49 protein-coding genes (2 of these 49 running past the window's edge) are annotated in these 57,671 nt (G+C 43.9%); 22 read left to right on the forward strand and 27 right to left on the reverse strand.

Features of this window, described 5'->3' with window-relative positions; genetic code table 11:
- The 9 genes from KJS69_RS00795 to KJS69_RS00835 form a co-directional block, all read right to left on the reverse strand.
- A protein-coding gene (locus tag KJS69_RS00795; RefSeq protein ID WP_179014572.1) for a conjugal transfer protein TrbL family protein crosses the window boundary here: on the reverse strand, window positions 1-411 show its 5' portion. 426 nt of this gene lie to the left of the window's left edge; only the first 411 of its 837 coding nucleotides appear in the window; its start codon is at window positions 409-411; its stop codon lies beyond the left edge, outside the window.
- Between the two features lie 55 nt (window positions 412-466).
- Window positions 467-688 (reverse strand): DUF6133 family protein, encoded by a 222-nt coding sequence (locus tag KJS69_RS00800; protein WP_213581119.1) that lies wholly within the window; start codon window positions 686-688, stop codon window positions 467-469.
- 63 nt (window positions 689-751) lie between these two features.
- Window positions 752-1,072: an Mbov_0395 family pilin-like conjugal transfer protein gene (locus tag KJS69_RS00805; RefSeq protein ID WP_212978232.1), complete on the reverse strand. Its 321-nt coding sequence runs from the start codon at window positions 1,070-1,072 to the stop codon at window positions 752-754.
- Window positions 1,073-1,077: 5 nt separating this feature from the next.
- Window positions 1,078-2,649: a VirD4-like conjugal transfer protein, CD1115 family gene (locus tag KJS69_RS00810; protein ID WP_213581120.1), complete on the reverse strand. Its 1,572-nt coding sequence runs from the start codon at window positions 2,647-2,649 to the stop codon at window positions 1,078-1,080.
- Window positions 2,612-3,115, reverse strand: a complete 504-nt coding sequence (locus KJS69_RS00815; RefSeq protein WP_213581121.1) for a hypothetical protein — start codon at window positions 3,113-3,115, stop codon at window positions 2,612-2,614. The genes KJS69_RS00810 and KJS69_RS00815 overlap by 38 nt, the downstream gene beginning before the upstream one ends.
- Entirely contained in the window at window positions 3,112-3,963 is an 852-nt protein-coding gene (locus KJS69_RS00820) for a hypothetical protein (protein WP_213581122.1), read from the reverse strand. Before KJS69_RS00820 ends, KJS69_RS00815 begins: the two co-directional genes overlap by 4 nt.
- Window positions 3,964-3,977: 14 nt before the next feature.
- On the reverse strand, window positions 3,978-4,682 hold the full coding sequence (locus KJS69_RS00825) for a hypothetical protein (RefSeq protein ID WP_213581123.1): 705 nt from the start codon (window positions 4,680-4,682) through the stop codon (window positions 3,978-3,980).
- A gap of 319 nt (window positions 4,683-5,001) precedes the next feature.
- Window positions 5,002-6,237: a MobP3 family relaxase gene (gene mobP3, locus KJS69_RS00830; protein WP_213581124.1), complete on the reverse strand. Its 1,236-nt coding sequence runs from the start codon at window positions 6,235-6,237 to the stop codon at window positions 5,002-5,004.
- Window positions 6,218-6,700, reverse strand: coding sequence for a hypothetical protein (locus tag KJS69_RS00835; RefSeq protein ID WP_213581125.1), 483 nt, complete (start codon window positions 6,698-6,700; stop codon window positions 6,218-6,220). The genes mobP3 and KJS69_RS00835 overlap by 20 nt, the downstream gene beginning before the upstream one ends.
- Before the next feature lie 486 nt (window positions 6,701-7,186).
- Here KJS69_RS00835 and KJS69_RS00840 point away from each other — a divergent pair, with 486 nt between their 5' ends.
- Together KJS69_RS00840 and KJS69_RS00845 are read left to right on the forward strand one after the other, a co-directional pair.
- Window positions 7,187-7,999 (forward strand): Hachiman antiphage defense system protein HamA, encoded by an 813-nt coding sequence (locus tag KJS69_RS00840; RefSeq protein WP_213581126.1) that lies wholly within the window; start codon window positions 7,187-7,189, stop codon window positions 7,997-7,999.
- The gene (locus KJS69_RS00845) at window positions 7,999-10,449 is read left to right on the forward strand and encodes a DEAD/DEAH box helicase (protein WP_213581127.1); all 2,451 of its coding nucleotides are present in this window, start codon (window positions 7,999-8,001) and stop codon (window positions 10,447-10,449) included. The genes KJS69_RS00840 and KJS69_RS00845 overlap by 1 nt, the downstream gene beginning before the upstream one ends.
- A gap of 97 nt (window positions 10,450-10,546) precedes the next feature.
- On the opposite strand, the gene KJS69_RS00850 is transcribed toward KJS69_RS00845, so the two are convergent.
- From KJS69_RS00850 to KJS69_RS00865, 4 genes are all read right to left on the reverse strand, one after another.
- Entirely contained in the window at window positions 10,547-11,347 is an 801-nt protein-coding gene (locus KJS69_RS00850) for a TIGR02391 family protein (RefSeq protein WP_213581128.1), read from the reverse strand.
- 126 nt (window positions 11,348-11,473) lie between these two features.
- Window positions 11,474-12,505, reverse strand: a complete 1,032-nt coding sequence (locus KJS69_RS00855) for a PIN domain-containing protein (protein WP_213581129.1) — start codon at window positions 12,503-12,505, stop codon at window positions 11,474-11,476.
- Between the two features lie 36 nt (window positions 12,506-12,541).
- Window positions 12,542-13,579 carry a restriction endonuclease PLD domain-containing protein gene (locus tag KJS69_RS00860; protein WP_213581130.1) on the reverse strand — a complete coding sequence of 346 codons (1,038 nt, stop codon included), beginning with the start codon at window positions 13,577-13,579 and terminating at the stop codon, window positions 12,542-12,544.
- A gap of 271 nt (window positions 13,580-13,850) precedes the next feature.
- Entirely contained in the window at window positions 13,851-14,834 is a 984-nt protein-coding gene (locus KJS69_RS00865) for a DUF3991 and TOPRIM domain-containing protein (protein WP_213581131.1), read from the reverse strand.
- Window positions 14,835-14,913: 79 nt separating this feature from the next.
- Here KJS69_RS00865 and KJS69_RS00870 point away from each other — a divergent pair, with 79 nt between their 5' ends.
- A complete protein-coding gene (locus KJS69_RS00870) occupies window positions 14,914-15,858 on the forward strand; it encodes an Rpn family recombination-promoting nuclease/putative transposase (protein ID WP_213581132.1) in 945 nt (314 codons plus the stop codon).
- A gap of 37 nt (window positions 15,859-15,895) precedes the next feature.
- Here KJS69_RS00870 and KJS69_RS30095 read toward each other — a convergent pair whose 3' ends face one another.
- Genes KJS69_RS30095 through KJS69_RS00895 form a run of 4 tightly spaced genes read right to left on the reverse strand, consistent with a single transcriptional unit; the run spans window position 15,896 to window position 24,810 of the window.
- Window positions 15,896-22,486 carry an SNF2-related protein gene (locus tag KJS69_RS30095; protein WP_483874558.1) on the reverse strand — a complete coding sequence of 2,197 codons (6,591 nt, stop codon included), beginning with the start codon at window positions 22,484-22,486 and terminating at the stop codon, window positions 15,896-15,898.
- A 48-nt stretch (window positions 22,487-22,534) separates the two neighbouring features.
- Complete coding sequence (locus KJS69_RS00885) at window positions 22,535-22,987, reverse strand: DUF6075 family protein (protein WP_213581135.1); 453 nt, start codon at window positions 22,985-22,987, stop codon at window positions 22,535-22,537.
- Complete coding sequence (locus KJS69_RS00890; RefSeq protein WP_213581136.1) at window positions 22,971-24,029, reverse strand: ParB N-terminal domain-containing protein; 1,059 nt, start codon at window positions 24,027-24,029, stop codon at window positions 22,971-22,973. The genes KJS69_RS00885 and KJS69_RS00890 overlap by 17 nt, the downstream gene beginning before the upstream one ends.
- Entirely contained in the window at window positions 24,019-24,810 is a 792-nt protein-coding gene (locus KJS69_RS00895) for a ParA family protein (protein WP_213581137.1), read from the reverse strand. The genes KJS69_RS00890 and KJS69_RS00895 overlap by 11 nt, the downstream gene beginning before the upstream one ends.
- A gap of 887 nt (window positions 24,811-25,697) precedes the next feature.
- Between KJS69_RS00895 and KJS69_RS00900 the strand changes: the two genes are divergently transcribed.
- A complete protein-coding gene (locus KJS69_RS00900; protein ID WP_213581138.1) occupies window positions 25,698-26,828 on the forward strand; it encodes a C45 family autoproteolytic acyltransferase/hydrolase in 1,131 nt (376 codons plus the stop codon).
- Between the two features lie 289 nt (window positions 26,829-27,117).
- Here the strand turns inward: KJS69_RS00900 and KJS69_RS30460 are convergent, their stop codons facing one another.
- Window positions 27,118-27,513, reverse strand: coding sequence for a hypothetical protein (locus KJS69_RS30460; protein ID WP_249730359.1), 396 nt, complete (start codon window positions 27,511-27,513; stop codon window positions 27,118-27,120).
- Between the two features lie 723 nt (window positions 27,514-28,236).
- On the opposite strand from KJS69_RS30460, the gene KJS69_RS00910 reads away from it, so the two are divergent.
- The 10 genes from KJS69_RS00910 (at window position 28,237) to KJS69_RS00955 (ending at window position 39,487) form a co-directional block, all read left to right on the forward strand.
- Complete coding sequence (locus KJS69_RS00910) at window positions 28,237-29,532, forward strand: ABC transporter substrate-binding protein (protein ID WP_213581139.1); 1,296 nt, start codon at window positions 28,237-28,239, stop codon at window positions 29,530-29,532.
- Window positions 29,533-29,622: 90 nt separating this feature from the next.
- Window positions 29,623-30,633 carry a zinc-dependent alcohol dehydrogenase gene (locus tag KJS69_RS00915; protein WP_213581140.1) on the forward strand — a complete coding sequence of 337 codons (1,011 nt, stop codon included), beginning with the start codon at window positions 29,623-29,625 and terminating at the stop codon, window positions 30,631-30,633.
- The gene (locus KJS69_RS00920; protein ID WP_213581141.1) at window positions 30,623-31,534 is read left to right on the forward strand and encodes a carbohydrate ABC transporter permease; all 912 of its coding nucleotides are present in this window, start codon (window positions 30,623-30,625) and stop codon (window positions 31,532-31,534) included. The genes KJS69_RS00915 and KJS69_RS00920 overlap by 11 nt, the downstream gene beginning before the upstream one ends.
- On the forward strand, window positions 31,535-32,359 hold the full coding sequence (locus KJS69_RS00925) for a carbohydrate ABC transporter permease (protein ID WP_213581142.1): 825 nt from the start codon (window positions 31,535-31,537) through the stop codon (window positions 32,357-32,359). It abuts the gene before it with no gap.
- A 145-nt stretch (window positions 32,360-32,504) separates the two neighbouring features.
- Complete coding sequence (locus KJS69_RS00930) at window positions 32,505-34,043, forward strand: aminotransferase class III-fold pyridoxal phosphate-dependent enzyme (protein ID WP_213581143.1); 1,539 nt, start codon at window positions 32,505-32,507, stop codon at window positions 34,041-34,043.
- A gap of 46 nt (window positions 34,044-34,089) precedes the next feature.
- The gene (locus KJS69_RS00935) at window positions 34,090-34,881 is read left to right on the forward strand and encodes a DeoR/GlpR family DNA-binding transcription regulator (protein WP_213581144.1); all 792 of its coding nucleotides are present in this window, start codon (window positions 34,090-34,092) and stop codon (window positions 34,879-34,881) included.
- 27 nt (window positions 34,882-34,908) lie between these two features.
- The gene (gene ald / locus KJS69_RS00940; RefSeq protein WP_213581145.1) at window positions 34,909-36,042 is read left to right on the forward strand and encodes an alanine dehydrogenase; all 1,134 of its coding nucleotides are present in this window, start codon (window positions 34,909-34,911) and stop codon (window positions 36,040-36,042) included.
- A 40-nt stretch (window positions 36,043-36,082) separates the two neighbouring features.
- Window positions 36,083-37,570 carry a xylulokinase gene (locus tag KJS69_RS00945; RefSeq protein WP_213581146.1) on the forward strand — a complete coding sequence of 496 codons (1,488 nt, stop codon included), beginning with the start codon at window positions 36,083-36,085 and terminating at the stop codon, window positions 37,568-37,570.
- Between the two features lie 47 nt (window positions 37,571-37,617).
- On the forward strand, window positions 37,618-38,625 hold the full coding sequence (locus tag KJS69_RS00950; RefSeq protein ID WP_213581147.1) for an amidohydrolase family protein: 1,008 nt from the start codon (window positions 37,618-37,620) through the stop codon (window positions 38,623-38,625).
- Window positions 38,626-38,671: 46 nt separating this feature from the next.
- A complete protein-coding gene (locus KJS69_RS00955; protein ID WP_213581782.1) occupies window positions 38,672-39,487 on the forward strand; it encodes a class I fructose-bisphosphate aldolase in 816 nt (271 codons plus the stop codon).
- Window positions 39,488-39,746: 259 nt separating this feature from the next.
- Here KJS69_RS00955 and KJS69_RS00960 read toward each other — a convergent pair whose 3' ends face one another.
- The gene (locus KJS69_RS00960; protein WP_213581148.1) at window positions 39,747-40,634 is read right to left on the reverse strand and encodes a LysR family transcriptional regulator; all 888 of its coding nucleotides are present in this window, start codon (window positions 40,632-40,634) and stop codon (window positions 39,747-39,749) included.
- A 115-nt stretch (window positions 40,635-40,749) separates the two neighbouring features.
- Between KJS69_RS00960 and KJS69_RS00965 the strand changes: the two genes are divergently transcribed.
- Both KJS69_RS00965 and KJS69_RS00970 read left to right on the forward strand, forming a co-directional pair.
- On the forward strand, window positions 40,750-41,331 hold the full coding sequence (locus KJS69_RS00965; RefSeq protein WP_213581149.1) for a chromate transporter: 582 nt from the start codon (window positions 40,750-40,752) through the stop codon (window positions 41,329-41,331).
- Window positions 41,316-41,870, forward strand: coding sequence for a chromate transporter (locus tag KJS69_RS00970; RefSeq protein WP_213581150.1), 555 nt, complete (start codon window positions 41,316-41,318; stop codon window positions 41,868-41,870). Before KJS69_RS00965 ends, KJS69_RS00970 begins: the two co-directional genes overlap by 16 nt.
- A gap of 261 nt (window positions 41,871-42,131) precedes the next feature.
- Here KJS69_RS00970 and KJS69_RS00975 read toward each other — a convergent pair whose 3' ends face one another.
- From KJS69_RS00975 to KJS69_RS01005, 7 genes are all read right to left on the reverse strand, one after another.
- The gene (locus KJS69_RS00975) at window positions 42,132-42,695 is read right to left on the reverse strand and encodes a cupin domain-containing protein (protein WP_213581151.1); all 564 of its coding nucleotides are present in this window, start codon (window positions 42,693-42,695) and stop codon (window positions 42,132-42,134) included.
- A 511-nt stretch (window positions 42,696-43,206) separates the two neighbouring features.
- Window positions 43,207-44,130, reverse strand: a complete 924-nt coding sequence (gene rbsK, locus KJS69_RS00980) for a ribokinase (RefSeq protein ID WP_213581784.1) — start codon at window positions 44,128-44,130, stop codon at window positions 43,207-43,209.
- Between the two features lie 5 nt (window positions 44,131-44,135).
- Window positions 44,136-45,149 carry a LacI family DNA-binding transcriptional regulator gene (locus KJS69_RS00985; protein WP_306434386.1) on the reverse strand — a complete coding sequence of 338 codons (1,014 nt, stop codon included), beginning with the start codon at window positions 45,147-45,149 and terminating at the stop codon, window positions 44,136-44,138.
- 141 nt (window positions 45,150-45,290) lie between these two features.
- Complete coding sequence (locus KJS69_RS00990) at window positions 45,291-46,235, reverse strand: nucleoside hydrolase (protein WP_213581153.1); 945 nt, start codon at window positions 46,233-46,235, stop codon at window positions 45,291-45,293.
- Complete coding sequence (locus tag KJS69_RS00995) at window positions 46,235-47,044, reverse strand: carbohydrate ABC transporter permease (protein WP_213581154.1); 810 nt, start codon at window positions 47,042-47,044, stop codon at window positions 46,235-46,237. The genes KJS69_RS00990 and KJS69_RS00995 overlap by 1 nt, the downstream gene beginning before the upstream one ends.
- Window positions 47,045-47,057: 13 nt before the next feature.
- On the reverse strand, window positions 47,058-47,954 hold the full coding sequence (locus tag KJS69_RS01000; RefSeq protein ID WP_213581155.1) for a carbohydrate ABC transporter permease: 897 nt from the start codon (window positions 47,952-47,954) through the stop codon (window positions 47,058-47,060).
- 172 nt (window positions 47,955-48,126) lie between these two features.
- Window positions 48,127-49,380, reverse strand: coding sequence for an ABC transporter substrate-binding protein (locus KJS69_RS01005; protein ID WP_213581156.1), 1,254 nt, complete (start codon window positions 49,378-49,380; stop codon window positions 48,127-48,129).
- Window positions 49,381-50,218: 838 nt separating this feature from the next.
- Between KJS69_RS01005 and KJS69_RS01010 the strand changes: the two genes are divergently transcribed.
- Entirely contained in the window at window positions 50,219-50,527 is a 309-nt protein-coding gene (locus tag KJS69_RS01010; protein ID WP_213581157.1) for a MazG nucleotide pyrophosphohydrolase domain-containing protein, read from the forward strand.
- A 125-nt stretch (window positions 50,528-50,652) separates the two neighbouring features.
- Here the strand turns inward: KJS69_RS01010 and pdxR are convergent, their stop codons facing one another.
- Window positions 50,653-52,080, reverse strand: a complete 1,428-nt coding sequence (pdxR, locus tag KJS69_RS01015; RefSeq protein ID WP_213581158.1) for a MocR-like pyridoxine biosynthesis transcription factor PdxR — start codon at window positions 52,078-52,080, stop codon at window positions 50,653-50,655.
- Window positions 52,081-52,297: 217 nt separating this feature from the next.
- On the opposite strand from pdxR, the gene serA reads away from it, so the two are divergent.
- The 5 genes from serA to KJS69_RS01040 form a co-directional block, all read left to right on the forward strand.
- Window positions 52,298-53,890: a phosphoglycerate dehydrogenase gene (gene serA / locus KJS69_RS01020; RefSeq protein ID WP_213581159.1), complete on the forward strand. Its 1,593-nt coding sequence runs from the start codon at window positions 52,298-52,300 to the stop codon at window positions 53,888-53,890.
- A gap of 219 nt (window positions 53,891-54,109) precedes the next feature.
- Window positions 54,110-54,544 (forward strand): hypothetical protein, encoded by a 435-nt coding sequence (locus KJS69_RS01025; RefSeq protein ID WP_213581160.1) that lies wholly within the window; start codon window positions 54,110-54,112, stop codon window positions 54,542-54,544.
- Window positions 54,545-54,955: 411 nt separating this feature from the next.
- The gene (locus KJS69_RS01030; RefSeq protein WP_213581161.1) at window positions 54,956-56,068 is read left to right on the forward strand and encodes an FtsX-like permease family protein; all 1,113 of its coding nucleotides are present in this window, start codon (window positions 54,956-54,958) and stop codon (window positions 56,066-56,068) included.
- 21 nt (window positions 56,069-56,089) lie between these two features.
- The gene (locus tag KJS69_RS01035) at window positions 56,090-57,316 is read left to right on the forward strand and encodes a hypothetical protein (RefSeq protein ID WP_213581162.1); all 1,227 of its coding nucleotides are present in this window, start codon (window positions 56,090-56,092) and stop codon (window positions 57,314-57,316) included.
- Window positions 57,313-57,671: the 5' portion of an ABC transporter ATP-binding protein gene (locus tag KJS69_RS01040; protein WP_213581163.1), read on the forward strand. 340 nt of this gene lie beyond the right edge of the window; only the first 359 of its 699 coding nucleotides appear in the window; the start codon lies at window positions 57,313-57,315; its stop codon lies off the right edge, out of view. Before KJS69_RS01035 ends, KJS69_RS01040 begins: the two co-directional genes overlap by 4 nt.

The following is a 57,671-nucleotide window of genomic DNA, read 5'->3' on the forward strand; positions in this document are numbered from 1 at the left end:
CACCCAATACTGCCAGTTATAATCGGTGGATTGGCCAATGACAACCAGCAGGCGGTCCGTTAATTCCTCTACGATCTGACCGAGCCACGTGTAGATGGTGGGAAAGCAGATGGCGACGGCCATGGCCCGGAAAAAGTTGGTGAGCAAAAACAGCGGTTCCTCATCCGGATCGCCGTCCGTCCAAAGGACATAAATTTCAAATCCTTTTTTCAAAAACTTCAAGATCATAAGCGCGACGCCAAAGCTGAATAGGATATCATACAAACTCTCAGCAAGATCCACACCGGTGGAAAGCGTCATGTAACGCTCTGCATAAAGAGAGATGGGGATGATGTCTTTCAACAACGTATCCATGTAGATGAGCGCGCCATTTAGAATGGCGACAATGAGTAACAATAGAATTTTATCCACCGATTCCTCCTTTCCGGGAAAGCGGCGGTAACGCCGCTTCCGCTCCAGGCAGGGCCTATCCCCTGTAATTGAACATTTCCTGAATTCGTTGTTTCAGCGTCGGTAAAATGGTATCACCAAAGAGCATATACAGACCGGCCAAGACGAGCGCCCCAATGACAACAGCCATAAGAATCTTGACCGCCGTATCCACGAAACCTTCTCCGCGGCGGTTACTTACCGCATTCTTTGCTTTGATTACCGGACGAATGAATTGCTTTTGCAGCCATTGTTTCATAAAAAGTAGCCTCCTAAATGGATATTGGAAATGAAATAGCCTGCCGATATCAGCAGGCTGGTCTTACTTGTAATAACCGATAATGACGTTGAGCAAGGCTGAACCAAGCACTGCGCCGATACAAGACACAACCGCGACGATAATACGGTTGTTCCACTTTTTGGTGTCCATTTCGTCAGCAGCCGATCGGCGAATAAAGAAATAAATAATGAGCAGTCCGGTTACAACGGGAGCCAGTATCATCAGCCATGTGGTGGCGTCTCCGATCAGTTTCTCCGTCCCTTTGGCTAATTTACTATCCTGAATGCTGTTTGCAGAAACGGAAGACGTTAAGCAAAGGAAACCAAAGAGGGCGCCCGCTGCCACTGAAGAAAAGCGGATCAAAACTTCTACTCTTCGGAAGAAAAAGGCGGAAATCCGTTTTGCGCGGCTGCCGCGCGTTGCTGTTCGGCTAATTGCCTTGCGATGTCCTTCTGGTAATACACCCATATGTTCCACAGTTTCACCTCCTCTCGGGTGTCAGTTCGGATGGGCCTTCGCTTTTCCCGTTCTTCTCGTACTCGTCGATTATGCTCCTTGTCGCCAAGTCCCATCATGCGATTGAAAGCCCAAGCACTTAAATCGGGAGCGAACATCATCGCCGGATGACTGCGGGAGAGGACGAGTTGATAAGGACGGGAGATGCGGCGCACTTCATCTATGGTTAGCAACTTGCGCTCCAACAGATTGAGACTATGGGATGTGCTTGGCGTCGTATACTTTCCGTGGGAGGCGGACAACTGATAGCTGGAGGTGGTGTAGGTTCCGAGTTTCTCGCTGACTTCACGTAGCGTTTCCAAGTCGTCTGCCTGCAAATAAATCCACGTTTGGCAGTTCGATTTGATCGTACTCGCCACATGATCGTCGTATTTTTCCTTTAGCTGTTCGAAACTCTGCACAAACAGATTGAAGCGCATCCCGCGTCCGCCGCCGACCGTCAATTTGTTCGTAAAATCGGCAATCGGCGTAAAGTTTCCAAACTCGTCGAGTAGAAAGTTGACACGTCGCTTGAGCCGTCCGCCGCGTTTGTCGGCCTCAGCTGTCAGCAACTCATATAGCTGAGAAATCATCAGGGAGGCAACCGGATAGAAGGTCGTCTTTTCGTCCGGCAAAATAATAAAAAGCGCCCGTTTCTTCTCGCCAAGGTCGGCTAAAGAAAAGTCGCTTTTATGGGTAATCGCATAGATAGACTTGGACGTAAACAATCGCAGTGTCGTGAGCGCCGAGGTAAAGAAACTGCCTTTAGTACGCGATGGGGCAATGTCGGAGATACTGAGCAGCGCTCGCGCCGGATGTTGCTGCGGCAGACGCTTGATGTACTCCTGCATCGGTGTTTTGTTGCCCGTTGGCTTGTTCATTTCGGCGAGGAACCAATATACGTTCGTCATATTCTGATATTCCGGCCGCTTGATATTGTCCCAAATGACGCTCAGGATGGAGGCAGCGATAACGGACATTTCGCCGTTCGTCCAAATTTTTTCGCCCTGCGCTTTGCCGACCAGCACATTCGTCATGTCCCAGGCTAACATTTCGGCTTGCTCCTGATCTCCTCTCAGGGTGGCATCAATAACCGGTTGAAGCAAATTATAATGGTGGCTCTTTTCCGGGTGACGAAAATCCAGCGTGAGTACCTCATAACCGAGCTTTTCCAGGAGGGGAGCGCTGTAGTGGAATAACTCTGCTTTCGGATCGGAGATGACAAGCGATTCACCGGCAAGCGCCAATAGGCCAATGGATTGCAGGACGACCGAGCGGGATTTACCGCTGCGTGTAGCGCCAATACAAAGCGTATGGACATCATCGCCTACATAATAGAGCCGTTCCTTTCCACGTTGCTGATTCAGCCCCAGCACAATGCCGCCAGTTTTTAGAGGTAACGATGAATCAAGTTTCGGAATAGTTTTCGGATGAAACAGCTTCATCTTCTATGACCTCCTGTTTAGATGCGTGCAAAAATTGCAGATCGTCGTAGCCCGAATGAATCAGATGCCGGATAAGCGGATGGCGAAGATCAAGTGTGTAATGATCAAAAGCGTAGGACCATTCTTCTTCTCCCAACCAGCGGGCCGATCCGTGCTGATGCTGTCCAGTAGGAACCGGCGTTTCAATACCGGGAGCGACTTGCCGTAATTTACTTTGATAAGGCTGACTGTTCGTGAGAAAGAACAGCATGGCAAGCACCAGGACAATGCTTTGCAGGCATACGAATAGGAGAAGATGCCCGCGATAGATAAGCAGACTGCCGAGACAGGAGGCAAGGGAAGGAAAGGCAAGCCGGGAAGTTTCTCCAGACAGCAGGGAATGAAGGGCGGTGCTGATAAAGAGATTGCATGCGCCTCCCAGCACGACGATGAGGCCAGAAAGCCTGGCTTTTTGTTTCGTCTTCAAAGTTCGAGTTCTCCTGTAGGTTCAAAAAAATCGTCCGGCTCCCTGGTCTGAAGCGGCGCGGCTATTTTGTCCGTCTCGTAGGGAACCTGTATATGCGGATGGCTCTGTTCTTTTTCGACGGCAGCAGCCTGATCCAGTTGGATTTGCAGAAAGAGTGATTTGGGTGCAGCGCAATCATGGATATGGCTCCATTCATCCGTATGCAGGTTGTGCATCGCCACGTAAGCCGGATAGTCTTCACATAACGTATGCGCCAGACTGTCGTCACTGACAATTTGTTCGGCAATAGCGGGGTGAGATGCGGATAATTCGTAGATCGGGATCGCGCAGGCATCCAGCGGGTAGTAGAGGTAGTCCCCATATCCAGGGGCTAACTGTTGAGCGGACTCAGACAAGCAATGTTCGGCAATCGTTTGATGTACAGCTAATTGCCATTCCCCGCGACTCTCCAGCATATATAGCCCGTTATGAAGGAAGCGATCACTAGTGATCTCGCCCCAAGGCGTTGCACTCGGTGCAGCAAACTCGCCAAAGTATTCTGGTGCGAAAAACTTACCCTCTTCGGCAAGCTGCTCGGGACTGCCGCAGTGTTCCTTAAATTCAGGGTCGGTTATGGCATCCTGTTGCAGCAATTCGTAAGCGGGAATGACGCTCTTCACATCGTCAAAATAGATGTGATCGCCATGAACTTCTCCGGCTTGCAACGCTTGTTCACTAAGCGCCTCTTTGGCGTAATCGGCATCTAGCACCACACCGCTGTTTTTCTCAGCGATAATGCCGTAGATGTGCAAGCCGATTTCGACGCAGGTTAAAATGTTGCCCCATATGGAGCTTTCCGGCTTGGACATGTGAGCGACCTCCTTTATCGTTCGTCGGCGACCTCCAGTGCTTCCAGATTGCCGTCGTAATCATGGGCAAATTCTTGCTCGTAATCGAGGTGGATTTCCCGATCTTTTAGCGCGGGCAACAGGTCTTCCAGCTTACCAATCAGGATCTGCACCTGCTCAAACTGCTCGACTGTTTTGTCATTCGGCGTGATGAGGAATTTGACCATTTCATCGTAAATAAGCAGTAATTCAGCTTCATTGAACAATTTTCGTTCATCGACTAACCCGCTGCGGCACGCAAAGTTCTCCAACGCTTCTTCTTTGTTGTAGAAGTATTGGCGCTGTACAGGGCTCCCGTTGTCCGGGGACAGGCGATAAGTGGAAAAGACGTATTCGAACAGCGGATGATGCTTGCACGCCAGCACGACATCGCCGTACTCGCACAACTTATATACACCGTTGGCAATTTTGGCATCTTTGTCCGTGTACGGTTTTTCGGTGCAGATGCCAAGCTGCAACGCCGTTTTCCGAGCCAAGTCCTGAATCCCGCTCATCAGCCGGTCGGGAACCGTGACAAAGGGATTTTTTTCGAGGCTGTCCATACGAGTGAAAAAGGCAATGAGCTGGTCTTTCCAATAAAGATCAGCGAAATAGTCGGCGGAGGTAGAGCGGCGAACTTCGATTCCCTGCTCGACAAGCGCAGCAAAAAAGGCTTTGTAAAATTCGCTTTTGCTTTTCAAGGGATTCCCCACCTTTCAGATGGTCGGTAAAGTATCATTAGCTTTCTTGATCTGCTTCCGCATCAGGTTCCAACAGCCGATCAGTGATTCTATCTGTTTGCTCCTTGCTGGGCATCTTTGGACGTGATTTCGAGTGAGGTTGAGAGTGTTCTTTTTGCTTTTTGTTTGAGGGCGGCCGGCGTGGGGACTGGCGCATTAGTTGTTCATAGGGGCGAAGTTTTCCATCTGTAAAGAACATCGAATAGCTCCTTTCGTTTTGAATCATCCACAGTTTACACACATGTTGTACACAGGTTTTCCACAAAAAAGAGTGGCAGAATTATCTTTCCATGCCGCGGTCTTTGTGCCGTAGCAGCCATTCTTTCTTGGCTTGCTTGGACAGTTCACCACCCATTACGCTAAGTTTGTCATCGACATCCAATCGGGTACGCATCGCAAGATTCTCCATCATGTTCAGCAGTTCCAACAGTAGCTGCTCAGCGAGTGCATGTTGCCGATCTGCTTGCCGAATGGCAGATGCCGACTCCATCTCCATTTTGATCATGGTGTGTAGTGTGGAAAGGATGCGGTTTGCAATCCGCTTTTCTGCCTCCGCTTGATAGTTGCCACGTTGTTTCTCCAAATGATCCGGATCGGGCGTGTAGAGTCGGGCTAGCTCCAGCTTGGCCTGTACATAATCGTTGACCAATTGCGCCAGATAGCGATTGTCATTGAGTAGTTCTTGCACCAGCTCGTCGAGATGTATTTTGGTTTCCTGTGGCAGTAGTTGATAGGCGAGCCTGCCGGTGGGAGGGAGAAAGCGACGGAGTTCAAACAATCGATTTGCCAAATGCTTGGTGGAAGACGATTCGATGAGATGATGTTTGGGGAATCGAATCAAGAAGTCTTCGTCTTCATGTTCGAAGCGATGCTGGAAAGTGCGGAATGCTTTTGGATTCAATCGTTTCAGGTAATCCTCAAATTCATCAACAAGGCGGTCCGTTAGTTCCGTGATACCGGATTTCGCCTCGTCGCGTAGCGCACAAAATTGCTTGATTTTATATGCAAAAGTGTCTTTGATGAGCTGCTTGCGAATGCGATTAGGGATTTCAGGATGGGTGAAGTTTTTGGTGATCGTTTGCGATTTGTCCCAAAATACAATGTGGAGATGTGGATGATCGCGCTCATTATGAAAGGCGGCGGCCCAGCATAGGTTTTCAATCTTGATTTGGTTTTGGGCAGCCAAGGTGGCGATATGTTGTTCGACATACTGCTGCCAATCGTTGAAAACCGTTAAACCAAGTTCAAGCGCGGTCGCGGTCTGAAAGGAAATGACACTGCGGTACATATTTTTGCCTTCTCGGGAGATTTGTCGGGCAATCCGGGCGACTTCCTGCCAGGAATCAAAGGCTTGCAATGGACCGGGCTTCAGCTTACCAAATAACCCGTGTCTTTTGTTTGGATGCTTGGCTGCACCAGGACGGGTGGCGATATACCCGATATGCACATAGTTGCTAACAGCCGTTTTGGGATGGTTGGGATGAAAGAAGCGCTGCTTATAAATCAGTGCCGACATCGGATTGTCCTCCACGCAAGCGCTCCAAGTTTTGCTCAAAAGCATCGCCAGAGAGGAAGAGCTTTTCCGCATCGGTCAGCTTCATTTTGGTATACTCGACCGCCAGTTGTCGTGCTTTCCGTTCGATTTCCCGAAAGGTCGTGTAACGGTGGGTATCAATGAGATCGGCAATGATGGCAATCGTGGAATAGTACGCCGCGGCGGACATGATCAGGTCTTTGCTGGCAAGTCCGGCCAGACGATTGCTGAGGCCGTTAATCGCAATGCCAATCTCTTGGCGGATGATAGAAGTAATGAAGTCGATCTCTTGGGAGTAGGCTTCGATGGACATCCCTTTTTGGATGAAGGCGCGTACTACATCCGCCATGCTGAGATGTTTGGAAGCCGCGTATTTCTTAAGTGAGTCATACTGTGATTTAGGGAGTTTAACGGTGATTTGTTCGGTTTTTTCTTTTCGGGCCAATGGCATCTCCCTCCTTAGGAGGATTTGAACGTGACATTCGATTGTCGGGGTTAATCCTCTCAAAATGTCGGTGAAAGCTCTGCTTTCACGCTGTTTTCTCGCAAAATGACATTTTGCTATTCCTGCCTTTACACCATTCTCAAGAGTCCCAAAAGGCGGGCCTCTTGGAGGGTGGAAGAGCAGAATACTTAATCCAATGAAAAAAAGATCATAGCTCATCTACATTCTTCCTCAAATTTAGATTTTTTGCTTTTTGCTTGCATTAGGGTTTGAGCAAGATGCTAGGTAGTATAGAAATTATCTAAAAACGACAAATTCATGGAAAAACTTACAGAGAATTTAGAGGAAAAAGAAAGGGAAAAGTCGAATGATTAAGGAATACATATAGGACACATTACTCGAGTCATAAGGACTACATTTTTGAAATTCGGGTTAGTTCATTCGAACCTTTGTTACTGAGAAATTGAAAATAACTAGGGGGAAAAAATGATCACTGCGACCAATATAGATGGAATCAGATTTTCAAGGCAAAAGGGATATGCTATTTGTCATATTGATAATTTGTCCGATGACATTAAGGAAATTTTACGTAAGCAACTAGCTTCTGTTTGTTATGGACCTTCCAAGGCAGCTTCAACAAGAAAAGCCTATAGCTATAAAAAAACACTAAGTGAATTTTTAAGTAGATATGAAACCAAAGCACCTGATACAAAAATGGGAATGATCGGAGAGTTGTTAACACACATCCTTGTCATGCAATTTTTTGAAGAATTCAGCGCTGTCTCTCCTTATTTTAATCTTGAAGAACGAAGCATTAAAAAGGGCTTTGACGTAATTCTCTATTCTCGTGGAAAAAATGAATTATGGATTACGGAGGTAAAGTCAGGGGAGCTTCATAAAAATAAGAATGCTACAGAAACAGTAATCGCTCTTTTGGGTACAGCAAAGAGGGATTTAAATAGAAGATTAAATGAAAATCATACAACTTTTTGGGAAAACGCAATTAATGGCGCTACGATAGCGTTAGAAAATAAAAAAGATATGAAGGATGCTGTTGTGGAGATTTTAGGCAATATTGAGGACGAAATTGTTGATGAAAATGCTAAAAGCACTGATAAGAACGTAATTCTAGTCTCTTCACTCTTTTCGAGTCTATCAGACGAGATTAAAGAAACCGACATTAAAGGAGCTTCAATAAGTATAGCTGGAGAGAAAATTTTTAAAGAGGTTATAGTTTTTTCTTTTCAGAAGAGTACCTATCAAAAAGTCGTTGATTTTTTAAAATCGGAGGCAGAGTAATGAAAGGTTTGACTCTTAATAGAATAAGAAACACAAATTTCAAAGAAATTTATGAAAAGTTAATAGTTGGAAATATTCAAGATAATATTGAATATAAAAAGTTGCTATCACTTGCCATAATATTTATTAATGATGTTAATTCAGATGTTTCACGTTTAGGATACAGAATCCTTGTTTTTTATTGTAATCTTACAAAAGACTATAGACCGTTATATGATATAGCCCTAAACGAAGGTCTAATCCCAATAGTAAAGCTCATTGAAAGCTTAGAGAAATACCAAAATAAATTTGAAGAAACTTTTTTTGGCTCGTTATACTCCGCTTACGGAGAAAACTATAAGCAGGGTCCAATTTATCTTAGTGATCAACAACAAGAATTATTCACGTTTTTTAATGAAAAGCTAGAGGATACAGTCTCAGTTGTTGCACCAACTTCTTACGGTAAATCAGAGCTTATTATATCAACTTTGAAACAAAGAAATGAAGGAAATGTCTGTATAATAGTACCTACAAAAGCATTATTAGCTCAAACAAAACGGCGTTTAATTAAGGGTGAAATCGAAAATATTAAAAAAATAATTACTCATCCCGAAATGTTTGTGGAAGGCGAAGAAAATATTACAGCGGTTTTGACTCAAGAAAGATTATTGAGACTTCTTCGAAAAAATCCTGAATTATCATTTAATTTAGTTTTTATTGATGAAGCTCATAACTTACTTGAAGATAATGATAGGAACATTTTGTTAGCTGCAACTATTTCAATACTAGAGAAGCGTAATCAGAATGTCATTTTCAAATTTTTGACCCCCTTTTTGATAGACAGTTCAAATTTAACTGTAAAGTATTCGAATTATTCACTAGAGGCGTTTCGAATTACCGAGTATATTAAGACAGAAAAGTTCTATATATATGATTTTAGAGATTCTAAAAAATTTCAGATATATGACCATTTTCTGAATCAGTTTTTCAAATTAGATGTAGGGGACTTTAAAGATGATGTTGATTTTATTCTGAAAAACCAAAGTCCTAAAAATCTGATTTATTTAAATAAGCCTTCCGACATAGAAAAACTATCAACTAGGTTTGTTGCAAGAACAAATGAAATCATATCTGAAAAAATTCAGCAAGCTTGTGCTGAACTAAGTGAATACATGCACCCAGATTACTTTATGATTAAATGTTTACGAAAAGGTTTTATTTATCACCATGGATCTGTACCAGATAACGTAAGATTATATATAGAACATTTATTTTCAACGGAAATGGAACTGAAATTCGTAATTACTAGCTCTACACTTTTAGAAGGAGTAAATCTTCCCGTAGAAAAAATGTTTTTGCTAGACAATAAAAAAGGACGTAGAATCTTGAGTCCATCACAGTTTAAAAATTTAATTGGAAGAGTTAATAGATTTAGTGAGGTTTTTTCTCCTACAGATGGTGGCTTAGAAAAATTGGAGCCTAAAATATATTTAGTAGGTTCTAATTATTTTTCTAAGAATGCCAATATAGAAAATTTTATTCGTGATAGTATGAAAGTAGACAAAGAAGTTAAGGATGAGCCTGTTAATGTTTTGTTAAAAAACGTAAGTATTTCAGAAGCTAACGCGGCTAAAAAAGATGAGGCAGATGAATTTATAGAAAATTTTGAGCCCGGTGTTATTTCTAACTATAAAAAGAAACTCGCACAAACAGAGCTCGGAAAGTTATGCTTTATGAATAATATATCTGAGATTGATGTTATTACAAATGAACATGCTATGCAACAAATCATTAACGGTTATGAGATGCAGAGCATTGATTCTGCAGAGGGAGTTTTTGAAGCTTTTGCAGAAATCTTTTTGCCATTTATAAAGAATAATGATGATTATAAAAATTTAAGTAGGTTGAATTTCAAGGAGTCGCAACGGTTTTATCAAATGTTCCTAAATTGGAGAATTAAGAATGCGTCTTATCGAGAAATGATAAATAGTTTTCTGAAATATTGGAACGAAGTAGAACATTCTAATGAATCAACAGACATTTATGTCGGGAGATGGGGAGATAAGAAGCGGGATGGTCACAGAGAGTTATGGACGGATATCAAGTTAAAAAGCAGGGCACAACGAATTAATTTGGCTATAGTTCGCATTAAAGATGAACAGGATTTTCTAGACAACACTTTTATTAAATATATTGAGGTAATGAATGATACTGGTATCATGGTAAATGAATTTTATGAAAAGATTAAATATGGAACCACAGATAAGTATAAAATTTCATTAATAAAAAATGGATTAAGTAGTGGTCTATCTAATTTAATAATTAATGATTATCGAACATTTGTAGAGATAGATACTGCTTTGAATACCATTGTTATTAAACCGGAACTTGTTGAAAGAATGATTGAGCAGAATGAAAATGGTATACTTATTCACGAGGTTAGATATAATACAAAATCAACTTTATTATGATGAATTTGAAGAGTGTAATTAAGTAGGAGAAAAGGAATGGGCAGTACATGACTTGAATAATGAGTCGGTACTGCCAGTTTTTTTTTGAGTGACTGTTTCAGCTACTTTTCTCGATGCGCCGAAGTACATAGGAAGCTAATGTGAACAGGTCAACAGCATCCTCCTCCGACAGGCTCCATTCGATTCGTGCAGAATGAGCAGTCGGGTTCCTAAATGTCCCGAACAAACCCTTGGCCAGATTCACAAAGCCCTTTTGCTCGCTCTTTTCTGACTCGGTTATGAAGGAATTGATTTTTAGAATAGGAGAGTTTCCTGAAAAAGCCTCATCCAATAGCGTCGCTCCGTCACTCGTTAAGCCAGTTTTTTCTCTAATCATAGATGCAATGCTCTTGGTAGTCTCCAGAACTGCATGAAAGTAATTGTTTTGGAGAAGCTCTGCTCGACAAAATTTCAGAAGATGACTATGCAATTTCCTGCTGGCAATAGTCTCTTGTAGCTTTGAAGCACGAATTTCTGCTTCTGAAAGAGTGCTGGCTGATGCCACTCTATGAAATTTGCCATCCTCTTGAAACTTAAGTCCGTGAAATAAGAGAACTGTATTGACCCTTTCAAGAAGTCCCAGATAAAAGTCCGATTTTCCAACGAATCGCGAAGGAGCCAACGCTTTTGCAATAAAAGTTAATACGCAATTGCCAGCCTGACTTTCATTTTGCTTGTTTACTAAGGCATTATAGAGCCGCTTCCATTTCGTGAAGTTAGGATCGGTGTCCACGATTCCAGATGCTCTTAGATAAAATTCAATCTGAGAACCAGTCAGTCCATCGTTGGTATCGGCAATTATTTGACATAGTGTTTCAAGCTGACCCTCGTTGAACATTTTTCTCTTTATGTCTACCACAAGACCCGCTCCTTTATTAGTTGCTCAATAAATATAATATTTTTGTGAGTGTCTTCAAACATGGGTTTGCCGATGCCTTGTACCGTCATATCCTCTTGCCTTGCGTTTCCTAATAGGGCTTAATTGCTACGTATCCAACATATCCCACTCATCGCCCAAAACCCAACGGAGCGCAGAGAGCTTGCCGTTAATCATTCCCCATTCAAAGTCATCCCACGGTCCTAGATCATCTAATCCGAAACGTTCTTCAACCCTTGCGGCAGATCTAAGTGCTCCTTCCCATATATCGCGCTGTATTGGGCGTGTCTCATGATTCTTAATAGGAAAGTGTTCTTTCTCAACAATTTCCACAATACCTGCTTCGATTTTCTCTCTGCGTACTTGATGGCGATTGTACCAAACCTTGGTAGCAAACTCGTCAATAGCTTCAACAATTTCAGTCAGTCGTCTTGGTTCTTCAACCCAATAATGCTCAATCATTAGGTCTTCGAACTGCTCAGGCTGAATGTATTGGAGTGCTTCGCTCAGACTTATAAAATAGAGAGATCTAGTAGTGGAAAAATATGCTTCGATATCGGGGTGCGGTAACTTCTTGTTTGCATATGGATGGCTAAAATCATGTGTGTTATGAGAGAGAAATGCAAACTGATTGCCAGCCACCTCGTTTTGTTCGATCAAATCCGCATATATCTCGATAAGAATCGCATCGTCAATACTATTGCGTTGTCTATGGAAAGGGGCGCGTTTATCAATCGCTCGTTGTGCTGCTCGAAGCTTCACTGCATCGGAAATTTCTATTGTAGGAGTACTGGAAAATAGCCTTTCTATACGGCTAACCATATCTACGGCTGCTTCGCCTAAAATAGGAAGACGATGATCAACATCGTTAAGCTGGGATATTACAACACTTTTTTGCTGCGGATCGCCAAATTTCTCTACTACTTCTTTTACTCGTTTTAAAGTACTTGATATGCTTCGGCTACTTTGTTCAATCACACGATCCTTGTTACGTGCGAATTCATCTATTATTGTCCGAGGCAAAACTAGCTCTATTTCTCCTTGCTGCACCAGTTCTTCAAGGGCAGCCAAGAGTGCTTGCTGTTGGTAATCCTTTGCGAGATCAAGCCAAACGCATGTATCAATTAATATTTTGAACATTTCACGACTCCTTCAATTATGCAATGTGTCGGACTATTATTCCATGCTGCCCTCAATAATGCTAATTACATGCTGGGCAAACTCATCTGATAACCGGATCTTATCGGCCCCGAATTGTAATGCACCAAGTGTTCTCCCGCCCACATAAGTAACTGCCAGTTTGCTATTAAAGGAGGCCTGAATTGACGAGATCGTATTATTGAATGACACCCATGACTGACTGTATTTCGAACAGAGATTCTTAGCTTTGACTTCCCAAGGCCATCTGCTGTTTTTATCCCAAATATAAGGTTCGCTAATGACTTCGAAATATCCCAATAGCTTCGTTGTACCGACTCCGTAACATATCAAGATGTCCCCGATTCGAACGGAGTTTGGTCGTCTCTTCGAGAAATGCATGACCTCAACACCACTTGATAAAGTCCTCGTTGCTTCAAATGGCTCATCGGAGAAACCAACCGGCTTTATGAAATAGCGAATGTCTGTCGTGCTTTCAGCAAGCTTATGTTTAATGAAGTTGTTTACCTCCAGATTGATATGGGGGGCAGGCGGTACTCCTGCATTCTGCGAGAAGCTGTCGATCTTAACGATGATATTGTGAAGATCATCATTCGTAAGGGCATGACTGCTGACTTTACTGATATCGGTGACAATTTGTTTAAGAAGTGAAGGATCATCAATCTGTACACCCCACTCATGGTTATGGTTTAAGCCACGATCTGTGAAGTTTGCTGAAGTGATGATACCCCTGATTGGATTAGCAGCTTTACTAGCGATATAGATTTTACCATGCAGCTTGTTATCAACATGTACTCGATACTCAATTGACTGAGTAAGGCAATTCATCGAGAACGAGTAGAGGGAGTTAGCCTTCCTGAATAGGTCTGGGTCGTTATCCCTCAGGGTTGTGATAAGCACTATACGTTTGACTCTTGAAGGAGCGATAATCTCGTCAAAGAATACGTCAAATGACTCCATGAGATATGGGCTAATGATAAATAACTCATCTGCATCCCTGACTAAGTCCTTTATTTCATTAAAGTGACTGGAGTCAATATTATTTAAAATCTTCATTGCTAACCTTCTCCTTGCATGGCCTACATCTAATTTTTTTTGACGCTTTATCAATATCTATTTTGACGAAATGGGCCTTTTTTCCTGCCTCTATGCAAATAAAATAAGAGCTTACCTCGAATAAGATAAAGAAACTCATTAAGTTGGCTCTCAACTTTACCAATTCATGTATAATCTAAAAGCATAGAGTTACTAACGCTACTAAATCATCATATGATTTACTTTAATAAAGACATACTAAGAAATTTAGCTTCCCCTTTTCAAGCTATACTCATTGTTCAACGTGCTCGCTATTTATTGTTTCATGGTGTTGAGTTGCTTCGAAAAATCTTAACTTGTATAAATCTTCATTGACATCATTATTATTAGGTGTTTCTTTGATAGTAAAGTATCCTAAGTCTTGATATTTTCTAGCATACTTAGAGGCAGCCTCTTGCCCCCAATTAGGAGCGGGGCTGCCATTGCTATAAGTAGCATTTGCATCGTTATCCAGACAGAACACAATCTCTCTAATCGGATTATACTGAAGAAATCTCTCAAGTGCCTGATCGGACAGGCATCCGAGCGAAATGTAGTGAGCGGATTCCCAGTCTTGACCTCGTAGTTTCGCAATTGTAGCCCGACTCATAGCATCAATGGGGCTTTCACATACATATACCCGCTTGCTGTTAGAATTCCCGGTTAGATGAAACGGATAACTTTTGTCCGAATGCTCCCGATCCTGCTTGAAAGGCTTGTTTGGAGTGGTGCCGCGCATGGAGCAATACCGTGCAGTACCTTCTTGATCATATCCAACAAACACGCAGTTCCCTGTTTTGTCCTGCTGATACAACTTCTTTTCATGCATGAGTAATGAAATGATTTCAGGCGCTATTCCGCGCACTTGAATTAAATACCACGCAACCCGTTTGTAATTTGGTGCTTTATCGGGAAGTATGAGCTGCCCACGTTCTCTAATTCCAGAAGTAACAACCTTTTGAGGCAACTCCAATTCAAGCAAATAAGCGACAGCCTCTTTAAATGTCATTCTGCAAAAATGCATGGCAAAATCAATCGTTCCGCCATGTGTATTACTGGAAAAGTGAAAGTACCGATTGCTGTTCTTAAAGAAATAAAGCCCCCCACTTTGCTTGGCATGATACGCGCGGCGGCCGCCGTTCTCAAGTACATAACCCTGTGATTTTGCAAATTCAATCAGATTCACCTGATTGGCTGATCTAATTTGCTCTTTGGTAAACAAAGTATGTTGTGTCATGGACGCATCCCTCCATGCGTTGTTTAGGAAGGTGGAAAATCGTATAATATAGATAGGAATTTGGAAAGGGGGAGATGGGATGTCTTCAGATGTGAATCCTGAAACGGTGCATCAGCGGCATGATACCTCCTACCGTTTTTTGCTCTCAAGTAAAAAGCTTTTCGTTGAACTGCTCCGTTCTTTCATCAATAAAGGCTGGGTGCAAGCGGTGGACGAGGAAAATGTACAGGAGATTCCACATTCCTTCGTGCTGCAGGATTTTAAGCGCCAGGAGGCGGATCTGGTCTACCGGGTGAAGCTGAACGGCCAAGATGTTGTATTTTATTTACTTCTAGAGATGCAATCCAGTGTGGATTTTCGGATGCCTTATCGGTTGCTCTTGTATCAGGTGGAGATTTGGCGCTACTTATTGCAAAATGAAGAGGATGCTTTGTCTAACCGCAAAACATTTCAATTGCCACCGATTGTTCCGATAGTGTTGTATAATGGAAAACAAAAGTGGTCAGCGGAACTGGAGTTCCGCAAGCTGCTTGCTAACGAGAATCTGTTTGGTTCGGAATTGCTGAATTTTGAATATTTGCTTATAGATGTTGCACGTTATACAGAAGAAGAACTATTGTCGTTGTCGAATACGATAGGCTCCGTTTTCTTGCTCGACCAGACCGAAGACCAGGAGCAGTTATTGAACCGTCTCGGCAAGCTGATGAATACGATTCAACAGATGCCGGCAGATAGTCAGCAGAAATTTGTCGCTTGGATGGCCAACATTCTATTGCAGAAGTTGCCGGAGGATGAGCCAAGCTTGCAGCAGTTTATCCAAAACGTGAAAGGGGATGCTTCGTTCATGGGACTGGAAAAAATCTTGGATGATATTGAACGCAGAGGACAACACAAAGGTGAGCAAAAAGGCAAAGAAGATGTAGCTAAACAGTTAATACGAATGGGGATGGATGATTCATCCATTGCCCAAGCCACAGGATTTTCGATCCAAACCATTGAAGATTGGCGCAAGCAAGCTTACTAATTTCCGTTCCTTTGGAGCGGTTTTCTTTTTTCATAGGTTAGTGTTCTATTCCTTTGTGTTCTATCAAACCCTCATTTTGTTGCTCATCTTCCGGATCATCCATTACTGCTTGCTCTTGTAATTCCTTAAACTCCAGCGCTGAGTTGATCTCAGACTGCCGCGCTACAAATTGACTCAGCCGATCTTCAAATTCAAAAGGCTTCCCGATTTCTCTTTTCGCAGTCTCGATCTGGTGGAGGGTATCTTGTTGCTGCTGTTTGGTTGCCTCAATCTTGGCAGGAATTTTCTCCAGTAAATTTTCCAGCCTGCTGATATTGCCTAGAGCTGAATCTCCAAGCTCAACCGTGTAGGTCGCCGTTCCTCGAAGATGGAGTTGTACATGCTCAAAACCGGGGCGGGATAGCATAATATCGAAGTCTTTGAATTGTCCCACCTTTATAGCCTGATGTTCCAGTTCAGTTACTTTGGATAAGAGCAGCAGCACTTCCCCTGCTTGGGGACGCTCGGTATATACCATACCATCCAAGGTGATTGAAAAGTCATGGAGTTGGTGCTGTTCAACGAGTTTCCAATCTGCCTGATATTGCTCCAGCTTTTCCGCGCAAGAAGTCAACACTTGCGGATAATGCTGACTGAGTTGCCGCTCCAGCATGACTTGTTCGTTATGCCAGTTTGTTTTAAGCAGCTTGAGGCGGATGACTTCGTTGTCCACTTCCATCTTTTCAGCGAGCATTGGATTGCCCACAGCAACGGCTTTGACTTCAGCTGCAGATAATACCGTTTCATCGGCATCCTGACAGGAGCGGGAAATGCTTCTGCCTGTCATGACTTGCGAGATGTAGCGCAGCTTTTGCTCTTGGATTTGCCACAAATACGAGTCGAACGTTCCTTTGGTCACATAGCGGAAAATCCGCACCGTTTCATTTTGATTGCCTTGCCGAAGAATGCGGCCATCCCGTTGAATGATGTCAGAGGGCCGCCATGGACAGTCGATATGATGGGCAGCGATAAGTTTCGTCTGTATATTCGTTCCGGTTCCCATTTTTTGTGTGGATCCTAACAGGATACGGACTTCGCCGCGGCGCACTCGCTCGAACAAGGCTTCACGCGCAGCGTCTGTATGCACATCATGAATAAAGGCGATTTCCTGTTCCGGGATACCGTGAAGAACCAATTGGGATTTCATTTCATCATAAACATTAAACTGCCCTGGTTTTGGAGTGCCGCTATCGCTAAAAATGACTTGGGTGAGCCGATCAGCCTGTGTCTCCTTCCAAATATCAAATACATTATTGATGCAGAGATTTAGCTTGGACATTGGATCAACGGGGGCATCCTCATGTACTAGGCGTGGGTCAATCGACATCAGTTTGGCTTCATGGGTCAGCTTGAGCATGTTGTCCTCTTTGGCATCGACCTCATTGTTCCGAATTTTTTCGGCTCGTTCAACAAACTCTTCCATCATCTGCTCTTGATAGGGAGAGCGCTCACTGACGACAATGCTTGCTTTATCGCCCTCCAGTCGTGGAATCGGCAGCTTGAGCATATCGGCAGTCTGAATATCGGCAACGAGACGAAACATGCTCATCAGCTCAGGCAAATTGTGAAACTTGGCAAAACGGGATTTCATGCGGTAGCCGCTACCTTCGGGCGTGATCTCCAGAGAAGAAACGACATCGCCAAACGTTGCCGCCCAATTATCGAAAAAGTTCAGTCCCAGCTTTTGCAGCAAGTGGGGCTGGAGAAAACGTTGCATGACGTACATTTCGGACATGCTGTTACTAATGGGTGTTCCGGTAGCAAATACCACTCCGCGTCCTTGATTCATCTCTTGCAGGTATTGGCATTTGAGCAGCATATCGGTGGCCCGTTGGCTGCTGGATTTGCCAATCCCGGCTACATTACGCATTTTGGTAAAGGTAAAGCAGTTTTTGTAGGCATGAGCCTCATCGACGAATAACATATCTACGCCCAGTTGTTCAAAGGTGAGCAGGTCGTCTTTTTTACTTTCATTCATCAGGCGTTCCAAGCGGGATTTCAGGTTGTTTTCAAACACAACCATTTGCTTGATGCTCCAATTGTCGCCATTTTCTTTTTTCATCTGATTAATCATGCGGGAGACATTGCGGATTTCATCTTGCAGGAGTTGCTCCTGTCGCTCACGGGAGATGGGGATTTTCTCGAATTGCGAATGACCGATAATGACGGCATCGTAGTTGCCCATCGCAATTTTGGAAACGAAGCGTTGACGGTTAACCAAACTAAAATCCTTTTTCGTGGTTACTAATACATTGGCAGAGGGGAAAAAACGTAAAAATTCGTTAGCCCACTGCTCGGTCAAATGATTGGGAACGCAATATAAAGGCTTGTGAACCGCACCAATCCGCTTCAAATACATGCCTGCAGCGATCATCGCAGCCGTTTTGCCAGCCCCAACTTCATGAGCCATAAGCGCTGTGCCGGAGTAGATAATGCGGGCTGCTACATCCCGTTGATGCTTGCGTAGGCTCATTTCCTGATTCATGCCCTGAAACAACAGATGATCGCCGTCATAGGTGCGGGGGCGAATCGTATTGAATTTGTCGTTATAAATGGAGAGCAGCGCATCGGCCCGTTCCTTGTCCCGAAAGAGCCAGGAGGCAAACGCTTCTTTCATCTGCTGCTGCTTGGCACGGGCAATCATCGTTTCTTTGGCATTGACCACATATTTGATCTGCTCATTGCCGTTAGCATCCAGGTACGTGACTGGATCACGCACGGTAATGCTTTGCAGATTGAGGCTACTTTCAAAAATCTCGTAAGCGTTGGCTCGCCCTGTGCCAAAGGTTTGGTTGACTTTAATCGAGCCTCTTTCCAAAGATTTGCCGGATACGCGCCACGTATTGGTGTATTCGAGATAGTCTACATCAATGGTCTTCGAATCCTGCATAATTTGGGCTGTTCCAAACGTTTCATACATAAATCTCCGATACACTTTAACCGGAATCCAGGGACTGCCGATACGGAAGTCAATGTCTCCGGGTAGCAGCGGAGCAGGTTGGACACGAGTGAGCGCGGCGACATTACGCTGGAATACATCCGGGTACTCCTGCGCTTTGAGGGTAGCATAGGCGAGCTTGTCTTTGACGTTTCCGGACAAGTATTCTTCGTCCAACTCCCAGCCTTCATCTGCATCTCCCGTATAGGCTTGGGGATTTTGAAAAATGCGTTCACCAAGCGCTTCACGTACTTCATCCGTGGTTTTGCCGCAAAGATGGGCGACATACGGCAGGTCGATGCGCAATCGGTGGTTCAGACAAATTTGTAAAGCTTCTAGCGGATCATCCGTATGTTCTGGCAAGGCGTTGACTCGAATGGTAGGACGACTGAAAATAGCGGCTTTTGTCCAGGTTTTATATTCTGTGAGATCTTCAATGGAGCGCAAAAGCGGAAGCTGATCATCATCGGCAAAAGCAGAAGTATTGGCCCGTTCGTTAATGGCTCCATACTGATGAACAAACCGATCATAGATGTGATTTAGCTTGGACTGGGCTTGCTCCAGTTCATCTGCTTCATAACCGTATTCACGGGATTGAATTTCAATCACATTCAAAAGCGCCGTGCGAATGGCACATAAGCCTATGATGCGCTCTGTCTTCTTGCCTTTGATGTCTTGAGGGAGCAGAATACCGTTTTCACAGTAATAGATGCGTTCCTGTTCAACGATAAACGTAAAGTTTTTCGTGCCAGGCGGTGCTTTTCGGATTGGCTCCTCTTCCTCATCTGGCAGGAGGGAGGAGCGGGTAGTATTTGCTTGTTTGACTGGTTCCGGTAAATTAGGAAAACGAGCTTCTAATGTGCCGAGCGCTTTCTCCAGGGCAGGTAGCAGAGGTTGTCCTTCACGCGGAACACAGGCACTGCTTTTCTCTGCACCGTACATGCCTCGATCCCATTGCATTTGTCCGAGCAGCATAGCCGGGTGAGAAAGATAATAGCGATTGACTGGAACACCTTCTGGCGTCTCGCCAATTTCAATCCATTCCGGCATATCAGCTTGGGTGAGGGGGAGCGGTGACTCTCGCTTTTGCAGTAATACAATATCTGTTGTGACTGTAGCGCCAGCGAGTGATTGAAAGGTAGTGTTCGGCAGGCGAACCATCCCGATTAATTCCGCTTTCTGTGCCAAGATCTGCCTTACACTGGAGTCTTGTTTGTCCATCGTGCCTTTGCTGACGATAAAAACCAAGATGCCACCCGGTTTAAGCAAGTCCAGCGAACGGATAAAAAAGTAATCATGAATGTAATGGCTGCTGCTGTAGCGGCGGTCATGAATACGAATGTTATGAAAGGGAATGTTGGAGAAAATGGCGTCAAAGCGTTGTTCGCGCCAATCAATGGTTTCAAATCCTTGGATGTGGATGTTTGCCTTGGGGTAGAGTTGTCGTGAAATCCTTCCTGTCAACGAATCCAGTTCCACGCCGTGAAGTTCAGCGTTTTCCCATTCCGGCGGTAGAACAGAAAAGAAGTTGCCGCTGCCCATAGAAGGCTCTAACAAGCGGCGTCCAGCACCAGAGGTTAAGCCAAAACGCTGTAATGTTGCATGGATGGTCTGAATTAAAGACTGCTCTGTATAGAAGGCAGTAATGGTGGAATTGCGGGCTGCCGCATATTCGTCTTCATCCAGGAGCTGCCTTAACTCGGCATATTCGGTTTCCCAGCCATTCGCATTAGGGTGGAATGCATTCGCTAATCCGCCCCAGCCCACATAACCAGCTAAAATATGTTGTTCCTCTGTAGTCGCTTGCCGCTGCTCTGATTCCAATTGCTTGAGCAGGCGAATGGCCTCAACATTCCGTTTATATTTGCTCTTTGCACCGGCTACATAAGGCGATTGCTCGGCTTGAAAGCGATAGTTCAGCACAGTGGGGAGTTTGGGGTGAGTATCTGGGGAAAGAGTGGCGTTTTCCCCGAGGCTTTTAGCGTCTGCTAACAGAGAAGGCATGTCTTGATTCAGGTTATCAGTATGTTTGGGCAAATCGTTCTGGTTTTCGGATTCCTCAAAAACATCTTCAATCTCTGCCTGCTCGTTGGCATAATCAAATAACGTCCATTCCTGCTCTACAGGTGGAAAAGGAGCAAATTGTTCATCGTAATGTCCCTGAGAGATCAGTTGCAGTAGCGTATCGCTGACTTTTTTCCAATTGAATTGTTCTTCATGTGATCCGGCAGCATCTCGCCAGGAAAGCTGAATGCCTTTACTATCTGTCATGTAGCCGACAAGACCATTCCCTAAATCTCCTCTCGAGCCCCCTATGCCGTATCGCGGCTTTAGAAAAGCAATCAGATCAGACGTTTTCACGGGATGATGATCCACTACAAATTGATAAATGCGCTGTTTACCGGACATAGCGCCCCTGCCGCTGATTAACAGATAGGCCAGGATGTCTTCTCCATTTTGTGTTCTTGAAGTAGTAGTCCTTTTGTCAGGCATAAAAAAAGAACCGCTTAATGGCGGTTCAGAGGGGGAAGTCGGGAGATTGGCCTCAATTATCTTGGTTTCAGAATGATGTCGTTCAAGACCAGTTCCTCGGCTATCGATTTGATCTGATTCAGATGCTGCGCTCTTTTCAACGTATCGTCCGTCTGTGGCATAGGGTGAAGGCGAAGCAGTTGATCGGTCAATTGCTCCATCCGTTCCAGGGCTTCCTGTTCGACCTGCTGCATTTTCTTCATCAGATTGCCTTCCATTTGAAGAATCTGAAAGCGTTGTGGGTGATGATTCTTCAGATGGTTCAGCGCCAGTCGGCCGAATTTGCCCAAGGGTTGTTGATTGGTTGTCGCTTCGTTCGAGATTTGCAAGTTCGGATACAGCAGTCCGTCGATTTCGTGGTACGTTAACATCGGTTTGTCGGGATGATTCATGAGCCAGGCTCCTTTCCTGTTCCATAATTTTTACGTAACGAGCAATGTCCGTAAGCAAGCTACGGGTGTGAATGTTCACCTGATAGCCCAAGCGTGCGGCAAGCGGTAAGGTATCAAAATGGGTGATTGTTGAAAAGTCGGTATGATTCGGTTCAGGCAACTGACAGCGGCGATGGATGAGGCAGCGAACACTATCTTCAATCAAATCGCCCATATGCTGTTCCAGTCCCAGCATGGGGATGTTGCCCAAGAAATGATCGTGAATGTCATGCTCAATGTCTTGCAGCCACTCTTCCCAGGATGAAAGGACGGTGTCATGCACAAGCTGCGAAATGGCTTCAGCGAGGTTTAGTGTATCGTAGGAGGTCAGCCGCCCAGCCAGTTCATCGGTATCAAGCTGTTCCAGGCTCCAGAGAGCAGGGGCTTGTTTGCCGGTTGTTTGGGTAACGTCGAACAAGTGACTTAATGTCGGACTGCCTTGCTGGAAATCACATACGGCAATGCTTTTTTCTCCCCTTTTCACATAACGGCCCAACTGATTCCATAGTGGGAGGGGAGCCAGCATGGTCGCATCCGGGCGTTGGGCGTAAATGAGCAGGCTGTTATCAAATGAGTATTTGTAGATGGATGCAGCAAAGTGTAGATAGTGTTGCCAGGCCTCCCCACTGGATGTGATGTCGCTAATAGCGGATGCGTACAGGTGGCGCAAGGGTTGAATGCGGCTCATGTCAGGCTCTCCTTTCCGAATAGAATAATCAGGCTGGCGCTATATGGCTTAGGCTTCTTGTTCATACGAAGCATAGTGTTCTGTCTCTGTGGTTGGAAATGCAAAGTACGGTAGCTCCATGGAGCGGGCATATTCCGAATAACGAAGTTTGATCGCTTCAAAGAAGTACGGCATCAGCCCGGTGTCGAATAGATGATACGGACTATAATTTCTGGGTTGATCCCGGCCCGTTTCAGCATCTCCGGTATAACCGTTGTACAGGTTAAAGGCGAGGCGAGTTATTTTTAAGGATGTACTGGTTTGCCAGCCTTGTTCCAAGCCCTCCAAGCGAATTGCCTGTTCTTCATAATCGTAGAGATCACGGATATGCTGACGGGTTTGCGACGTAAGGCCAAGAATATAGAAGAAAGTCTGACGGAACGGATCATGTTGGCTGTGGGTCATGCGAAGATTGCCCTCATAAAACTGTTCATGCTCAATGTCTTTAAAGATCGGATTCATGGGTGTTGTCCTCCTTTTTTTCATGGGATTCAGGATATAGTCGCGGTTGTTGGGCGAAATACATTTCTAGCGCTTTGTCGATAATCACCTCTACCGCAGATGCCTTTGTATCAGGTGAAAAATATTTAGCATAGACTTTATGCTTGAGCTTAAAGGGAGCAGGAGACTTGCTGCGCGGCTTGCGAGTGGCTTCGCCGGATAAGATTTTTGCAGCTTGCTCGGTAGTGAGCTTGCCAGAGTATGACCGCAACAATTCGGCTTTCTTCATGTCAACCTTGTATCCGTTCTGAGTCAGAACTTCTTCAACGAAGCTTTGCTCGGTCTCCGGTATATACGAGAGGCTGACTGCCGGATAGATGCCGATTTCCCCATCATCAACACGTCTTTTCAGCTCAACTATTAAATGGTCAATTCGTAATAATCGGGCAACCGTATTTTTGGATAATCCGTATTCAGCGGCTACAATTTCTCTACTATTCAACTTGTGCCCTATTAGGGCACAAGTTGAACTTTCCTTGTCATACTGCGGGTTTTCCAGCTTTTTAAGTTCGTCGATAATGTCGTTGCGCTTCCCTTGGGAGAACATATCGGAGTAACGAAGAGACAACACCTTGGATTTTTCGGATGGAAGCATTTCGCTAAATGAGCGCTGAAGCACGTTCGTCTCCACCACATACATAAGTGCTTCTTCATCTGTGAGATTTTCCTTCACGATGGCGGGCAAATGCTCCAAACCGATGAGCAATGCTGCATTCATCCGGTTATGACCGGCAAGCATCTCGAAGTCGCAGCCGTTCTCATCCGTCTCGATTCTACGAATAATAACAGGTACGAGCACGCCATTACTTTCAATGCTGTTCGCCATATCCGTAAGCCGCTCGCCCTCATATAAGCGAAACGGATGATCTTTGAAAAATCTTATTTTATTGATCGGAATAGATTGAATACCTCCTTTTTGGTCGGAGGTTTCCTGTGGTTGTTCTGATAGAAGCAGCAATTCGTCGATGCTGGCCAGCTTGGGAACGGGTCGTTTAGTTGCCATTCGCCATCAACTCCTTGGCTAATTCCTGATACGCTGCGGCGACTTTTGATTTCGGATTAAACTCAATAATGCTCTGGCTATAGAAGTTGGCTTCTCCGACCTTGACGGAGTGTGGGATTTGGATATTGAACACCCGCAAGGTTTCCCGGTAGTACACTTTCACTAGACGAAATGCTTCCTTATACAAATTGGTGCGCGTATCGCACATGGTCATTAAGATACCTTCAATGCTAATGCGCGGATTGATTCGCTTCTTTACCTTCACAATGATCTTGAGCAATTGGGTCAAACCTGTCGCAGACCATAGCTGAGGATTCACTGGAATCAGTACGCTATCGCTGGCCGCTAGTGCATTGATGGTCAGTAAGCCAAGCGAAGGGTTGGTATCGATAATGATGTAGTTATACTTGGGTTTCATCGGTTCCAGTAAGGAAGCCAGTGTTTTTTCGCCGCCCATTTCATCGCGTAGATTAATCTCAGCTACGGACAATTCAATGTTGCTCGGAATCAGGTCGATGTTGCCATGAGAATGAATATATTCTTCGGGCGATGGTAGCGCCTCGTCCGTCATCATGGCGTTCATCACATTGAACATCGAAAACTGAAGTTTGTCAGGCTGTTCAATGCCAAAGCACATAGTCAGATTGCCTTGTGGGTCAAAATCGACCAGCAGCACCTTTTTTCCTTCATTAGATAAGGCGTAAGCCAGATTGTAAGCAGTGGTTGTTTTGCCTGTACCGCCTTTCTGATTGGCAATAGTGATCACCGTTGTTTTTGTCATTTCATTAACCCTCCCTGAAGCAGTGGCTTCATTTTAATTTGTCAATGGTAGGGAGCGGGCTGTTCTGTTATCGTTCTCTCCGAGTTCTTCCCAACGTCCCAAAATGGCTTCATTTTAGGTAGTCGCCGGGAAGCCTTATGGAGCCTGAAAAAAACGAAGAAACCCGCGAAAAACCTTGATTTTACAAGGCTTTTCGCGGGTTTTAGATTCCTCTTCTTGGACTTAGTTTCCACTCATGGTATAATAGCATGTGCGACTCAAAATCGAATGGGGAGACCCGTGGAGGTTCGAGTCCTCTCACCGGTACCAACTTAACAAGTGTGGTTCATTAGAATTTTTCTAATGAGCTTTTTTTTTATATTTTAATAACTTCATTCATTGTATTGGCTGAAGATACTTTGGAACTGTACTCCAAGTGAGAATAAATATTCGCTGTGGTGTAATAATCTATGACCTGACCACTCTTGGACTTCCTTCATACTGACACCATTACTCAGAAGCAGAGTAGCGCAGCTAAGGCGTCTACAAGCGGAAGTGTACGGCGGCTTGACTTGTTCTTTGTCCGGTCTTTTGCAATTGTAATCAGATTCCCATCCAGGGAGCCTGTTGTAACAGTATGTTTGATTGTTCTTCCAATACGAAAATGATCGATGCGCCAGGCTTGCAGCAATTTGTAAGCTGTTTTGGTGCTGATTCCACCTAGCATTTCGCACATGTTCAACGGTGACTACATCCGGGTACCGCCCCAATCGAGAATCAGGAATATTCTTAACGTTTTCCAGAAGCAATGAAGTCAAAATCGATAAAACTTGTATTATATTTATTAAATAGTAAGATATGGGTGTATCGATTTAACAAAATCAATTAACTTTAGATGGGTGATCTTTATGGAAAATAGCAATAATAAAGTACCGATGATTTTTGATATCCATGTCACAGAAGGAACCCACTATGAGGTAGGTAAGCAACGGGCGATTACATTTAAGGAACATTATCCGGAAGATATTGACTATTTTATCACTCCTATGGAAGGAAAGGATTTTCTCTGTGCGGCAGAGGCCCATAAAAGAATGATGGTGATTGATAAAATATGTCCTGGGTTTACTGATGAAATTCAGGGATTTGCTGATGAGTTAAATATTGAACCAGAGAAAATTAAATGTTATGCCAATTCGTTTCATACCCAACCGAATTGCTGTCAATTCGCTGTTCTTCCTTCAAATACAAGTGATGGGCACTTTTACGTTGGGAGAAGTTATGAATATTTTGTAAGGGATGAGAGAAGTTTATGTATTACCCGTGTAAAAGGAAAACCCAAGCATATGGGTTTTTCATTGCAAAACGCGGGAAGAATGGATGGTATGAATGAATATGGACTCGTAGTTACTATGTCAAGCACTGCATATTTAAAACCTCTGGAAGGACATGGATGTGAGTTCTGGATCGCTATTCGGGCTCTTCTGGATCGCTGTAAGGATGTATATGAAGCTCGATGCTTGCTTGAAGAGATGGATATATGCACTAACGCAAATATTTTGGTAGCAGATGCTTCTAATAATGCATCTATCTTCGAAATTGCCAGCTTCTCTTCAAACAAGAAAAAAATAACAGAACGTAAACCGGTTGGGGATCTAATCCTTGCTACCAATCACTATGTGAGCAATGAAATGCAAGAATTCGATGAATACCATTTTTGGCATTCGGAAATGCGATATACCGCTGTTTGGAATACTTTATTGCGGGAAGCACCAAACGTTGATCATGAAAAGATAACGAGCCTAATGTCTACAAAGTATCCCTTTGGCCCATGCTGTCACTTTTATACAAGTGGAATGGGAACGCTCAGAAGTATGATATTTGATGTAACAGATAAGAAATTGAAGGTTAGTTTTGGCTCTCCAGATATGAATGATTGGCACTCTTTTGATTTTGATGAGCCCGTAGGAATTCAAGAAGTTGTATGCAAATATGAAGATGTGATTATCGATGATCCGGAACAATTTTGGAGAGAAATGTAATTTGGTTTTTCCGGCTTGGCGTAGAGTTAAGAGTACAATGGATTAAAACATCTCCGAAATACTGTAGCAATGCCATCTATACTTGAAGCTTGCTGCGGTGTTTTTTCCTCAGGTGACTGAAAAATAAAGTTGTATACTGAGAAAATACAGTATTAGACTGGCAAGCGCATTAAACGGGCAGATTAAATATTTTTGATGTTTGGACTATGATAATGGTATACTCATCGTTACAGAATAAATTCTCGAAGGAATGTGATGTGGATATGGAAAAAGCAGTCGAGCAGACCTCCTAAAATAAAAAATGCAATAATTTTAGGAGGTTATAATAAATGATTTTCAAAAAAACGGGGTTTGTATTGAGGGGATTGCGCTCTCTCAGAGAAAAATAAAGGTTTAGACTAGACTGCTCGGCATTACGGGATTTCAGAATATCGTCAGCCCAGACGGCACGTTTAAACCGAATAACCCTGTCACTCACGCCGAGTTTACGATTCCTGGCTGGGCGAAAGTGCGGTCGAAGCGATTCGCGAACTCGGCATTGTCGATGGTCGCGGCGGAAACCGTTTGTGGCAAACGAAACGGCAAACCGCGCAGAAGCAGCGGTGGTGCTGCTAAGAATGTTTGATGTCAGTAAATCAATACCAAAACGCGAAGATTGCCCTGAAGGGTTCTTCGCGTTTTTCATTGTGCGCCCATGCTTGGCGTACATCTGATTGGTTCGTTTTATATATTCGCTTGGATTGCAGCCATATTTCTTGCGATTTGGATGACCACATCCGCAAAAAAATCAGCCGACATAAAGGCACATGGCGCGACTGGATGGATGTGATGCAAACCGCGCATAAAATCGGCATGAAAAAACGGTAGCAATCGGACGCCTGATGCTCGATAACGTTCCGAATCTTCAGTCCTCGTGGGTAACGATGGGACCTTAGGTGGGCAAACCACGGGATTTTGGTCGAAACGGATCCAAATATCTTTAAAAAATCAAGCAATGGCAGATAGCTTGTATCCGTTCTTGTTTCGATTTTTCATTCAAACTATTGGGAATTTAAGGAAACGAATGAAATACGAAAGTAATTGACAACAAAAAGTCAATGTAATAAAATTAAAACAAAATAAAATAATAACATTTTCGGAAGGGTTGAACGGTATTGGTGTGTAATAAAATCCTGAATCGTTATGGATCATGTAAGGAAAAGAGCAGATAGGTTGAAAGCCATATGCGATGTCAGCAAAAATGATTCATTTAAAACCAATCAAATTGCAAGCGTTTTCCTGATGACTGGAATTTGACATTCCCGATTCATAGTGCCGCGATTGATTCGCAAAACGTTCATGAAGTTTCTGCAAGAGCATTGGGAGATCGAATTGAAGGCGGTTACACTCATTTCAAGGGGTGATATAAGTGAAAAAAGAAGAAGTATGGAAGTCACTTGTTGTCTTTACGATTTTATTATCGGTCGTGTTCACCGGCTGCAGCAAGTCAAGCGAAGAAAATGAAGACGGAAGAATTGTTTTGGAAATGCCACACTGGTTTTTTGGCCATGGAGGAACATTTGAAGAATGGATTGATCAAGCGATTCAAGAGTTTGAAGCACAAAATCCGAACATAAAAATCAACGGAGTCAGTATTGCTTACGATGATTATTGGAACAGAATCGACACTTCGATTGCCGCGAACAACGCAGGTGATATTATGGCGTTCTGGAGCAGCAACCTTGGGAAATACATCGACTCTGGCGCAATACTTCCATTGGACGATTATATCAATATGGACGACATCAACAATAGCTGGTCTCCATTGCAAAAAGATGCAGTGGTGGGAGCGGCGGAAGACGGAAAAACATATCTGCTTGCAATTAATACCGGTTTTTATTTACCAATGTACCGCCCCAGTGTATTGGAAGCAGCAGGAGTGGACCCATTCGCCACAACGCCTGAAGAATTTATCGAGATGAGCAAAAAATTAACGAAAGACGGTTCATTTGGTTTCGCTACCATGATTCAGCCCGGCAACTGGGCCGAAGGACAAATTGACCTGGCGATCTGGACGATCGGGATGGGCGGACACTACGGTCAAGACGGCAAACCGACTCTCAATTCTCCGGAAGTGATCCAAGCCGTCGAATATTTGAAAGCATTGTTTGATGCCGGAGTCATACCAAAAGAAACGGACAAAGGCACCTACCGGAAAATGATGGCTACAGGGAACGTAGGAACGATTATTGACGGCTCCTGGATGTACGCTTTGGCGGAAAGCTGGGATCCAAGCATTGAAGGGGACTATGAAGTCGCTGAACTGCCGTTCCCGACGCAAAATGTCGCGTCTTTCTATGAAGGATTGGCTGTCAGCTCACAATCGAAGCACCCAGAGGAAGCGGCTAAATTTATCGAATTTTTGGGTTCGCCGGAACAGCAAAAAAAGCTTGTGGACATAACTGGTGTAATGCCAGGCAGAAACGATATTTTCGAAGATGAGAAGTTCAAGGACGACTTGTTTGCAAAATGGCCTTGGTTCGAGCAATTTATTGAGCATGCTGATACGGCGGTATCGTTCGTTCCGGAAGGGATGGATACGAACAAAGTGCCGGAAATGGCGAAAATTTGGTACTCCTATTTTGAAAGAGTGCTGTACAACAACATGGATGTTACAGAAGCAATGAACGCTGCACAAGAGGAAGCGCTTGCCCTATTTAATTAAAATGCATCGAATGAGCGATGGTGTAAGGAGGGAATCGCGGCTTCTCCCCTGTTTCGCTCTTTACACAAGCTTCAATGGAGGAGGAACACGATGTTACAGGTGAAATTAGAGGCAATTCGTAAAGTTGTTTGCGAGGATATCCCAAAACCGGAAGCCAAAGAAAGCGAAGCGGTTGTTCAGGTTGCGGCAGTCGGCATATGCGGTTCCGATATGCACGTCTATGTTGGTAAAAACCCGGTTCTGCAGCCTCCTAGAGTACAGGGTCACGAATTTGGCGGTATTATCAAGTCTATAAACGGCGATGCGGGCAATCTGAAAGTAGGAATGAAAGTAGCGGTAAATCCAGTGATCAATTGCAAAAAATGCTATTATTGCACGAATGGCATGGAATTCATGTGTGAGGATGGTCAAGTTGTCATTGGCGGACAAATTCCCGGGGGGATGGCCGAGGAAATAGCCGTTCCGCTTCGCAATCTTGTGCCGCTCGACGAAGCGTTTCCGCTTCTGCATACAGCTATGATCGAACCGACCGCTGTTGCCATGCATACGGCTGACGATTTGCGAAATGCTACCGTACTCATCATCGGGCTAGGTCCGATCGGTCTGTTGTGTCAGCAGGTTTGCCAATTGAACGGCAATTCGGTTATAGGAGTCGATATTTCCGCGCATTCGCTGGCATGTTCCAAACAAATGGGCGCAACTTTTACGGTGAATTCCGGCGAATCCGACTTCAAGGATCAAATTCGTCAGTTTTTGGGCGATAAAAAAATTGATGTTGTCATTGATAGCGTATGCAATGAAACAACGCTTAAGCTGGCGGTCGACATCGTCCGTAAATGCGGAAAAATCAAAATGGTCGGCATTCCGCATAAAAACTTTGAAGTGGATGTACTGGGTATATTGCTTAACGAGATTGAGTTGGCCTCCAGCTATTTGTATTCCGACGAAGAGTTTTTAAGGGCCGCCCGTTATATATCGGCAAATAAAATTGACGTTGAACCGATGATTTCGAAAGTTTTTCCTTTGGTGCAAGCACAGGAAGCGTACGAATACAAATTGAATGAGCCTTCGCTGAAGGTGGTATTGACGAATGAAAACTGATGCTTTAACGGGAAGGGCCAGAAAGACAAAACTCGACCTCATGCCGTATCTGCTGGTTGCACCGGCAATTCTATTGATTTTTCTGTGTTTAATTTTTCCTATCTTTTCAGCGGTCAAAATAAGCCTGACTGACGCCACATTATTGAAGTACGACCATGCGAAATGGATTGGCGCGGATAACTACAGCAACTTCTTAAAAAGCGGAACCTTTCTTAAGGTCATAACCGCGACTTTGATCTATGTCATCGGCAGTGTGGTATTGACTTATTCCTTCGGATTGATAGCCGCTCTGCTTATGGAACATACGGAACGGTACAAATTTTTGTTCCGCTCCCTTGTTATATTGCCCTGGGCCGTACCGCAAGTCGTTTTAGTACTACTATGGAAATGGATGATTAATCCACAGTACGGTGTAATCACTTACCTGACAGATGTTTTGGGCTTGCTTCCAAGTCACTTCAGCTGGCTTAGCGATCATCGGTTTGCCATGGTCGCCATCTTGATGACAACGGTATGGAAGCAGTATCCGTTAAGCTTTCTGATGTTGATGGCCGGTATGAAAGGGATTCCTAAAGAACTATATGAGGCTGCTTCGATTGATGGGGCGAGTGCATTACGGAAATTCGCCCACATCACGATGCCCGGGCTGAAATACGTGACCTCCGGCTTGATCCTGCTTTTGACCATATGGTCGTTCGGCAATTTCGTCATTGTATGGCTGATGACCCAGGGCGGCCCATCTGACTCTACTGCGGTATTGACGATCTATACGTATTTGAACGCGTTCACATTCAACAATCTCGGCTACGGTGCTGCGATTGGTGTCGTTTGTTTGCTGCTTTCCTTAGTTTTCAGCGTGTTGTATTACTACATTTTTATCAAGAAAATGGGGACAGAATAAATGACAAAAGTAAAAAACTGTATGATCTACCTGATACTTGGGGTGTTTTGCATCATCGCGGTTTTTCCGTTTTACTGGCTCATTATCACATCCGCGCAGCCGGTTGAAGGCTTGTTTAAATATCCCCCGTTGTTTACGGCACAGTCGAATATTATAGAAAATTATTACCATTACATTAAACAGAGTGAAATTTTATTATGGCTCGGGAACACGTTCGGGGTAAGTCTCTTGGCGACACTGATTTCAACTTTTTTAGCCATTCCGGCAGCGTACAGCATTTCGCGATTCATGTACAAAGGCAGGACTCTCGTGATCTTTATCGTGCTGCTGACACAAATGCTGCCGCTTGTATTGCTTATCATTCCGATTTATATCACTTTTTCGCAGCTTCAATTTACAGACAACTTATCGGCATTGGTTCTATTGTACACCGTCATTACGATGCCGATCGGTATTTGGTTTCTGAAAGGGTTTTTCGATGCTATTCCGAAAGAGTTGGAAGAAGCGGCAATCATTGACGGATGCAGCAGATTGCAAGCATTGATCAGAATTCTGATTCCATTGCTTGTTCCAGGCATTATTGCAACGGCGACATGGTCTTTTATCATTGCCTGGGATGAATACTTGTTCGCTTATACGTTAATCGACTCCCAGAACCTGTATGTCATCTCGATCGGATTGGCGTCTTATATAGGACAGTATTCAACAGAATGGAATGAAATTATGACAGGTGCGGTTTTGGCAACACTGCCGATCGTCATTCTGTTTATGTTCTTCCAAAAATATATGGTCAGCGGGCTTACTGCAGGCTCGGTAAAAGGGTAGTCATTCATCTGGAAGGATGGAATGGATCGGAAGGAATAAAAACTATAAACGAAATAAATTCGAAAGATATTTACAAATAAACGAAAGAATAATAAAATATAATAAAAAGGAAATAAGAATAAACCTTTTCGGAGGGAGTAACGTTATGAAATCAGTTAGAAAATCTTTGTTCCAGATGTTGGGGAAAGATTACATGGAAGCCGTAATCGCTGGAACCGCTGCTCTTTCTGGCTTGGATACTGCACAATTGGAAAAGCTCGCACATGACGAGGTTGATTTCATGCCCGAAGCGTATGTTAAAAGAATGGATAGCATGTTGGAAAAAGTAGGGACCCGAATCGTTCCGGAGCTGAAAGGTTCAATGGATGGTGCGCCTACAGATGCATTTCGAAAGGCTTCCAAAACGAATGCAAGTCCTTTAGGAGGACTAGGATACCTGCGGTTAGGTGAGGATGGGAGAGTTTATCTTTCAACGAAGAGCGAGCACTACCATACGCCTTTGGGACATAATTTTCCCGGTTACAAGTTGCTCGAACACGCAAGTGCTCTTGGTATAACGAATGCGACTCATAACAATACACGGGGGTATATCACACGCTTGCTTGAAAAAGAACTGGTTAGAACGATAAACGGTTTGAAGCAAGAGGAGACCGATGAGCTTGATAAAGTATTGGCTTCCCGCGAACCCCATATCTTAAACCGTGTCATCAATTTGGAGACTGGCAGTTTAGCCTGTGAAGCTGGCATTAAAATGATGCTTGCTAGGTTCTACAAGCTGGATAGTTCCTTTCCGGATCCTAAGTACAACGATAGAATACCAGTGTTTCTAGTTATGGGCGATAACGAAAATGGAAGAAATGCGAATTATCACGGGACAACTTTCATTGCACAGACGATGCGCGATATGTGGCCCGGTATGTATGAAAAAATGAATGAAGCGGGGGTCTTGCAGGTTTGCCCGGTTAGTATAAATAATTTTGAAGACTTTAAGGCAAAGTTTGAGCAATATAATAAGCCGCCATATAAGGTTGCCGGTTTTATCCATGAGATTATTTTGATGAATTATGGCGGAATCAAGCTTGAAGAAAGCTTTATGCAAAAAGTCTATAAGCTATGTCATGAAAATGATACCCCAATTATGTGTGATGAGATCCAGTCTTGTATGTGGTATCCGGGTATGTACTTGTTCAGGGAATATGGGCTGAATCCTGACTTTGTAGTGATCGGAAAAGGATTTCCAGGAGGCCAGTATCCAGCTTCTCGAATAATAACTACTTCCGAAATGGATATTCTTAATCAGTTTGGCGCCCTTGTTACTAATGGTCAAGAAGAATTAGCAGCTTTGGCTTATCTCATTACCATGAAGTTTTCAGAGGAAAATTCATCCTATATACGTGAAATGGGGCGGTACTATGAAAATAAGCTTAAAGAGCTAGGGGTGCGTTACCCACAGTTAATTAGAGGGATCGAAGGCAAGGGGCATCTTTCGACAATTTTCTTCTACGATGCGGAGAAGGTATCGATATTTACCAACATCCTCAATAGTCATTGTATTGATATTAGTTCCCAGACCTACAAGGCGATGTGCCCACCGGCGGCACTCATTAAACCGCCTACGATTGCGACGAAAGAAATGATGGATTATTTCTTGAAAAGAATGGATGAAGCCCTGCAATCGGTTTGATAAACTAAACTTATCAATAGGACAAATTAGTGAGGGATGATTTTTTATGGATGAGACTAAAAATGATGAGATTATTGATATTGATCAAAGAAGAAAAAAAATTTTGGAGTTGCTTCAACAAGAAGGAAAAGTAAAGGTTGCCGAGTTGAGTAAACTTTTCGGTATATCTGAGGTGACGATCAGGAACGACCTTGATGAAATTGAAGGGCAAGGCTTGCTTCAGCGCGTTCATGGCGGTGCAATAAGCACTTACAAAAGTTATTATAATATGACTTTTCATGACCGTACAGAGACTAATAAAGAAGAAAAAAGAAAGATCGCTGTAGAAGCAGCTTCCATTATTTCTGATGGTGATACAATCATACTTGGTTCCGGGACCACCCCCCTTTATGTGTTGAGAGAACTAAAAAACCACAAAAATTTAATCGTAATTACCAATTCGTTGTCTATTGCTCATGAGGTGGGTTATAACAGGAACATCAACATTGTTGTTTTGCTTGGCGGTAATATAAATCTCGAGTATCAGTTTACCTCAGGGGATGATGCGATCAGGCAGTTGAGCAAATATAAGGCGGATAAGCTTATCCTTTCATCAGATGGAGTGAGCTCGGCATTCGGGATTACAACCTATCACCACCTTGAAGCGGAATTGTATAGACAAATGATAGCCAGGGTAGACCGGACGATTATTGTTGCAGATTATACGAAAATAGGCAGGGCAAATTTTGCGCATATCGAAAGTATTGAAAAAATAGATTGTTTAGTCACCAATCATAATTCCCCTAAGGACGAGATCGAAGCCATGAAAGAAAAGGGCGTTGAAGTGCGATTAGTATAAATGACTATACACGGAGGTTCAGCTCATATGATTATTGGCTTACCGAAGGAAGTTAAGAACAACGAATATAGAGTCGGACTTACACCGGGTGGAGTAAGGGAATTAGCAGGCAAAGGACATAAGGTGCTTGTAGAAAAGAGTGCGGGCCTTGGTAGCAATTTTGAAGATGACCAGTATATTGAAGCTGGAGCTTTAATAATGGATGACAAGAAAGAACTTTTTGAACAAGCAGAAATCATTGTAAAGGTCAAAGAACCACTGGAGTCGGAATATGAATATTTTAAATCCAAGCAGGCACTTTTCACGTACCTTCACTTATCTCCGAATTTATCTTTAACAGAAATGTTGCTAGAAAAAAAGATTACCAGTATTGCCTATGAAACTGTGCAACTGGACAATGGTCAACTGCCCTTGCTTGCTCCAATGAGCGAAATTGCCGGCAGAATGTCCGTTCAAATTGGCGCCTCGCTTTTGCAAAAATATAATGGCGGAATGGGAGTTCTATTGGGAGGAGTACCTGGAGTAAGCAATGCTGAAGTAGTTATTATAGGCGGCGGAGTAGTGGGAACAAATGCTGCCAAGATGGCTTTAGGACTTGGGGCAAGGGTGACGATATTGGATGTAAACAAAAACCGGCTTGTTTACTTGGATGATATTTTCAGAGGAACGGTTCGAACTATGATTTGTAATGAATATAACGTAGCGGAAACGGTAAAAAGCGCTGATTTGTTAATTGGTGCAGTTCTAATCCCCGGTGCGAAAGCTCCCAAAATTGTCCGGGAAGAGGTCGTCAAATCAATGAAAAAAGGATCAGTCATCGTGGATGTGGCTATAGATCAAGGCGGGTCGATCGAAACCATTGATCGTATTACAACGCATGATCATCCAAGCTATGAGAAATATGGTGTTGTTCATTATTCGGTAGCCAATATGCCTGGTGGTGTGCCACGGACTTCCACACTTGCGCTTGAAGCTGCCACACTTCCATATCTTATGACAATTGCGAACAATGGGATTCATAGCGCTTTGCTTGAAAATCCGAGTCTTCTTAAAGGTCTGAACACATATGCCGGTTCGGTTACTTGTGGGCCTGTTGCAGTCAGTCATGGATTGACCAATCGGGATCCTAAAGAGTGTTTGCAAGCCAGTTATGTATCCTGAGCTCTCAGCAATCCAATTGAGTAAAGAAGGATGATACCCGTTGACAAATAACAAAGTTCAACGTATGAGCTGCGATCGTGAATATTTAATTGGCCTTGACATCGGAACATCAGCCATCAAGGGAGTATTAATGTCAGCGTCTGGGGAGATTGTTTCCAAAGAACGAAATCATACCGAATACCTCTTTTCAGAAAAAGGCTGGATCCAGTTCGATGTTAATCAATTATACTTGTTGACCGTCGATGTCATTCGCAGACTGGTTTTGGCCCTACCGGAAGGTGCTGCCGTAGCGGCGCTCAGTATGGCATCGGCCAGTGGCAATACGGTGCTTGCAGATGCTAAAGGCCATCCTGTGCATCCGGCCATCAGCTGGATGGATACCCGTGTTACTCAAGAAATAGAACTTGTTTTTGGCAAATTACAGGCTGAAGAAGTGCAAGAGCTTCTTGGCTGGCCGCTGTTGAACACGTTTCCATTGGCGCATCTTTCCTGGCTGAAATACCATCGTCCCGAACTGCTGCAAAGTGCGGCTCGAGTTTGTATGAGTACGGATTATATTAACTTCAGATTGACCGGAAACTGGGGTATAGATCACTCAACAGCTACCACCTTTTACCTGCAGGACCAGAAGACGGGTATTTGGCATCTCCCCTATATACAGCAATTGGGTATTTCCAAGGAGCAGCTGCCGCCTCTCTATTCCACGGGGACCATTCTGGGAAGAATTACTGCGGATGCAGCATCAGCTACTCGCCTGTCACCCGGAACGCCGGTAGTACTGGGGGCTTTTGACCATCCTTGTGCTGCAAGGGGGGCGGGGGTGCTGGATGAGGGACAATTTCTCCTCTCTACCGGTACTTCATGGGTAGGCTTCTTCCCGGTAAAAGATCGACAGAAAGCGGTAACACAAAAGCTGCTGGTTGATCCTTTTCTCCATCCAAAGGGTGCATGGGGTGCAATGTTTTCTTTATCGGCAATTGCCAATTCTGTGGATAAGTTTATTAATAAATATATTTCCAGCGCCCCGGATAAATATAAAATATTCGATCAGCTTTCCGGCTATGCAAAACCCGGAGGCGGGGGGCTTCTTATCAACCCCATGCTCGATCATGATGTTGTAATAGAGGACAGTTATACAAAAGCAGATATCGCCAGGGCCGTTATGGAAGGAACGGCCTATCTGCTGAAGACGCAGATAGACAAACTAGCCAATGCGGGAATGAATTTTTCTTCTGTGATGATGGTTGGCGGCCCATCCGAGGCATTATCCTGGCCGCAAATTATAGCGGATGTGCTGAATATAGAGGTTTGCACCATTAACGGCTCTTGTGCAGGGGCAACGGGAGCCGCGATCCTTGCAGGCATAGGAGTGGGTCTATATAGAGATGAGATGGATGCATTCCGGAAATTGGGCACGCCCAAGGTATCTTATAAACCTAATCATCCGGCACATACGGCATATCGAGGTTATTACAAAAAATTTATGGACAACAGGACGATGAATAATTCCGGAGGTGTCCCATCATGACATTATTTGAGATTAAGGAAGTTGATAGAGCCTTCTATAAAGAAAGATTGAAGGATTTTTTGCCTGAGCGATTTATAGACATTCATACCCATGTTTGGCTGGATAGCTTCAGACTTCAAACTACGAATGCGCCCGTGCGGGCAGTTACGTGGCCATATCTCGTTGCGCAGGAAAACCCGATTGAACACTTGTTCGAAACTTATCGACTTATGTTTCCTGGTAAGGAAGTGACTCCGCTCATATTTTCACAGGTTAGTCTTGAATATGACATTAACGCGGGCAATGAATACGTAAGTAACTGTGCCAAAGAGCACAGGCTGCCTTCACTGATGGTGACTATGCCTGGACAAAGTGCTTCCGAATTTGAAGAAGGAATAGAAAGAGGGGGCTTTTTGGGGTGCAAGGTGTATCTGAATTTCGCGGAATCCTATATTCCTGAGAAGGAAATACGTATTTACGATTTTTTACCTCCTCATCAATTGGAGGTTTTAAACCGGCGTGGGTGGATGGCGATGCTGCATATTCCCCGTGACGGCCGGTTGAAGGATCCGGTAAATCTGGCGCAAATGCTGGAAATCGAAAGGAAATACCCGTCACTAAAGCTGATCATTGCTCATGTGGGCAGAGCGTATTGTCCTGAGGATGTCGGGAATGCTTTCGAAATCCTCGCAGAAACGAAAAATATGGTATTCGATTTTAGCGCAAATACCAACTCTTATGTATTTGAGCAACTGATCAAGGCCGTAGGCCCCAAAAGAATTCTTTTCGGCAGTGACTTACCGATCCTGAGGCTTCGAACAAAACGGATTTGTGAAAATGGAACTTATGTAAATTTAGTGCCCAAAGGGTTATATGGGGATGTATCCGGTGATAAGCACATGCGTGAAATTGTGGACGATGAGGCGGAAAAATTAACATTTTTCATGTATGAGGAGATTGATGCCTTTAGGCTGGCCGCTGAATCCCAAGGACTAAACAGGTCGAACATAGAGGATGTATTTTATCATAACGCCAAATCATTAATTGATAGCATAGACAAGAAAAATAGCAATTAAAAAAGATGGGGTGAATAAATTGACCAAAGCTGCGAGAATGAACCGTATGTTTGGTGAAACAGGAAAATGCTTTAATGTTGCTATTGACCATGGTTATTTTAACGAACACTCATTTTTGGCAGGCATTGAAAATATGAAAGAGGCTGTACAAGCCATTGTTCAGGTGAATCCTGATTGCATCCAATTAAGCCTTGGCCAGGCAAATCATCTGCAAAGCATGCCTGGAAAAAATAAACCGAGTCTGGTGATGCGTACAGATGCTGCGAATATATACGGCTCCACGCTGCCCGAATTTCTGTTCAGTGAAGTGATTGATAGCGCAGTTGAGCATGCGGTTCGTATGGATGCAGTGGCTGTTTGTGTCAATCTGCTATTGTTGCCGAATCAGCCGGAGCTTCATTTTCAATGCGTGAGAAATGTGATGAAGCTTAAAACGGAATGTGAACGTTATGGTATGGTGCTTATGGTAGAGCCGCTAGTGATGCTGCCTAATCATATCAAGGGAGGGTATTCGGTAGACGGGAATATTGCCAAAATCAAACCTTTGGTCAGGCAGGCGGTTGAACTTGGCGCCGATGTGATTAAAGCAGATCCGTGTGACGAGATAGAGCAATATCATGAAGTCATCGAAGTGGCCTCCGGAGTACCGGTGCTGGTTCGAGGTGGAGGACTTGCTGCGGATGAAGAAATCCTGAATCGTACAGTGAAACTGATGGAACAGGGGGCCGCTGGCATTGTTTATGGACGGAACGTAATCCAGCACGATAAGCCCGCACAGATGACCCAAGCGCTCATGGCGATAGTTCATAAAGGGGCATCAGCCGCAGAAGCGCAAGCATGGTTAACCCAGGAACAGTCGTAATGAATGCTATCAAGCGGATAAAAACGGCAACGAATCCCATGCATCGAACAGAAGGGTATACCGAAATCTTGTAATGGCTGAATACATCAAGCAGGAGCTATTATCAAGAAAGATAATCTTGGAATTGTGCATTATGTGAAAGATCTAGAACTAATGACAATAATGGAGGAGCTTGCTTTAGGGCAGTTCCTCTTTTTGTTTATGGAAGCAACGGGCAGGATTATGGAATAACTGCTCCAATTAGCTTAGACAGTAATGTTTAGGGTCCCCGAGATGTCATAGATTCTATGTGCAAAAGAAGGGTTTTCAACGGAGTGGTCAGATACTTATCCCGATGGCGAACGGCAATCAATTCATTTTTCAATAAGAGGTCTTGAACAGACAGCGAAATCAATTTTCCCTGCGATAGCGGCTCTCTTACAAGGACATCCGGCAGAATCGTTATGCCGAATCCAGCCTTGGCAGCTTCTATTAGTGCCTGAGAATTTACGCTTGTCCATGCAGGTTGTGCGGTATGCCCGGATAAATAAAGAACGCTATCTAACGTATCGCGGATTGCACTGCCCTTTTCACGCAGCAACAGTTTTTCAGAGCAAAATTGTTGTAGAGTCAAATCCCTGTGAGTGATGGGATAGTCAGGAGCGCACACAATATATAACGGATAGGAAGCAAAAGGGGTACAAATAAAAGGCCCTTGGGGGGCCGCACCTTCAATCAAAGCGATGTCAGCTTTGCCGTTCCTCAATATTTCAATGGCATTTGCTGCGCTGACCACATCGACATGGATCGGTATATCAGGCCAATCTTTATGAAAGGCTTGCAATATTTTCGGCAACCAGAACGCTGCTATTGTAATGCTGGAAACAATGTGCAGAGGGGCACGTTTTTCCAAACCGTTGATATGTGCCTCCAAAGCTTCAAACGAAGACAAAATCGGCAAGATTTCCTCCAGCAAAAGTCGGCCGCTTTTTGTAAGCTGAACACTTTTGGACAGTCGGTCAAACAATGCCGTCTCTGCCATTTCTTCCAGCTCTCGTATTGCATGAGAAACTGCTGATTGCGTGATATATAGCCTTTCAGCAGCCCTTGTAAAGTTCCCCGTTTCAGCTACTGCCCTCAATATTTTAAAATGCCGAAGCGTCATCATAGATGGTGCCCTTCTTTCTGACATGAATAAAACTAATCGTTATTATAAAATCATATCATTTCACTAATTGATTTACAAACTCTATAATAGAAAGGGTGACAAGGGAGGCGACCAGATGATTTGCCAAAAAACCAAATTATGTATCTGGCTTCTGGGCATAAATTTGTTTATCAGCACATTTACATTTGGCGGCGGATATGTTGTTGTTCCGATGATTCGGAAGTATTTTGTATCCAGAAAAAAACTATTCAGCGAAGATGAACTCGTCGATATGGCAGCTATTGCACAGTCTTCACCAGGAGCGATTGCAATCAACTTGTCAACTCTCGCAGGTTTTCGGGTAGCGGGGATGACGGGGGCTGTAATCAGTTGCATTGCTGCTGTCATTCCATCGCTCGTCATATTGGTATTCATCTCCATGTTCTATGTTGCTTTTGCGGCGAATCCGTTAATTTCCGCAGTATTGAAAGGAATGCAGGCAGGTGTGGCAGCCCTTATCGTTGATTTCGTTGTTGATATGTGCAGTATGGTAATTAAGGAACGTTCTTTACTTCTTACTTTGATGATTCCGACGGCATTTTTGGCGAACTTTATCTTGGAAATCAATGTGGCCATTATCCTTGCAGTGTGCTGTTTTTTATGCATTGTGCGAGTGTGGGTAAACGAAAGGCGGCAGAAAAAATGGGGGAACTATTGAAATTGTTCTTAGTCTTTTTTCAGATTGGTTTGTTCAGTGTCGGGGGTGGATACGCAATCATCCCGTTCATTCAGGAACTGGCAGTTGAAAAATACGCATGGGTATCGCAACAGATTTTTACCGATATTATTACCATTTCGCAAATGACACCCGGCCCGTTAGCGGTAAACACCTCTACGTTTGTTGGCTTACAGATTGCGGGGATGCCTGGCGCAATTATCGCAACTTTCGGCTGCGTGATTTCAGGTGTCGGCATTTCTATTTTTTTGTATCGATTTTTCCTAAGATTCAATCAATCTGTTTATGTGTTTGAAGCTTTGAACGGCTTGAGGTCAGCTTCACTGGGGCTTATTATTTCCGCGGCCGCAACAATATTGCTATTGACGTTTATTGGGACATCAAAAATGAGTATGGCAGCCAATCTGGATTGGATTGCCGCAGCTGTTTTTGCAGGCTCTTTGTTGGTTTTGAGAAAATGGAAGCTGAACCCGATTCTTCTCATGGTTTTGACGGGGATACTGGGCGGCATTATTCAATAAAATTAGTACCGTTTAAGTAAATGATAAGGAAATGTGTTTATTGTTCACTCCGTACTCAGGTGAAGTAAGCGGAGAAATTTTGTCGGAATTTGCACTATTATCGATTGCCCGGAATGAACCCCATTTTCAGGAGTTTATTCAGAACCTGAAAGGAGGTGTATATGTTACGGGGTTATTAGACGACCGTTGTATTTACTTGAACCATCATTCTCCGTTTGCTCAATAATTCTGTAAAAATTTCGTCTCCATCAATTTTTCGTTTCATTTAGTAAGTTGATATTCTTCTGCAGACATGGCAATTGCTTTTGTTTCATGAACTGTACCATATGGATGCTCAGGCGGCGCATAGATTACGTAAATTTTAAGTGGTATATTTCCTGTATTGGTTACATTGTGCCATTTTCCAGCAGGTATCATAATTGCATAGTCATCATAGGCCATTGCTTGAAAATCTAATTTATCTTTGCGATCACCCATTTGAACAAGTCCCTGACCTTCCTCAATACGTATAAATTGGTCAGTTGTCGGATGGACTTCTAAACCGATGTCATCTCCAACATTAATACTCATCACAGTCACTTGAAAGTATTTCCCTGTCCATAAAGCGGTGCGATAAGTAGTATTTTGCTTTGTAGCTTGGTCAATATTCACTACAAATGGCCTTGATCCATAATCCCTTAATTTGATGTTTCTTAAATAAGGATTCCAGTTGTTATTGTAGCAATTATAATAATGAGGATTCAAAGTATTGCCCCAAGTGTTGTTACTCCAGTTGTCATACATAGGATAATGCCATTGATTGTGATAGTATGAATTACGGTACATGTTCATTCTCCTCTGATGATTTCATATTTACCTTTTATCCTATGCAGTTGCCTATTTAAATGAATGTAAAATGCGTAATAATGGGCAAGTGCCTAAAAACGTTACCGCCGGGATGGAATTCACCTAAGTGCGCTGGAATGAAATATTGAAGCAATAGTTACAGAAAATGATTCACATCTTTAAGAGCTCATTCAAAATGTGAAAAAAGGACTGCCGTTATGGGTTTGGAAAAGACGTTAAATGCGATAAAAAGAGAAGGAAAAATCGAAGGAGAACGCATAGGTGAACAAAAAGCAAAAGAAGAAGTCGCCAGTCGTCGATGCTAGCTAGTAGACGATAAAAAATGTTTGAAAAAAGAAAAATGCCCCGAGCCTTTTGCGAGGATCCTCGGGAGCATTCATAAACACTTCATAATCAAAATACTATTTTTTGAGCTTATTCGCCTTACCGCTGGTTGTATTCGGATTGCCGCACAAATCTATCCATTCAAGTGCAAGCAGCCGAAACATGTTCATAACGTCATCAACACTTCATCCCATGTCGGCATGCCGTTCTGCGCGCCGTACCTTGTAACGGCGAGTGCCGATGCGGCAACCGCGTATTCAACCGCTTGTCGCGGATCCCATCCGTTGGCCACAGCCACTGCATATGCTGCATTAAAGCAATCCCCTGCTCCAGTCGTGTCCAACACCTGAACCTTCCTGCCGGAAATTCTGAAGTACAGACCGTCCGCATTCCTGTACGCCGCTCCTTCGCTTCCCAGAGTAACCAATACGGTGTGCAATCCTTTGGCGATCATCTTCCCCATCGCTTCCTGAAGTGTCGCTTCGTCCAATGACTCGAGCAATCCGGGAGCTTCCGCCAATACAGCAAGCTCGTCAAGATTGGGCGTTATCGCATGCAGCTGTGGGTACAAATGATCCGGCAACTCTCTCGCCGGCGCCGGGTTTAAAATTACCCGTTTCCCGCGTCTTGCAGCATACTCTATCGTATGCGCCACCGTATCAAGCGGGATCTCCAATTGCAGCAGAACAATATCTGCGGCGTCTATCAATTCTGCCTGCTCCTGAACCGTCGACCATGTGAACATGTTGTTCGCTCCGGGCGCAACTATAATTCGATTGTCCTGATCATGCACCCATATAGATGCAACGCCCGTATAAGCTTCGGGCAGTACGGCGATCCCTTGGGCTACACCGCATCTTTGCAGTTCATCCAATATCTGCATGCCGAAAGCATCCGCACCGATGGCTCCGATCAGAGAGACATCAGCATTCAGCTTGGAAGCCGCGACTGCCTGATTGGCGCCCTTGCCTCCGGGGTACAGCGTCATTCCTGTCCCCAAGCGTGTCTGGCCGGCCTGTGGAATTTCATCCGATTCCACCATGATATCCATATTGATGCTTCCAATCACTACAACGCTGGGCGTTGACATTCCTCTCACTGCTGTTCACTTCTCCTTCGCGTTGAATCCCTGACTGTAAGCGATACATCTAGTTCAACCACTTCGAGATGAGCCTCTCTTACTTCTATCTGTTGAATTAACAACTGCGCTGCTTTCATTCCCATTTCATAGATCGGCTGCGTAACCGTAGTCAATTCCGGTTCGACGATTTCCGTTAATTTAATGCCGTCAAATCCGCAGATCGCAATGTCATCAGGAATCCGAACTCCCATGCGGTGCAACGCCTTCAATACGCCGATGGCCATCAGATCATTGCCCGCAAAGATGCCGTCGATATCGGGATGGCGTCTGAGGAGCGTATGAACCGCACTCATTCCCCCTTCTATCTGGAAAAAGCCGGGCGCCATCAGGGAGGGGGTGTACCAGGCATATGATCTGACTACGGACTCGTAGCCATCCGTCCGTTCCTTGGCAGTAGCTGCTTCCCAAGGACCGTATACGTGGGCAATTTTGCTACACCCCGACTCAAGCAGATGCTGAACTGCAATTTGCGCGCCTTGAAAGTTATTGCACCGGATTACTGTGCTTTTCTCCATGCCGAACGCGCGATCTATCAGAACAAACGGTATTTTCTCTTTTCGTAATTTTTGCAACTCTTCTTGTGTCAAATAACTAGATGCATATATGATTCCATCGATATTTCGCTTGCGTAGAAATTCCATATAATTTTTTTCTTTAAAATCCTGATGATCCGAATTGCAGAAAAAAACCGCATAACCTTTTGGCTGGGCGAAATCTTCAATCGCTCTGGCCAATTCCGAAAAAAATGGATTCGCTATATCAGGTAGAACAAGACCGATTGTCGGCATATTCAGCGCTGTCATCTTGCGGAGCACCAAAGGCTCATAGTTCAGCTGTTCCATCGCTTGCAGGATTCGCTCTTCGGAATGTTTGCTCACATACCCGTTCTGGTTGATCAGCCGGGATACCGTAGCGGTGGATACGCCCGCCAATGCCGCCACATCTTTAATAGTAGCCAAAAGAAACACCGCCCATTCCTAATCATGAAATACCAGGCCGGCGCCGATGATAGCTTAGCCTAGTATTTCTTATGCATGGTGATTGACTTAAAGCTTATAAACTCTATGCCAACTAAACATTCCAAAATATCAATTTTCCAAGCATGGCTGTTACACTCCGTCAGATTGCAGCTTCGTATACATGTCCGAGAAGATTGCGTTGCGATCGACGGCAAACACCACTTTCATCAAGTGCCGATTATGCGAGAAGCTCCAGGTCAATTGTTCGTTCACGTGAGGAGTCTGCACGACCTTCGTTGGCGCCCAGGATTCGTTGATCAAGCATGCGATGGCGCCGATATCCCAAACGACTTTAGCCCATCCCGGCCGGTTGTTGCCATACTCTCTGACTAATTCGATCAAAGCATCGCAAGCCTCATTTTTGCCTCCAATACATGCTTCAAGCTCCGGAACGGAGGTTAATAGATGCGATGTAATATTATAACATGGCACATGAATCAATGGTACACCGCTGTCAAACAATACTTGGGCGGCAGCCACATCCTGATATAAATTATAGGCGTTCGCATTATCGTCATCAAATGTATTTCCGCCAAGCCACACTACGACGATCTTGTCGATAATATCCGGCGCAAGCAGCAGAGCGGAGGCAATATTGGTAGCAGCGCCTATGCCGACAACATACAAGGGATGCTCACTGCAATAATGTCTTGCACGCTCAATCAGATCCATTGCTGCGGGACTCTTGACAGGACGGCGGGCATCCTGCAAGTAGCGGTCCGAACCTTTAAAAACCAGCCCCTCATGTTCTATGCCAAGCATATTTAAGAAACGCAAGATTTCAAGGTAGCTCAATTCCATACCGTCTTTGGGATCGCTTGCCCTTTCGTTCATGGCAAACGGCGCAGCATAGATGGCCTTCACATTTAAGCGCTCTGTTGATTTCAACGCATACGTCAGCGCAAATTGATCATCCACCTCGGTATAAGTATCCGTGTCGAGTACGATGTCGATTTTCTCACCGGGAATCTCCAACATTTTCAGCCTGAGATTGTCGGACAATCGAGGAAATTTATCAGTAATTCGTGCATTCATTATCCTTTCACTCCTGTCGCAGCTATTCCTTCCACGAAATGCTTTTGTAACACAAGAAATACGATCAAGATGGGCAATGAAAGCAGCACAACGCCGGCCAAGGTCAGATTCATGCGCTCAAACATCAAATCTTTGACCGTCTTCAAACCGACTACCAACGTAAAATTCTCCCGGGTGGATATGAAAGTCGCAGGGATTAGATACGAATTCCACGTGCCCGTAAAACTTAATATCACGATGGATGTAATAATCGGCTTGGTGAGCGGAAGGATGATCCGGAAGAAAATCCCCGCTCTGCTCAGTCCGTCCACCCTGGCTGCTTCCTCCAGATCTTTCGGGATCGACATGAAGAATTGCCGAGCCATAAAGATAAACAAGGCATTGAATAAAAAAGGAACGGTAATGGCCCACATCGTATCCACCCAGCCGATTTTAGCAAGCATGATATATACCGGTGTGATAATAAACTGGTAGGGTACCATCATCGTCGTCAAGACCGCGATGAATATCGCATTGCGACCGGGAAATTGCAACCTGCTTAAGGCATATCCGGCCATGCAGTCAATGATGACGTTACCAACCACGATGAGAACGGTATTCACAATCGTGTTGTTCAGCCATCTGATTACCGGATAATTGGTAAAAAGCTCGCCGTAGTTCGCCAATGTAAAATGTTGAATCGATACAAGCTGATCTATGAACTGAAGCGGCAACAGAGAATAATATACGGAATAGGCGAACGGCATAACGAACAAGAGGGCGATACCGCTTAACGTGATGTATAACAATATTTTAGTCCATATTTTCATAACCGTTCTCTCCTTAATCGTCTTTTCCGAACAGACGCTTCTGCAAGATCGTGATGGCGAGGATCAGCACAAACAATACAACAGCCGTCGCGCTGCCAAAGCCAACTTCACCGAACTTGAAGGAGTTCAAATAGAAGAATGTGACAAGTGTGCTGATTGAGCCTGCTGGAGAACCTAGTTGACCTTGCCCCGATACAGCGGCGATCTGATCGAAAATTTGGAACGACGAGATAGCGCCATGCGTCAATACCAAAAAAGTCACCGGCTTCAATATAGGAACTGTAATAAACCTGAATTGCCGCCACCCGTTAGCTCCATCAATCTGCGCGGCTTCCTGGACCTCTCTGGAGATAGTTTGCAAGCCGGACAGATAAATAATCATGTAGAACCCAACTTGCTGCCATACATACATCAGGATAATAAACGGCAACGCATACCGGGTATCCGCAAACCAGGAGACATTGTCAAGACCGAAATGAGACAAAAGAACGGGCAGCGTCTTGTCTCTTACAAACAAATACATAAACACAGTCGCAACCGCAATCGACGAAATGACATGCGGCATAAAGAAAATCGTTCGGTAAATGCCTCTGCCTTTGAACGAAAGGTTGATGCAAACCGCCAGAAACAACGAAATAATGGTTTGCGCCGGGACAGCCACCCCGACTATAATGATCGTGTGCTGCAACGCCTGATAAAAGTTGCGGTTTTGAAACAGTTTTACGTAATTATCCAGGCCGACAAAATGATTGTTGATTGGCACGGCGTAATTGTATTCGTAAAAACTGAGCCGAAAAGATTGGACCGCAGGAATGAGAAACCAGATCACCCACAGCGCCGCGGCAGGTAACAAGAACAAATACGCAGTGATCCACATGGATCTGGTATCCCTGCTCAGTCTTCGCTTCATTATCCTTCTCTCCCTCACGGTATTTTTCCTGAATCATGCTGCGCTCATTTCAGAGAGAATCGTGGAAGCAATTTCCCCAATTCATTCCACAATTTGATCCGGAGGATGCGTCCATAAGGATAAAGACAGGTCGGAACGCGAGGTTCCAACCTGTTCAGGTATCCTGAAAACATCACTGATTAAAATCCTGAGCAGCAAGCTTGACCACATCTTGCCCAGTCATCTTGCTATCGTTCTGATAAATGGCGCTTCCGATGGCGTTAATCATAGAGTTCGTAAATTTATATGTCTGCGGCGGATATCCGAAGGAGACCGAATATTCTACAGCCTCTTGAAGCCGCGCTACCCGAGGGTTCATCTCATAGAATTGATCGGAAATCGTCACATCGCTAGGCACGATACCTCTGTTCTTCATCGCGTAATCCTGAAAATCTTTTCGTGCCATGTAATTGATGACTTTCATGACAATATCGGGATGCTTAGTATGCTTCAAAGCGACGAAGGCGTCGGAATGCATCGTTTCAGCAGGCGCTTCGGGGTCGACTTGCGGAACAGGGATGATCTTGTAGTTCATATCAGGTGCTGCGGCCGCCAGATTCGACATGTACCAGATGCCGCCTGTGGACATGGCCGCTTTGCCGGAAGCGAACACCGCTCCGTCCCAGTCTTGTCCCAATTGCTTCGGCGATACCGCGAGTCTATCCTTGAACATATTAATGATGTAGTCCATCGCTTTCGCATTCTCAGGGGAATCTATCGTTGTGCCTTCTCCCCAGCCTCCGCCAAACGACAAAGCATATTGCGTCAAATGGAATTCAGAATCGATATCAATCGTTAAGCCGTATACGTCATCCTTCGTCAAGATTTCCGCTGCCTCTCTCACTTCTTGCCAGGTTTTCGGCAAATCTTCTTCAGTCAGACCGGCTTCTTCCCAAAGATCCAAATTCACTACGAAGCCTGCCGGCGCAGCCGTATAAGGAAATCCATACAGCTTGCCGTCAACAGTCCATATATCTTTAGCCGATTGGGAGATGTTGGACATATCGAACTCATTCTCATCCAGAGGTAGGATTAAACCGCCATTAATAAACTCCAAATAGCGTTCATTGGTTATGTTGACAATATCCGGTGCAGTATTAGCGACGATTCGGGAGGGAAGCGAGTCCCAAAATTCGGAATCGGATGGAAATTGTACAAATTTAACCGTTACGCCGGGAACGACCTCATCCAACCCTTCAACGGCATATTCATATGCCTTGAGTACGGTTTCGTTCCCCCAATATCCAAACTCAATCGTAATATTTTCTTCATTGCCCTGTTGGTCTCCATTGTCCCCCTGATTATTCTGCGATTGTGAACAAGCCGCAGTTACCAGTACCAAGGACAGGAGTGCTATCATTACATACTTGAAATTACGTTTACCCATGAAGGAAGCCCCCTAATGTTATCATGATGCCAAATTCGAAACTCATATGCTGACATAGTTGACACTTGTGTGTCTCAATATAATGTCGCTTCTTGCTGCTTTTTTATACTAAAGACCGTCTTAGGAATTCACCTCCATCCAATGAGTAAGATGTGAAAAAAATATCACATTCTTAAAGTAGAAAGCGCTTTTAAAACTGATTTAACGATATTATAGTGAAAATTATACATATTTACAATATCAAAAAAAGGTATTTTTTATACCCTTACATAGACCTGACATGTTCTTTTCTTTAGAAAACTCTTATTTAATCCGTTTATCTTAATAATTTCGTTATAAATATTTTGTGTGAAATTTACACAATGGAAGATTCGAGATGAGCCCGGAAAAGCAAGATGAATCGTTAACAAAGGGATTAGACCCTAAGAAAAAGCCGCAACCGGTCCAGATGCTTTTTTTCGAATGTCAGGTTTATCCAAGTCGCTTGCTTCTATTTCGATATCATGAATAATCGGAATGACCAGTGAAGGGCTTCTTTGGATTGCTCGAAATATCATATTTGGACCGTTTGTAGCTGTCCATTAATTGTTATACTCATATACATACCATATTCAATGAATACCAGCGCATTGGAGACGGGGAGGGAACTAACCATGAATCGGATTGATCAAAAATTTAATGAGCTCCAAGCGGCAGGAAAAAAGGCATGGATCCCTTTGGGATCTCCAGCCATAACGGTGTAGATCGATCAGGGCGTGAAAGGAAGAGAAAAGGATGAAGAAAGATACGCACCTGACTTCAATTCTAAAAACACAAAAATAAGGTCGAGGAAAAATCAATGAATATTTCAAACATGCAGAAATACGCCAAGCAGTTCAGTGAAGAAAAAGGATTCGGTGTCAATACGATCCAGACTCGAACCTTGTATTTAATGACGGAAGTTGGAGAGTTGGCAAAAGAAATTTTAAGTATCTCTTTCCATCCAACAGAGGCAAAAATGCAGCTGGCAAAGGAAAATATAGGCCTGGAAATGTATGATGTCATCTTCAATATTTTAGATCTCGCCAACCAACTCGAAATCGAATTGGAAGAAGCATGTCAGAAAAAGATGGAACTTAACAAGCACAGAACTTGGGCTGAAAGATAAACCAAGTCGAACAATAGCCAAGAGCCACGAATCCTTTAAGAAGAGACGGCGGCTCTTTTATTGATCTTAGAGCAAGGAAACGAATTTTATCACGACGCGGCTTGGATGAATGATCCCCATACGTTCTATAAGACCGTTTCAGCAAGCCGGTACATCCCTTCCTCAATTAGTCCCTCATCCACCTTGGCAAAGCCTAATACCCACCCTTTGCGTTTACTCTCCAAACAATAGGAATGGAGTTGATGCACACGAACTCCGCCTTGAAGCGCCCGAAGGGTCATCGTATCCTCGTCAAACGATTCATCCGCTTCCAGCAGAACGTGCAAGCCGGTTTCAATCCCTCGCAACGTAAATTTGTTGCCGAGACCGCTTGCCACAATCGCCTTTTGCATGATTTCGTGACGCCGCCGGTAGATATTTCTGGCGCGCCGCATATGGCGCATAAAATACCCATGCTCGATGAAGTGTGCCAATGTCACTTGCTCCATGACGGGAAGATGACGGTAGGTAAACGCTTGAACGCGAGCCAGTCTGGCAATCGCTTCGCCAGGTCCAATAACAGCGGATATGCGAATGCCTGGCGCAGTCAATTTAGAGAAACTCATTAAATAGAGACAATTTTGTGGAAGTTGGCTAAATAAAGTAGGCATCGGGTCTCCGCGGTATCGAAATTCGCTGTCGTAATCATCTTCGATAATCCATGCACGTTGCTGCGCGGCTTTATGTAAAAGCTGTTGCCTGCGTGGTTCCGATAAAATCACACCTACGGCGCATTGGTGAGCGGGGGTAACGAAAATGAGTTTCGCTTCAGACGGTACTTTCTCTACGACAAGGCCGTACTCATCAACAGGAACTGGAGCAATCTTCATCTGTCGGTACTTCATCGTCATCCAAGCGACGGGATAGCCGGGATCTTCGACCGTCACGATATCTCCCTTGGTCAAAAGCGTTTGTGCGATGAGATCAATACTATGCTGGGCTCCGGATGTTAACAAGATTTGATTCGTTTGAACGTGAATGCCACGCTCTAGCGATAAATAACGTTGGATTTGCCTCCGTAAAGGCTCGAAACCATAAGCATCACCGTATGACCAAGAGGATGCCTTTAATTCCGAAGAGGCATTCAAATATGATTTGCGCCACGTTTTTAGAAAATGCGTATCCATATAAGGTTGATAGGGACTAAAATCGATGACCGATTCCCGGTTATCCTTGCTTCTAAACCACTCCTCGGACTGATCGACCAGCAGAGGCAGTTCAGGGAGCTGCGGCGGAACAAGAGGGGAAGCATCCTCTTTCCGTTTATCAGTGAACGGAAGCCAATCATTGACACGCGTTCCGCCGCGGCGTGATGTTACCGTATACCCACGGGTTAGCAGTTCTTCATACACAATTTGCACAGTGGAACGGGACACTCCTAGCTGCTGAGCAAGTTCCCGGGAAGGCGTCAGGAGTTCACCAGGCTTCCAAGCGCCACTTGTAATATGATCGATGGCCTGATCGAGCAATTGCTGCCAGATGGGCCTTTTGTCGGCGCGATTTACTTTCAGCAATTCGAATTCCTTCCTTTCTATGTCGGAATCATATTACACGTTCTTTTGGATTGCTCCATTACACCATTTTTGGATATATATAACCAATCCAACTATTGATATACTAGCATAGTATTCTTCATCCATGCAATGTTACACAGGCTGGACAATCCCTATATACAAGTCCGTAATTCAACTGACGTACAGTCTGTCAGTACATAGAGAAGGAGGAAGGCCGATGTTTAAAGTTCTGGTATCGGATCCGATCAGTGATTTTGGATTGCAGCGACTGATGCGTGCTGCGGATGTGGAAGTCAACAAAATAACAGGACTCGGCGAGGAAGAGCTTATTTCCATTATCCGTCCCTATGATGCGCTGCTCGTCCGTTCTCAAACGAAAGTCACTCGGCGTATCGTGGAAGCCGGTGTTCAATTGAAAGTCATTGGCCGGGCAGGAGTTGGTGTGGATAACATTGATTTGGATGCTGCAACGAGCCGAGGAATTGTCGTGGTCAATGCACCCGATGGCAATACGGTCACAACGTGCGAGCATACCTTTGCGATGATGATGGCATTGGCCCGGCATATTCCGCAGGCCTATGCCCAAACTGTTGCCGGGCAGTGGGACCGCAAATCATTCCTTGGCGTTGAATTGCGACACAAGATACTCGGTGTGCTCGGGCTTGGCCGAATTGGGATCGAAGTGGCCAAACGCGCAGCGGCTTTTGGGATGACCGTTATCGGCTATGATCCCTTTCTACCTGAAGAAAAGGCAAACAAACTGGGCATCAAGCTGACGACAGTAGATGAAGTCATACGGACAGCTGATTTCATGACCGTTCATACGCCGCTAACGAATGAAACGCATCATATGATTGCGGGACCGCAATTTGACGTCATGAAACGGGGAATGCGGATCGTCAACTGCGCCCGCGGGGGGATTATTGACGAGGCGGCTCTTGTTAGGGCGCTCGACGAAGGGATTGTGGCAGGCGCTGCTTTTGATGTATTTGAACACGAGCCTCCGGCGCCGGATCACCCGTTCTTAAGGCATCCCAAAATAATTGTTACCCCGCACTTGGGCGCGTCTACTTTGGAAGCACAAGAGAATGTAGCCGTTGATGTCTCCGAGCAAGTCATCCATATCCTGCGGCATGAACCGTTTAAAAATGCAGTCAATATGCCGGCCGTTCCGACCGACCTGCGGAACAAATTACAACCCTACTTCACATTGTGCGAACAATTGGGAAAAGCGCTTGCCCAGATGACCGATGGCGCCGTACGTGAAGTCACAGTGGAATGTTCAGGCGAACTTGCTGATCTGGATATATCGCCACTGACCCCCTATGTGATTAAGGGTATACTTTCTCACCAACTCGGTGCGGAACAAGTCAATGTCGTCAATGCCATTCACTTGGCGAAGTTTCGTGACATTCATCTTGTGGAGCGCAAATCTCTGTTAACCCAAAGCTCGTCCAGCGAGATTACGATTCGATTAAAGACGGCAATCGAGGAGAGATGGGTGACAGGGTCTGCGCTGCCCAGCGTCGGGGAACGTCTTGTCCGAATCGGGCCCTATCCGGTTGAACTTTCACCTGATGGATTTGTTTTGTTAATTTCACAGAAGGATAGGCCGGGCATCATTGGGCGTGTTGGAACATTGCTCGGGGATAGCGGCATTAATATTGCCACGATGCAAGTGGGCCGCAACGAAGCTGGCGGTTCGGCGGTCATGATATTAAAAATCGATAAAAAAGCATCCAATAACGTGATGGAATCGTTATACGCAATACCGGAAATTAAGCGCGTACGGGAAATCTCCTTTGACTAATTAACTATGTGGCGGAGAAAGGGATGGGGGGTGCAGAAGTACAGCATTTTTTTGATCTTACTCTGTCTGGCGGTTATGAGTTCTGTCTTTGGTGTCGTGATCGGTATGATCAGTAAAAAATAAGTCCGCTTTATTGGGCTGGCAGGGCCTTAAGCAATCTATATGTAAACATCGTAGACGACAGACGACACACAGAAAGTGCTGGCGGGAAATATAGAGATGGCAGCCGTTTTGCATGATGAAGGAAAAGCGGATCACATAAAGATCTCCGGCAATCCAAGCATAGAAGCTGCTTTAACTGCGATTATCCATGCCTCATTGCTTCCTGTAGAGAATGAGAAGCTAAAAGTACAGGTCAACCCGGTCGCCAAAAAAGGAATGACCATCACGTATTCACTCGGAGTGATGCTGTTTAAATTCATCACAGCAGGAAGCGCGTTGGCTGGGATTCTGATTATGGATAGAAAGAGCGGCAGGCAAAGACGGATTTTTATGAGCGGCATTAGAAGGTCGGGGCTCGCGGAGCTGCCGCTTTTTTTGTATACAGATTTCGCCCTGCAACGCACCGGCCGCAAACGTACTTATATACAGATGGGCCTGTCAAGGGCATTTTTTCATCATTATTTGGCTCCATTTCCGGTACTGTTACGGTAATGGTAACCAAAAAGTTGCGGAGAAGTCTACTTCTGTGACACATTTAGCTCTATTAAAAAATAATTCACAAACTTCAGTAACATTTTGTCTTCCAATGGTGTCTATATTATAAAGGCTGAAACGCATTGGGATCAGTCTAGGATATGTTCAGGAAATGCTATTGCTGGAAGACAAGGGGTATCTGCCAGTTCTCATAATGGTTCGCATTCTATTCAAGGCTCGGATCAATATTATGGATACGTAGCAAAATCTGACAGATTTGACAATTAAATTGCTGAAGAAACAAGGGGCTGCCTGAAAAGTAATTTGGAGCAAAACTAAACCCAAGAATGCTGAATTGACAGCATTCCTGGGTTTCGCATTTTCAAGGTAAAGAAACTTAAATCCTGATAGGCAGGAGGTATATTTGCTGTGAAATTGTTAATATTGGTGCAATCGAGAATAAAGCAGCATATAGAAAATAATCGTGCCGCCTTTATTTTTTATCTTCTCGCGAGTATCGCATGTAGCATCATTCTTCTTTATGTATATGGAAACACGATTCCTGCCTTAAAAGCTGTTACGGGAAACAATATGTTCTATCGTTCTTATCAAATTAGCCTCCATAATACGGCAGAAGTAGACCTTGAATCATTCAATCAAATGGTTGCGGATTGGCCTTTTCAAGGTGAATTATCTGATCCTGAGTTTATATTCCAAAAGAAAATATCAGAAGAAGATTATTCGGATGCCATAGTCCAGGTAGATTATAGGCCGCCTTATTTGGAAGCAGAATATTCTGATGACCTCCATCTCTATCCGGTTAAGGGAGACGTTCAATTTAATAAGGAGCAAATATCTTCGGCGCCACCTCCTATTATTTTACCAAATATGCTGAAGTTAAAAGATCCTTCGACAACATCATTTCATATAGGAACAAATCAATATGAGATTATTGGATTTTACTCAGGTTTTTTTTCTGTAATCATTCCTTATGAGATTTTTCTGGAACAATACAGCGAGCCAGATTTTATTAGTGTTCGTTTTCCGTCCAGTATCGAGAATGCTGCAAAGAGTAGTGAGATAATGAGCTATTTACAGAAGTATTTCCCAGCAGCTTTTATACATCCTCCTTATAGTAATAAGATTCATCCTATTGAAATGACTCTAATTGTGATGAGTTTAGGAATCCTTTATGCGCTAGCTCTTTCTTCGATTTCGTATCTAAGTAAATATATTTTTGAAAAAAATCGTAAAACAAATACTATTTATCGCATGACAGGTTGCTCAAATAAAATGCTAATTGCAATTGGCTTTGCAGAAACGGTTGTTTTAGCTTTGGGCTGTACAATGGTTAGTATTGGTCTACATAGTATTTTATATCGTTCAATTTTTCTCAAACTTAATTTAACGGAAGGGATCGATTACCGATTTACTGATTATTTACTGATGGCCGTCATCATGGTACTTGTTGCTGTCATCTTGTATTTGCCTAAAATTCGCCAAATTACAAAAGAAACCATCCAGCAGAATCGAGCAAAATAAAGAGTAAGGGAGGTTTTGGATTTGAAACATATGAAACTTGTATTTCTATCATTTAATAAAATGAAAAGCTCTTTCCTCTTTCTTACGGTACTACTTACCCTTGCTTTATTTATTTTGTTGTATTTAAGTGGAATCATTCGTTATTATCATTACTCAATAGAGCGTCTCGAAGCGGCAGATATTAAAGATTCTGTTTATGTCAAACTAAGTTCTTTCGATGAAAAATATATGGAGAATATTTATTCTGCAAGTAAAGAGGTTCAAAATATATATAATGAAATTCAAGAGTTGCCAGGGGTAGATACAGTGATTACTTTAAAGAGTTACAGAGCTCTAGAAATGCCTGACTCCTGGAACTATACCGTTTATGCTTATGATGATCAAACTCTCGAACGTTTTTCTGTGCCTGTCGATGGCTCGTGGTTTTCGAATGCTCATACAGATGATGGAGCTGTTCAGGCTGTGCTAGCAGGTCGTGCTTTTAACGAGTACCAACTAAATGAAAATATAGTGGCTAAGCTTAATAACGAATCGAAACGTTCTATTACATTACATGTTACCGGTAAGACAAAATTCCCATGGTATACACTTTCTTTTGCTAATAGTTCTACAGATATTTTGGCGCATTATCTGATGGAAGAAGGTAATGTGATTATTGTGAAAGATGACCCTTCTTTAAGGGAATTGTTTGATTCAACAGATAATATACTTGTGCCTGCAAATGCTATTGTAGTGTTTGAAGAGAATGCTAGCGAGGGAGAAAAACAGTCCGTCTTGGATCACTTACGTTCGTATGGTTCTTATAATACATATGAAAATATAATCGCTGATAGTCGACAGTCTTTAAAAACTCATCTAAATAATGTATTGCCCATTCCACTATTTTTATTTTTTAGTGCAATTGTTTGCTTATTTAGTATCGCTTCATTATATGTCTTACGAAACCTTGAAAATCAAGTGATTTACTTTTTGTGTGGTTGCAGCAAGCGGCGCGGTCTGCTTCTCATGACACAAGGTTTAATCGTCATTTGTCTGTTTCCTGCTATAGTTAATAGTATTTTCGTTAGTATCTATCCTGAACTGAAAAGAAGGGGAATATTGGATATTGGTCATGTGATTCTGGATTATACATCAACTAGTATCATACTCATATCTTTAATTGTAATAATATCCTTACTACTGCTTATACCATTTTTCATCAGTAGAAAGAATTCTCCGCAACAAATGTATAGGAGGTTATCGGAATGATTGCGATTAAAAATCTGTGCAAAACCTATCCTGTTGATAAAGAAAACATTACTATCTTACATCGGATTAATTTGACCATCGAACAGGGGGAAATGGTTGCGATTCAAGGTCGTTCAGGAGCAGGGAAAACAACACTTTTCAATGTGATCGGATGTCTGGATACGTTTGATGATGGAGAATACTATTTTGAAAACCAAAACATAGTTGAGCTGAAAGATAGTCAGTTAGCAAAATTGCGTTGTCAAAAAATTGGTTTTGTTTTACAGGATTTTGCACTGGTCACCCATCAGACAGCTTTATTCAATGTCATGTTACCACTATTTTTTGACAAAATCTCTTATAAAAAAATGGAGAA

This window comes from Paenibacillus sp. J2TS4, assembly GCF_018403245.1.
In the GTDB taxonomy this organism is placed as follows: Bacteria; Bacillota; Bacilli; order Paenibacillales; family NBRC-103111; genus Paenibacillus_L.

What these genes read in the sequence shown, in the direction of transcription:
- rbsK (WP_213581784.1), bottom strand. Translation starts at nt 44,130, where the DNA reads ATGTCAACGCCCAGCGTTGTAGTGATTGGAAGCATCAATATGGATATC.
- KJS69_RS00930 (WP_213581143.1), top strand. Translation starts at nt 32,505, where the DNA reads ATGAAATCAGTTAGAAAATCTTTGTTCCAGATGTTGGGGAAAGATTAC.
- KJS69_RS00855 (WP_213581129.1), bottom strand. Translation starts at nt 12,505, where the DNA reads ATGTTCAAAATATTAATTGATACATGCGTTTGGCTTGATCTCGCAAAG.
- KJS69_RS00990 (WP_213581153.1), bottom strand. Translation starts at nt 46,235, where the DNA reads ATGAATGCACGAATTACTGATAAATTTCCTCGATTGTCCGACAATCTC.
- KJS69_RS00915 (WP_213581140.1), top strand. Translation starts at nt 29,623, where the DNA reads ATGTTACAGGTGAAATTAGAGGCAATTCGTAAAGTTGTTTGCGAGGAT.
- KJS69_RS01005 (WP_213581156.1), bottom strand. Translation starts at nt 49,380, where the DNA reads ATGGGTAAACGTAATTTCAAGTATGTAATGATAGCACTCCTGTCCTTG.
- KJS69_RS00890 (WP_213581136.1), bottom strand. Translation starts at nt 24,029, where the DNA reads ATGGCAACTAAACGACCCGTTCCCAAGCTGGCCAGCATCGACGAATTG.
- KJS69_RS00845 (WP_213581127.1), top strand. Translation starts at nt 7,999, where the DNA reads ATGAAAGGTTTGACTCTTAATAGAATAAGAAACACAAATTTCAAAGAA.
- KJS69_RS01010 (WP_213581157.1), top strand. Translation starts at nt 50,219, where the DNA reads ATGAATATTTCAAACATGCAGAAATACGCCAAGCAGTTCAGTGAAGAA.
- KJS69_RS00970 (WP_213581150.1), top strand. Translation starts at nt 41,316, where the DNA reads ATGGGGGAACTATTGAAATTGTTCTTAGTCTTTTTTCAGATTGGTTTG.
- KJS69_RS00860 (WP_213581130.1), bottom strand. Translation starts at nt 13,579, where the DNA reads ATGAAGATTTTAAATAATATTGACTCCAGTCACTTTAATGAAATAAAG.
- KJS69_RS00840 (WP_213581126.1), top strand. Translation starts at nt 7,187, where the DNA reads ATGATCACTGCGACCAATATAGATGGAATCAGATTTTCAAGGCAAAAG.
- KJS69_RS01025 (WP_213581160.1), top strand. Translation starts at nt 54,110, where the DNA reads ATGGCAGCCGTTTTGCATGATGAAGGAAAAGCGGATCACATAAAGATC.
- KJS69_RS30460 (WP_249730359.1), bottom strand. Translation starts at nt 27,513, where the DNA reads ATGAAAAACGCGAAGAACCCTTCAGGGCAATCTTCGCGTTTTGGTATT.
- KJS69_RS00900 (WP_213581138.1), top strand. Translation starts at nt 25,698, where the DNA reads ATGGAAAATAGCAATAATAAAGTACCGATGATTTTTGATATCCATGTC.
- KJS69_RS00810 (WP_213581120.1), bottom strand. Translation starts at nt 2,649, where the DNA reads ATGAAGCTGTTTCATCCGAAAACTATTCCGAAACTTGATTCATCGTTA.
- KJS69_RS00975 (WP_213581151.1), bottom strand. Translation starts at nt 42,695, where the DNA reads ATGTACCGTAATTCATACTATCACAATCAATGGCATTATCCTATGTAT.
- KJS69_RS00895 (WP_213581137.1), bottom strand. Translation starts at nt 24,810, where the DNA reads ATGACAAAAACAACGGTGATCACTATTGCCAATCAGAAAGGCGGTACA.
- KJS69_RS00995 (WP_213581154.1), bottom strand. Translation starts at nt 47,044, where the DNA reads ATGAAAATATGGACTAAAATATTGTTATACATCACGTTAAGCGGTATC.
- KJS69_RS00885 (WP_213581135.1), bottom strand. Translation starts at nt 22,987, where the DNA reads ATGAATCCGATCTTTAAAGACATTGAGCATGAACAGTTTTATGAGGGC.
- KJS69_RS00870 (WP_213581132.1), top strand. Translation starts at nt 14,914, where the DNA reads ATGTCTTCAGATGTGAATCCTGAAACGGTGCATCAGCGGCATGATACC.
- ald (WP_213581145.1), top strand. Translation starts at nt 34,909, where the DNA reads ATGATTATTGGCTTACCGAAGGAAGTTAAGAACAACGAATATAGAGTC.
- KJS69_RS00935 (WP_213581144.1), top strand. Translation starts at nt 34,090, where the DNA reads ATGGATGAGACTAAAAATGATGAGATTATTGATATTGATCAAAGAAGA.
- KJS69_RS00925 (WP_213581142.1), top strand. Translation starts at nt 31,535, where the DNA reads ATGACAAAAGTAAAAAACTGTATGATCTACCTGATACTTGGGGTGTTT.
- serA (WP_213581159.1), top strand. Translation starts at nt 52,298, where the DNA reads ATGTTTAAAGTTCTGGTATCGGATCCGATCAGTGATTTTGGATTGCAG.
- KJS69_RS00800 (WP_213581119.1), bottom strand. Translation starts at nt 688, where the DNA reads ATGAAACAATGGCTGCAAAAGCAATTCATTCGTCCGGTAATCAAAGCA.
- KJS69_RS00960 (WP_213581148.1), bottom strand. Translation starts at nt 40,634, where the DNA reads ATGATGACGCTTCGGCATTTTAAAATATTGAGGGCAGTAGCTGAAACG.
- mobP3 (WP_213581124.1), bottom strand. Translation starts at nt 6,237, where the DNA reads ATGTCGGCACTGATTTATAAGCAGCGCTTCTTTCATCCCAACCATCCC.
- KJS69_RS01000 (WP_213581155.1), bottom strand. Translation starts at nt 47,954, where the DNA reads ATGAAGCGAAGACTGAGCAGGGATACCAGATCCATGTGGATCACTGCG.
- KJS69_RS00955 (WP_213581782.1), top strand. Translation starts at nt 38,672, where the DNA reads ATGTTTGGTGAAACAGGAAAATGCTTTAATGTTGCTATTGACCATGGT.
- KJS69_RS00920 (WP_213581141.1), top strand. Translation starts at nt 30,623, where the DNA reads ATGAAAACTGATGCTTTAACGGGAAGGGCCAGAAAGACAAAACTCGAC.
- KJS69_RS00865 (WP_213581131.1), bottom strand. Translation starts at nt 14,834, where the DNA reads ATGACACAACATACTTTGTTTACCAAAGAGCAAATTAGATCAGCCAAT.
- KJS69_RS00965 (WP_213581149.1), top strand. Translation starts at nt 40,750, where the DNA reads ATGATTTGCCAAAAAACCAAATTATGTATCTGGCTTCTGGGCATAAAT.
- KJS69_RS00820 (WP_213581122.1), bottom strand. Translation starts at nt 3,963, where the DNA reads ATGTCCAAGCCGGAAAGCTCCATATGGGGCAACATTTTAACCTGCGTC.
- KJS69_RS30095 (WP_483874558.1), bottom strand. Translation starts at nt 22,486, where the DNA reads ATGAGCCGCATTCAACCCTTGCGCCACCTGTACGCATCCGCTATTAGC.